Raw genomic sequence first — 50,966 nt, forward strand, 5'->3', positions numbered from 1 at the left:
GCAACCCCAGCGCCGCGAGCAGCGCGCGCACCCGCCGCCCCTCGTCGAATCCCTCCGCGCTCAGGCGTCGCCGCGCGCCACCGATCCGCATCGTCCATCCTCCCTAGCTCGACTGCGCACCCTCGCGCTGCTGCAACTCCCACATCGCCGCGTACTGACCGCCGGCGGCGAGCAACTGCTGGTGGGTCCCCTGCTCGCGGATACGCCCGGCCTCCATCACCAGGATGCGGTCGGCCTCGACCACCGTCGAGAGACGGTGCGCGATCACCAGGGTGGTGTGGTTCTCGGCGACCTCGGCCAGGGTCTGCTGGATGGCCTGCTCGGTGTGGCTGTCGAGCGACGAGGTGGCCTCGTCGAAGACCAGGATGCGCGGGCGCTTGAGGATGGTGCGGGCGATCGCCACGCGCTGCTTCTCGCCGCCGGAGAGCTTGAGCCCGCGCTCGCCGACCACCGTCTCCCAACCATCGGGCAGCGACTCGATGAAGTCGCGAATGTGCGCCATCTCGGCGGCCTGCTCGATCTCGGCGCGGCTCGCCCCGGGGCGACCGTAGGCGAGATTGTAATAGATGCTCTCGTTGAACAGCACGGTGTCCTGCGGGACGATGCCGATGGCCGCGCGCAGGCTGTCCTGGGAGACGGCGCGGATGTCCTGACCATCGATCAGCACCCGCCCGCCGATCGGGTCGTAGAAGCGAAACAGCAGCCGCGACAGCGTCGACTTGCCCGCGCCGCTGTGCCCGACCACCGCCACCGTCTGCCCGGCGGGGATGGTGAAGTCGACATCGCGGAGGATGGCGCGCTCGGGCTGGTAGTAGAAATCGACGTGCTCGAAGCGCACCTCGCCGGTGCGCAGCGCCAGCGCCGGGGCGCCCGGGGCGTCCTCGATCTCGGGCTCGCGTTCGAGCAGCTTGAACACCAGATCCATGTCGGCCAGCGCGTACTTGATCTGGCGATAGACGATGCCGAGCATCCCGAGCGGGATGAACAGCTGCAGCAACAAGGCGTTGACCAGCACCAGATCGCCGATGCTCATGCTGCCGTCGACCACCCCGCGGGCGGCGAGGATCATGATCAGGGTGACGCCGACGGAGATGATCGCCCCCTGGCCGAAGTTGAGCACCGACATCGAGTTCTGGCTGCGTACCGCCAACCCCTCCCAAGCGTCGAGGGTGGCGTCGTAGCGTTCCAGCTCCAGGCGCTCGTTGCCGAAGTACTTCACCGTCTCGTAGTTCATCAGGCTGTCGAAGGCCTGACTGTTGCCCTGCGAGTCGAACCGGTTCATCTGGCGGCGGTAGTCCATCCGCCACTCGGTGATGGCGAAGGTGAAGACGAAATAGACCGCCACCGTGGCGAAGGTCACCAGGGTGAAGCTCAGCGCGTACTGCCCGAGCAGCACCACCGCGATCAGCAGGAACTCGACCACCACCGGCAGCACGCTGAACACCACATAGTTGAGGATGGTCGAGACCGAGCGGGTGCCGCGCTCCAGATCGCGACTGATCGCCCCGCTCTGGCGTCCCAGGTGGTAGCGCAGCGAGAGCCGGTGCAGATGCGTCAGCACCCGCGTCGAGAGCCGACGCATGGCGCGATAGCGCACCCGCGCGAAGACCACGTCGCGCAACTCGTTGAACAGCGAGGACGAGAGCTTGAGCGCACCATAGCCGAGCAGCAGCGTCAGCGGCAGCACCAGCGCCTGGGTCTCGGGGTGCTCGAAGGCATCGACGATCTCCTTGAGCAGCATCGGCACCCCGACGTTGGCCACCTTCGCCAGCACCAGACAGCCGATGGCCAGTGCCGCGCGCCCCCGGAACTCCCAGAGGAAGGGCAACATCGCCCGCAGATTGTGCCAGTCACGGCGGTCGCCGTGGATGCGCTCGGTGGCGGAGATTCGTTTCATGGGCATGGCTTGAGCCGGCGCGCCGGCTTGGCTGGAGGTGGAACAACGGACGTCGTGGCGCACCACACCGGGGCACGAGACCCCGACCGGCACGTCCGGCGTTCAGGGGAAGCAATTATGCGGCCAAGCGCGGTTGGGCTCCAGCGTGGCCAGACAAGCCGCTGTCATGCCGACCCGATCCAGCGGGGTCCGTGCAGGAAACGGATTTGAACCACGAAGTGGCGAAGAGCGCGAAGGGTTTTCGTGTCGGGGCCGGTGCCTCACACGTCTTGTGACACGCCCCGTTGTTCGGTCAGAATCCTGGAGGCCAATGGATGAACAGATCTCGGGAGCCGTCACCGTCATGGAGCAGCCTATCACCCAACCTCCCTTCGTTGGCGCCTCGCGCATGCGGCTCGTTGACGGCTTGCTCTCGGTGCTGGATGAGGTCAAGACGCACCGCGAGACCCGGCTGGTCTCACTGGAGGCGCCCTCCGGCTGGGGAAAGACGCGAGTCGCCCAGGAGTTCTACGCCCGGCTCGCCGCGCGCGAGGCCGAGGGCAATCCCGAACGCTACTGGCCGGCCAGCATCCTCGACACCATTCCGCAGGCCCGGCTCGATCAGGTCGGCTCGCGGCGCAAGCATGTCTACCCCAAGTGGGTCGAGCGCACGCCCAATGCCCTACCGAGCTTCTTCTGGTGGGGCATCGCCTGCGACATGCGCAGCGACGGCACCCCATCGGAGGCCTTGCTCACCGATCTGCGCCAACTCGAGACGCACGCCCTTTATCTGGAAGCGGCCTGGGCGGCGGCGGTCTCGTTCAAGGAGCGACATTTCCCCAGTCTCGAGCAGGCCCGCACGCGCTTTCTCCGCGCCCGAAAAGCGATCATGGAGGGAGGTTTTGATGAAATCGTTGGGTCGGTAATCGGCAGCGGATTGGAACTCTCTCTTGGCGGCGGCATCCTCGCGCAAATCGCCCGACTCACGGCGGGCAAGGCCATCGAAGGCAGACGCAACGCGGCCCACATCAAGGCCGGTGGCCGCCTGGAGATGGATCAACCGACGGATATCATCGACGGGTCGGTCGACCTCATCACCCGGCTCGCTCACCCCGAACTGCCATTCGTCATCTTCGTCGAGGATCTGCACCGCGCCACGCCACTGGTCGAAGAGCTACTGGCCCGACTGGTGCGCTCGAACGCCGCCATCCTCATCATCACCAGCACTTGGCCGGGAGAACTCGAAAGGCTCACGCAGCTCAACGCGCTGCTGGAGGACGCAACCCTGCGGCAGCGCTGCCGACGTATCCGCCATGATCAGCCACCGCCCCCGTCCTTCCCGGCTGACGCTTCTCTCGACGCCCTCCCCACCGAGTCCCTGGCCGAGCTGGTGAACGCCTACTACCCAGGCACGGTCGCCGAAGTCGTGGATCATCTGTCGCGGCGCTACAACAACCCACTCCCGCTGGAGCTGATCTGCACCATGCCAAAGCTCCAGCGTCGCTATGGCGGCCGCGCGCTCGAACTCAGCTTGCAAGACATCGACAAACTGCCCGACAACGACGTCCATGCACTCTATCGCGCACTCTGGGAGGAACTACCAGAGACCGCCCGCCAGGCCCTCGCCCTGGCCACGCTCGCCATCCCGGACCGATCCAACGCCTGGCACAACGGCCTCACCGGTCAGGCCATCGCGGCCTACAGCGATCTGACCGACAACACGCGCATCGCCGAGCACCTGACAACAGACCAAATCCCCCACGGCTGGGTGCGGGCCATCGAGGCCCTGCTTCGTCGCTTCAACGAGCCAGATCAGCGACGGATCGCTGAGGAAGAGCGCGGGCAATTCCTCTTCGATCCTGACATCGACGCCTTCTATCGACACCTTGGGGAACAGATCCGACACCAAGCCCCCGGAGAGACCGAGCGCGAGACCCAACATCGGGCCTGGCTCACACTCACGCTCCACCACCAGGGCAAGGGCGAGATCACCGACACCGAAGCCCTGCTGGCCATTCGAACCCTCCAGCAAGCCCTGGCCGACCTGCCACGAGAACTGCCGACCCGGATCGAGTTGGGCGACTATCTGAAACGATTGCAGGTCAACGAGGAGTCGCCCGAGTTACTCGAAGCAAGGGCAGCTTATGGTCAAGCCCTTGGCGAATCGGGAAAACTCAAAGAGGCTCTCAACAGCCTGCAGGCCCTGCTCCCCGATTACACCCGCATCCTCGGGCCCGAGCATCCCGACACGCTTAACACGCGCCACAATATCGCTTACTTGCAAGCAGAGTCCGGCGCCATTGAGGCCGCGCTCAAAGCCTTCGAAATACTACTCAAGGACCAGACCCGCATTCTTGGACCTGACCACCCGCTCACACTCATTACGAGCAACAATATCGCACGCTGGCAAGCACAGTCTGGCGCTATCGAAATCGCTCTCAAGTCCTTTGAAAACCTACTCGCGGATCAAACCCGTATCTTTGGCGCCGGGCATTTAATCACTCTCACTACGCGCAGCAACATCGCTTACTGGCGAGCTGAATCCGGTGCTATCGAGACCGCACTCGAGGACTTCGACCTCCTGCTTTCAGATCAAACCCACACCCTTGGCCCTGATCATCCCGAAACATTTAAAACACGCAATAACATTGCACTCTTTAAAGCAAAATCCGGCGCTATCGAGATCGCAACTAAAACCTTCGAACGCCTTCTCATAGATCAAACTCGCACCCTTGGACCAGACCACCCCAACACACTCATCACGCGCAACAACGCTGCGTACCAGCAAGCAGAATCTGGGGCCATTAATAAGGCAATAAATTCCTTTGAAGAACTACTCGCCGACCAGAATCGCATTCTTGGACCTGACCACCCAGAAACACTCAAAACACGCAACAACATCGCACTTTGCCAAGCAAAGTCCGGCGCATTCAAGGAAGCGCTTAAATCCTTCGAGAGATTGCTCAGTGATCAGGCTAAAATTCTTGGCGCTGATCACCCAGACACGCTCACCATACGCAATAATTTTGCTTACCAGCAAGCCGAGTCCGGAGCCATCAAAGACGCACTAAACACTTTCAAATCACTACTCACTGACCAGAATCGAATTCTTGGACCTGACCACCCAGATACATTCAGAACACGCAATAACATCGCATTTTTTCAAGCCAAGTTAGGCGCATTTAATGAAGCGCTTAAATCCTTCGAGCGATTGCTTAGGGATCAGGCTAAAATTCTTGGCGCTGATCACCCAGACACGCTCACCACGCGCAATAACTTTGCTGATCAGCAAGCAGCGTCCGGAGCCATCAATGACGCACTAAAAAATTTTAAAAAACTGCTAACGGACCAAAATAGAATTCTTGGCCCAGATCACCCAGATACACTCAGAACGCGCAACAACATCGCACTCTGCCAAGGAAAGTGTGGCGCCATCGAGACTGCTCTCGAAAAATTCAAAATCCTGCTTAAGGATCAAACGCGCATTCTTGGTCCTGACCATCCCCTCACTCTCAACACATGCAATAACATCGCTTACGGACAGGCAAAGTCTGGCGCCATCGAAACTGCACTTGAGACCTTTGCGGCCCTTTACGCCAATCAAATCCGCGTTCTTGGACCCGACCATCCCGACACGCTCAAAACGCGCAACAACATCGCTTTCTGGCAAGCAAAGTCCGGTGCCACTAAAACCGCGCTCGCGGCCTTCAAGGCTCTGCTCCCAGATCAAACCCGCGTCCTCGGCCCAGACCACCCTCATACGCTCAACACACGAAAAAGCATCGTTTATTTGCAAAATAAGTAGCCCACGGCAAACCATGAACATCTACCAATTTACAGATAGAATGGTCGACAACGTGGTGACAAGCGCGGATCGGCACGCCCAACGAGCGGTCTGACTCGCCCCGCCTCGTCATCTCCCAGGCACAACCAAGGAGCCCCCATGTCTCTTCCCGAACAATCCGGCTGCGCCCTGCACGAGCCGTTCGCGCTTCAGGTGCTGGGTGAGGAGATGGCGCCCGAGTTCCCCGATCGTTGCATCGTGGTGATCGAGCCGACGCCGCAGTGTGTCGACGGGGCCTATGTGTTTGCCGAGGTCGAGGGGGTGCGTTGGTTTCGGCAGTATCGGCGCGACGCGGCGGGCGAGCGGTTGGTGGCGCTCAATCCGCGCTATCCCGAGATCCGGCTCGACGGGCTGGAGTGGGCGGTGCTGGGGGTGATCATCCAGCGCAACATCCGCCGTCAGGTCAAGCACTACGACGACAGTCTCGCCACCGATCTCACCGGCCAGTGATGTCCCCTTCTCTCCGCGCGGCGCTGTCGTTGCCGCTGGTGTTGGCGCTGCTGCTCGGCGGCTGTGGCGATGAGGCGCCGTCCCAGGCGCGCGCGGCGCGGCCCGCGCCCAAGGCGCATCTGGTCGCGGCGCTGCAGGTGGCGCCGAGCGCGGTGCCGATCACCCACGAGCGCCCGGGCTCGCTGCGTTATCGTCGGCTGGTGCGGGTGTTCAATCAGGAGGAGGGGCGGATCACCGCGCTCGATCTCTACGAGGGCGACCGGGTCGAGCGCGGTCAGTTGCTGGTGGCGCTCGACGATCGGCTACTGGAGGCCGAGATCGCCGCGGCGCACGCCACCCTCGAACAGGCCGAACTCGATCTGAAGCGGCTCGAGGACCTGCGCGCGCGCCGCGCCGTCTCCGAGTCGGAGGTGAGCCTCGCGCGCACCGCGCTGCGGGTGGCGCGCGCCGAGCTGGAGCTGCTGGAGACGCGCCGCTCCTTCACCCGGATCGAGGCGCCCTTCGCCGGGGTGATCACCGAGCGGCTGGTCGAACCGGGAGACTTCGTCTCCAAGAACACCCAGTTGCTCGCGCTCGCCGACCCGGACTCGCTGGTCGCCGAGGTCGCCGCCTCCGAGCTGCTGCTGCCGCACCTGGCCGTCGGCGACGCGGCGAGCCTGCGCATCGACGCGCTCGGCGCGCAACGCTTCCCGGCGCGGGTGCTGCGCATCCACCCCAGTCTGGAGCGGCGCACCCGCCAGGGCATCGTCGAGCTGGCGCTCGACCCCATCCCCGCCGGGGCGCGCGCCGGGCAGTTCGTGCGCGCGCGGCTCGAGAGCGCGCCGGTCGCGCGGCTGCTGATCCCCTTCAACGCGCTGCGGCGCGATCGCCAGGGCGAGTTCGTCTGGCTGATCGACGCGCAAGGTCGCGCGGCGCGGCGCGCGGTGCGCAGCGGTCTGCAGGTGGAGGACCGGGTGGAGATCCGCGACGGGCTGGCCCCCGGCGAGCGGGTGATCACCCGGGGTTTCCTCGGGCTGCGCGCGGGCAAGGCGGTGGATGTCGTGTCAGACTGAGTGATCCCATCGCCACTGACGACAGCCATGCCTATTGCACCGATGCACATCGAACGTCTCTATCAGGCCGTCGAGCTGGTCAGCGCCAGCCGGTTGCGCGCCAACGCCCCCGCGCTCACCCGGCTGCACAGCTACCCGGCGCTGCTCGGCGCCGCCCAGGCGCCGGCGAGCGACACCACCGAGGCCTTCCTGCGCTGCGCCGCCCTCGCCCACGCCTGGAGCACGCAGGCGCTGCGCCTCGACACCGCCGAGCTGGGCGCGGCGATCGCCGCCTTCGACGCCGCGCGCGCCCCCGAGGCGGTGGTCGGCAGCGGCCTGATCGACCCGGTGGCGGCCTGTCTCGGCTCGCTGGAGAACGCCGCGACCCTGCTCCATCTGGCCAACCCCGCACGCTTCTCGCTGTGGGACCGCGAGCTGGAGGCGGTGCACCTCGGCGAGCCGCCCTCGGAGTATCACATGGGGCAGGCGCGCAGCTATCTGCGCTTCCTCGCCACGGCGCAGGAGGTGATCGCCCACCCGCTGTTCCTCACCTTCCACCATGCCTTCTGCACCACCCACCAGGCGCGGTTGCAGCGCCTCGGCATCCCGCCCTACCCGCTCAGCGAGCTGCGGGTGGTGGAGTCGGCCGCCGCCGAGCTGGCCCGCGCCGGGCGCTGAGGGGCGGCGGTGGTCGCGGCGCTGTCGAGCTGGTCGGTGCGCCACCCCATCGGGGTGGTGGCGCTGACGCTCGCGGTGATGGTGCTCGGCGCACTCTCGCTGAGCCGGCTCAACATCGACCTGTTGCCGCAGATCGTCTACCCCGACGTGCGCGTGCGGGTGCTCGACCCCGGCGTGCCGGCGGAGGTGATGGAGGACGAGTTCACCCGGCAGCTCGAGGAGCAACTGGCGATCACCGAGGGGGCGATCGCCATCCAGTCGCAGACCAGCGAGGGGCGCAGCGCGGTCGATCTCTCCTTCCGCTACGGCACCGACATCGATCAGGCGTTGCAGGACGCCAGCGCCCGGCTCGACCGCGCCAAGCGTTTCATCCCCGACACCGACGAGCCGCCGATCATCTACAAGCGCGACCCCTTCCAGTTGCCGGTGGCCGAGTACGTGGTCGGCTCCGACAGCCGCGACCCGGTGGCGCTGCGCGCCTGGGTCGACTACCGCCTCGCCCCGGCGCTGCTCAACCTGCCGGGGGTGGCCGCCGCCGAGGTCGGCGGCGGGCTCGAACGCGAGGTACAGGTGATCGCCGATCAGTACCGTCTCGCCGCGCTCGGGCTGGACGCGCGCGACCTGGAGGCACGGCTGCGCGAGACCAACCAGGACGTCGCCGGGGGACGGTTGCGGATGCCCGAGGGCGAGATCAGCGCCCGCGCCCAGGGGCGCTTCGAGTCGGTCGCCGAGATCGCCGCGCTGCCGCTGCGTCTCACCGAGACCGAGCGCCCGACGGCGCTGCTGCGCCTCGACGAGGTGGCGCGGGTGATCGACGGCGCGGCCGAGGAGCGGCTGCGCATCCGGCTCGACGACCGCCCCGGGGTCAAGCTCTCGATCCAGAAACAGCCGCTGGCCAACACCGTCGCCGTGGTCGATGCCGTCGACCGGGAACTCGAACGTCTCGCCGCGCAGCGGCGCATCCCCGAGGACATCGCCATCGAGCGCGTCGACGATCAGGCGCGCTACATCCGCCAGTCCCTGGCCAACGCCATCGGCGCGGCGGGCAGCGGCGCGCTGCTGGCGATGGCGGTGGTCTATCTGTTCCTCGGCAGCCTGCGCCGCACCCTGATCATCGGCTCGGCGATCCCGATCGCGGTGCTGGTGACCTTCATCCTGATGGCCGCCAACGGGCTGACCTTCAACATCATGACCCTCGGGGGCCTGGCGCTCGGCATCGGCATGCTGGTCGACAGCACCATCGTGATGCTGGAGAACATCCAGCGCCACCAGCGCGCCGGGCGCGCCCCGGAGGCGGCGGCCGACGCCGCCGCGCGCGAGGTGACCAGCGCGATCGTCGCCTCGACCTCGACCAACCTCGCCGCGGTGCTGCCCTTCCTGTTCATCGGCGGGCTGGTGGGGCTGCTGTTCGAGGAGCTGATCTTCACCATCTCGGCGGCGATCCTCGCCGCCATGGTGGTCGCCCTGACGCTGGTTCCGGCGCTCGCCGGGCGCGTCCCGGCAGCCGCCGAGGGGCGCGTGCGCGCGGCCATCGACGCCGCCGTCGCGGCCCTGCAGCAGGGCTACGCGCGACTGCTCGGGCGGCTGCTCGGCTGGCGCTGGGCGGTGCTCGGGGTGTTCATCGCTGCGCTTGCCGCGAGCCTGCCGTGGCTGCTCGCCGCGCCGCAGAGCTTCCTGCCCGAACTCGACGAGGGCGATGTGCGCATCAGCCTCACCGCCGACGACTGGGTCGACATCGAGCACATGGACGCGCTCACCCGCGCCGTCGAGTCGGTGGTGGCCGAGCAGCCGGGGGTGCGCGCCATCTTCACCACCGTCGGCGGCTTCGTCTTCGGCCGGTCGAGCTTCGAGAGCCCCAACCGCGCGAGCCTCCAGGTGCTGCTCGACCCGCTCGCCGAGCGCGCGCTCGACACCCCCGCCTGGATCGCCGCCACCCGCGCGGCGATCGCCGAACGCGCGCTGCCGGGGCTGCGCGTGAGCCTCTACACCCGCGGTATCCGCGGCATCCGCTTCAACCGCGGCGACGACGATCTCAGCCTGCGCATCCAGGGGCCGGACCTGGCCGAGCTGGGGCGGCTCGCCGACCGGGTGGTCGAGCGGCTGGGCAGCGTCGAGGGGCTGAGCAACCTGCAACACAGCTACGAGGAGGTCGACCAGGAGATCGCCATCCGTCTCGACCCCGAGCGCGCGGCGAGCTTCGGGCTCGATGTCGAGTCGGTCGGCACCCTGCTGCGCTATGCGCTCGAGGGGCGGCTGGTGGGCGAGTACCTCGACGGCGACCGCGCCATCGACCTGCGGCTGCGCCTCGATCGCGAGCAGCTCGACACCCCCGGCGATCTGGAGTCGATGATCCTGTTCAGCGCCACCGAACCGCGCCGCGCGCTGCGTCTGGGGGATCTCGCCGAGGTCGCCTTCCTGCCCCAGCCCTCGACCATCCTGCGCGAGCGCCAGCAGCGCATGGTCGAGATCAGCGCCTCGGTCGACCCCGCGCTCGGACTGGAGCGGGCGATCGGCGCGGCGCTGGCCGCCGCCGCCACGATCGAGCTGCCGCCGGGCTACAGCCTCTACGAGGGCGGCACCCTGGAGACCCTGCAACAGGGCCGCGAGATGGGCCGCATCCTGCTCGCCCTGGCGCTGCTGCTGGTGCTGGTGGCGATGGCGGTGCAGTACGAGTCGGTGCGCAACCCGCTGATCATCCTCTTCTCGGTGCCCTTCGCGCTGATCGGGGTGGTGCTGGGGCTGTGGCTCACCGGGCTGGGGGTGTCGATGCCGGTGTGGCTGGGGCTGATCATGCTCGCCGGCATCGTCGTCAACAACGCCATCGTGCTGGTTGAGTTCATCGAGCTGGAGCGACGCGCTGGGCGGGCGCTGGAGCCGGCGATCCTCGCCGCCGCGCGGCTGCGCCTGCGCCCGATCCTGATGACCACGCTGACCACGGTGGTCGGCATGCTGCCGCTGGCGCTCGCCCTCGGCGAGGGCGCGGAGATGCTCCAGCCGCTGGCGGTGACCATCGTCGCCGGGCTGGCCTTCTCCACCCTGGTCTCGCTGCTGCTGGTGCCGGTGGTCTATCGGCTCGCCGCGCGCGGGTGAACACACCGGGCTTGTCGCCGTGCGTCTCGCAAGGGATGATGTCGTTCAAGGGATTGAGCCTGGACGGGCGGGTCTCCGCCAGGAGTGTGGCTCAGGGTCGCGGAACCGATCCACGCGGACATATCCGGTTCCGGAGTCAAACCACACCATGCACCAGACCGATCCCAGCCAACGCAGGCTCGACACCGACCACGCGATCGAGATCGCCCCGCGGGTCTGGTGGGTGGGACACGTGCTCACCGACGACCCCTTCCAGTGCCACGTCTATCTCATCGAGCAGGGCGACCAGTCGGTACTGCTCGACCCCGGCTCGCGGCTGACCTTCGCCGCCACGCTGCGCAAGATCGAGGAGATCATCCCCTTCTCGGCGATCCGCTACTTCGTCTGTCACCACCAGGACCCGGACATCACCGCCTGTCTGCCGCTGATCGACGAACTCGTCGACCGCCCCGACGCCGTGCTGGTGACCCACTGGCGTTGTAGCGCGCTGTTGCGCCACTACGGCCTGGAGCGGCTGCCCTTCTGGCTGGTCGACGAGCACGACTGGCGGCTCCAGCTGCCCGAGCGCGAGCTGCGCTTCGTGTTCACCCCCTATGCCCATTTCCCCGGCGCCTTCTGCACCTTCGACGCCGAGACCGGGGTGTTGTTCTCCAGCGATCTGTTCGGCGGCTTCACCGAGACACCGGCGCTGATGGCCGAGGACATCGGTTACTTCGAGGCGATGCGCCCCTTCCACGAGCACTACATCCCCAGCCGCGACATCCTCGTCCACGCGCTCGACCAGATCGCCCGTCACCCGGTCAGGCTGATCGCCCCGCAGCACGGCTCGATCATCCCCGCGCCGCTGGTCGGGCCGATCATCGAGCAACTGCGCGAACTCGACTGCGGGATCTATCTCTTCGCCGGCGGGGTCGACACCGACATCCGTCGGCTCTCGCGGCTCAACCGGACGCTCGGCGAGATCACCCGCACCATGCTCTACTGCCGCGACTTCCACGACATCGCCGCGCGGCTGCTGGAGGTGGTGCGCCGCAGCCTGCCGGTGGCGCGGATCGATTACTATCTCGAACTCGCCGACGGCGAGGCGCTCGGTCTGGTCGCCGACGGGCAGGAGCAGCAGCGCGCCGAGCAGGTCCCGGCGTGGCTGCGCGCGCTACTCGGCATCAGCCGCGCGCGCTGGCTCGGCGACAGCGCCGGGCGCTGTCTGCACGGTCACCCCCTCCACGACGAGCGCTTTTGCTGTCACACCGGTGACGAGGGCGCGATGAGCCTGCTGCTGCCGCTGTTCGCCCGCGAGAGCGAGCGGCTGGAGGCGATCGCCCATATCCATCTGGAACACCCGATCGAGATCGGCGCGCACGAGCGCCAGCTCATCGCTCAGCTGACGGTGCCGCTGCAGGTGGTACTCGAGCGCGAGGCGATCTATCGCTCGATCGAGGCCGAGCGCACCCGCACCTACCAGCGCTCGATCCGCGACTCGCTCACCGGGCTGTTCAACCGTTTCTACATGCAGGACATCATCGAGCGTCAGTGCCACGCCCAGGACCGCGGCGGCCCCCAGGTCGTCGCGCTGATGCTCGACCTCGATCACTTCAAGCGGATCAACGACCACTACGGTCATCCCGTCGGCGACGCGCTACTGCGTCAGGTCGCGACCCTGCTCCACGGCTCCATTCGCGACGGCGACGTGCCGGTGCGCTTCGGCGGCGAGGAGTTCATCCTGTTCCTGATGGATGCCTCGGCCGAGCAGGGACGGACCCTCGCCGAACGGCTGCGCGCACGCATCGCCGCCCACCTGTTCGTCCTCGACGACGGGCTCGAACTCCGTCTGACTGTGAGCATCGGCGGCGCCCTGCGCCGCGCCGGCGAGCCGCTCGACGCCCTGGTCGAGCGCGCCGACAAGGCGCTCTACACCGCCAAGCAGGCCGGGCGCAACCGCGCGGTGTTCGCCGGCTAGCGCCGGCGCGGCTCAACGCGGCGGCAACGGCAACGGCGGCGGTGGGGGTGGCGGCGGGGGCGGCGCCATGCCGAGCGGCTCGCGCACATAGGCCGGGAAGTCGGGGTTGAACCATTCGGCCGGCGCCACCTTCTCCGGCGGCAGCGGCAGACGCGAGCTGTAGTCGAGCACCGCGGCCTGCTCGCGCGGACCGAACTGGGCGAGCAGCTTGGTCATCTCCGCATCCGAGTTACGCCGCCGACCGGTGGCGATCGCCTCGAACTGACGCATCAGATAGGGGAAGTGCTGACCGGCGAGCTGGGGCGCGAGACGCCCGACGTCGCCCTCGCCCTCGGCGCCGTGACACTCGGCGCACTGCGCCTCGTAGAGCTCGCGCCCGAGATCGAGGTCGACACCCGGCCCCCTGGCGTTGTCGGCAGTCATCGGCAGGGTCGCGACATAGGCGGCGACATCGGCGATGTTCTGTGGCCCGCCGAGGATACGCGGCAGCGCGAAGGGATACATCAGCGGGTTGTCGCGATTGCCCGCGCGGATGTCGGCGAGCTGCTTGATGACCACCTCCGGGAGCTGCCCGGCGATCTGCGGATAGGCCCCATCGGGACTGCCCCAGCCCTCGGGGCGGTGGCACACGGCACAGGTCAGATAGACCCGACGACCGTTCTCGATATCGGGCGTGAGCTGGCTGGCCCGGTCGAACTCGGCCTGCGCGAGCGACTTCGGATCCGGCTGCGCCGACGCCAGCGGGGCGACGAGCAGCGCGAGCGCGCACAGGACCGGGCGCGCGAACACTGGCTGGGACATGGCATCTCCTTGCGAGTCATCGACAACGATCGCAGCAACCTAGGGCGCGGAGCCCGTTCCGAGCTTATGGGAGCAGGCTCCGGCTTGGCAAGCCGCGGAGTACACGGAGCGCGCGCGCCGCATGCTCCATCGGGCCAAGTCATCAATATATTGTGGTTGACACCCGAGAAAACGCGCATATATTGACACGCCATCCCGCACACCCCACCACGGCCACACCCCCAGATCGGCCGTGGACAGACACCTCACAAGGAGATTTCCATGTCCGCCGACAACACCGCAAGCCCGGATCAGCAGACGCGCGCGCCAGCCGGTCCCCAGGGCGGTCCGACCCCGGGCCGGTTGCAGGTGATCCGGCGCAACGGCAAGGTCACCGGCTTCGACCCGAGCAAGATCGCGGTGGCCATGACCAAGGCCTTCCTCGCCGTCGAGGGCGGTAGCGCCGCCGGCTCGACCCGCGTCCACGAACGCGTCGAGGCGCTCACCGAGCAGGTCGTCGCCGCCCTCACCCGCCGTCTGCCCGGCGGCGGCACGGTGCACATCGAGGACATCCAGGATCAGGTCGAGCTGGCGCTGATGCGCGCCGGCGAGCACCCGGTGGCGCGCGCCTACGTGCTCTATCGCGAGCAGCACGCCCGCGCCCGCGACCAGCGCCGCGAGCCCGTCCCGGCGACGAGCGACACCCGCCCGGCGCTCACCATCACCGGCGACGACGGCAGCCCCCGCCCGCTCGATCTGGCGCGGATGACCCGACTGGTCGACGAGGCCTGTCGCGGACTCGACTGGGTCGACCCCCAGGCGATCGTCGACGAGACCCTGCGCAATCTCTTCGACGGCGTGGCCGAGCGCGACGTGCGCCAGGCGCTGGTGATGGCCGCGCGCACCCAGATCGAGCGCGAGCCCGAGTACAACCAGGTCGCCGCCCGATTGCTGCTCGACATCCTCCGCCGCGAGGCGCTGGGCGCGCTGGGGCTGGCCGAGGGGGTCGAGACCCAGGCCGACCTCGGCGAGCGCTACGGCGCCTATCTCGCGGCCTATGTGGCACGCGCCATCGAACTCGAACTGCTCGACCCCGAGCTTGCCCGCTTCGACCTCGACCGGTTGGGCGCGGCGCTGCGCCCCGAGCGCGACCTGCAGTTCGGCTATCTCGGGTTGCAGACGCTCTACGACCGCTATTTCATCCGCACCCGCGACGCGGTGCGCCTGGAGCTGCCGCAGGCATTCTTCATGCGCGTGGCGATGGGGCTGGCGATCAACGAGTCCGATCGCGAGACGCGCGCCATCGAGTTCTACGAGCTGCTGTCGAGCTTCGACTTCATGAGCTCGACCCCGACGCTGTTCAACTCCGCCACCCTGCGCCCGCAGCTGAGTTCGTGCTACCTGACCACGGTGGCCGACGACCTCGACGGCATCTACAGCGCGATCAAGGACAACGCCCTGCTCTCCAAGTTCGCCGGCGGGCTGGGCAACGACTGGAGCCGGGTGCGCGGCATGGGCGCGCACATCAAGGGCACCAACGGCAAGAGCCAGGGCGTGGTGCCCTTCCTCAAGGTCGCCAACGACACCGCCGTGGCGGTCAACCAGGGCGGCAAGCGCAAGGGCGCGGTGTGCGCCTATCTCGAGACCTGGCACATCGACATCGAGGAGTTCCTCGACCTGCGCAAGAACACCGGCGACGACCGCCGCCGCACCCACGACATGAACACCGCCAACTGGGTGCCGGACCTGTTCATGAAGCGGGTGGCCGAGGACGGCCCCTGGACGCTGTTCTCGCCCGACGAGACCCCCGAGCTGCACGATCTCAGCGGCGCGGCGTTCGAACGCGCCTACTGCGACTACGAGGCGCGCGCCGCGCGCGGCGAGCTGCGGGTGAGCAAGACCCTCAGGGCGGTCGATCTGTGGCGCAAGATGCTCGGCATGCTGTTCGAGACCGGCCACCCCTGGATCGCCTTCAAGGACCCCTGCAACCTGCGCTACACCAACCAGCACGCCGGGGTGGTGCACAGCTCCAACCTGTGCACCGAGATCACCCTGCACACCAGCGACGAGGAGATCGCGGTGTGCAACCTCGGCTCGGTCAACCTCGCCGCCCACGTCACCGCCAAGGGGCTCGACCTCGAGCGGCTGCGCCGTACCGTGCGCACCGCCATGCGGATGCTCGACAACGTCATCGACTACAACTTCTACAACGTCCCCCAGGCGCGTGAGGCCAATCGGCGCCATCGCCCGGTGGGGCTCGGCATCATGGGCTTCCAGGACGCGCTCCATCGTCTCGGGCTGTCCTACGCCAGCCCCGAGGCGGTGCAGTTCGCCGATCGCAGCATGGAGGTGCTGAGCTACTACGCGATCGAGGCGAGCTGCGAGCTGGCCGCCGAGCGCGGGCGCTATCCGAGCTTCGAGGGCTCGCTGTGGAGCCGGGGCATCCTGCCGATCGACAGCATCGCCCTGCTCGCCGAGTCGCGCGGCGAGTATCTCCAGGTCGACACCACCACCACCCTCGACTGGAACGCGTTGCGCGCGCGGGTGCGCGAGGTCGGGATGCGCAACTCCAACTGTCTGGCGATCGCGCCGACGGCGACCATCAGCAACATCGTCGGGGTCAGTCAGTCGATCGAGCCGACCTACCAGAACCTGTTCGTGAAATCGAACCTCTCGGGCGAGTTCACCGTGGTCAACCCCGACCTGATCGCCGAACTCAAGACGCTCGGGCTGTGGGACGAGGTGATGGTCAACGACCTCAAGTACTACGACGGCTCGCTGCAACCGATCGAGCGCATCCCCGAGACGCTCAAGCAGCGCTATGCCACCGCCTTCGAGATCGACCCGCGCTGGCTGATCGAGGCCGCCGCGCGCCGCCAGAAGTGGCTCGACCAGGCGCAGAGCCTCAACCTCTACATGGCCGAGCCGAGCGGCAAGAAGCTCGACAACCTCTACAAGCTCGCCTGGGTGCGGGGGCTGAAGACCACCTATTACCTGCGCTCGCAGGGCGCCACCCATGTCGAGAAATCGACCCTCGCCGACAACCAGCGCGCCAACCGCCTGAGCGCGGTCGGCGGCAGCTACGGCGCCGCCGAGCAGACGCCACGCGCCTGCGCCATCGACGATCCCGAGTGCGAGGCCTGCCAGTAGCAACCCGCGCGGACGGCGCGGCGGCGCCGTTCGCGCCTACGACTCAAGTCAACGCGAAGCGCTGTGGATTAAGAGACCACTGCTCGATCAATAACGGCCCAGGAGACCACCATGCCCTACGTCAACATCAAGATCACCCGCGAGGGGGCGAGCGCCGAGCAGAAGGCCGAGCTGATCAGCGGGGTCACCGAGCTGCTCGCCCGGGTGCTCGACAAGAACCCGCAGACCACGGTGGTGGTGATCGACGAGGTCGAGACCGACAACTGGGGGATCGGCGGCGAGACGGTCACCGTGCGGCGCGCCAGCGGCCGCTGAGTCCGCGCCGGCGGCGGGCCGACACTTGTCCGCGGCGATGATCGTCACCACTCTCGGCGGGTGATGATGGATATCCGACGTCTCGCCGCACACCGCCGACTCAACCAGTTGCACACCGCCGCGCTGCTGGCGGTGCTCGCCACCCTGTGCTCGACCCTGGCCTGGATCCTCGGCGGCCCCGATCTGGCGCTGCTCGCCCTGGTGGTGGTAGCGGCGCTCTATCTGTTCACCCCGCTGGCCTCGCCGCGTCTGGCCCTTTCGCTCTATCGCGGCCAGCTGCTCGCGACGCATCAGGCCCCGGCGCTCTATCGGGTGCTCGAGACCCTGGCCGCGCGCGCCGGGCTGCCTCGGGTGCCGCTGCTCTATTACATCCCCTCGCGGGTGGTCAACGCCTTCGCCACCGGCGGTCCCTGGTCCTCGGTGATCGCCGTCTCCGAGATGACCCTGCGTCGGCTCGACGAGCGCGAGCTGATCGCGGTGCTCGCCCACGAGGTCGGCCACATCGCCAACGACGACCTGCGGGTGATGGCCTTCGCCGATCTGGTCAGCCGACTCACCAATCTGTTGAGCCTGATCGGTCAGCTGCTGGTGTTGATCGCGCTGCCGCTGGCGCTGCTCGGCGGGGTCGAGGTGCCCTGGGCGGCGTTGCTGGTGCTGGTGTTCGCGCCGACGCTGAGCGCGCTGGCGCAGTTCGCGCTCTCGCGCAGCCGCGAGTTCGAGGCCGATCGGCGCGCCGTCGAGCTCACCGGCGACCCCGAGGGACTGGCGCGTGCGCTGGCGCGCATCGAGCGCCTGCAGGGCAGCGGCTGGGAGCGGCTGCTCGCGCCCCATTGGCGCCTGCCCGAACCTTCGCTGCTGCGGACCCACCCCTCGACCGAGGCACGCATCGAGCGACTGCGCGCACTCGCCGCGCCACCTCGCCCGAGGCTGCCGACCGGCCCCGGCGGGCTGCACCCACCCCTCTCCCCGGCGCCCGCACCGCGGCGCTCTCATCTCTGGGGGCTGTGGTCGTGAGTGATCGCTCACGTGCCCTCCCATGTCGGGCCGATATCCAGACGGCGATCAAGGAAAATAGCCACCACACGCTTGACGCCCCTCCGGGGGCCGTCAACCATCATAGGATCCAGCCTCGACACGCCCCGGCGTGCCACACTAAAGGCACACTCACCGGGCCAATTCGGCTCGCGACTCATCGCGCAAAAAGCCCCGGACCAAGTGATCGTCCTGACCCTGGTGTCATCACACGCAAACGGACGCTCGCGATTGAACATGAGCGTCTGATTCACGCGGCTTACCGTCAGTCGTGCCGGCTGAATTGGCGGTAGCGTTACCAACGAAAAGCGAACACATTCCCGATTCCAGGTGCGAGCAGTGTCTTGAACGAGCAGATCGCATATGCTAAAGCTGCGCAGGGAAGATAGCCGAAACGAAAGATCCCGTCACGAGCGTATATCCGCAGAGACGTAGACCCCGCATTGAAAACCGAAAGAAGGCGAATGCCGTTCACAGGGCCATTGAAACAGACCGCATTGACTGAATAGGTGCCTTTTCAAGAAAGAGTCAAAGGTAGCGGGGTAATCTTGTTGACCCGCTATGACTCTCTCGTATCCTTGAGGATTAACGATGGTTATCGATCACCATTCCGTGCCCACGGCACTGCGGGAGTTTCGGCATGAAATCAATCGACTGAGCCGCCTGATGACCCTTGCCTTTGCAGGCATTGCCCTGCTCGGCGCGCTGCTCTGGCGATTCTCCGACGACTGGATCTGGCCGCTCGGAGTGCTGATCGGTTTCACCGCCGCGTGGTACCTGCGATCACGCATCCCAAGGCACCTCGAAAATCTCGAAAAGATCCAACGTGAGCGTGAGCGTTTCTTCATGGGCATCTTGGATGCATGCGATCAACCCTGCTCAGTCACAGCGATCGGCGAACCGGGAGACAAGGAATGGCGATGGCTCTACGTGAACCATCCGGTTCGGGCTGCTTTTGGCAAGCCTCTTAGCGAGTTTCTCGATCGGCCTTGCCATGAGTGGGGCGCCAATATCTGCAAGACCGAAAATTGCGGTAGAGCGTGTCTGAGCAAAGGACAGCCGAACACAATATTCGCTCAAGACTTCGGAGGTGGGCTGAACCATTTCCGGGTCTATACCAAGACCGTTGAGGATTTATCTGGCCAACCGGCTTATGTCGTGGAATGGGTGGATCCTCAGGAGGAGCTGAAGTTCCAGATGTCGCGCGCCAGTGATCGCGTCCAAGAGCTATCGACGAGCACCGCTCATGCAATCCACGAAGTCTCGGGGAACATCAAGAGCGTCGCTACCGCCGCTGAAGAGCTCTCGTACTCGACCTTAGAGATTAGCCGCTCGGCCGAGACTACGGTAGCTACGGTGAACACCGTCGAAAAGATCGCGCAACAGGTCGGCGACGAAGCACAGGAAGCGGCCGACGCCATACGCGCCTTGGCAACAGTTGGCGAGCAGATCTCGATGATGAGCACGGTCATTCGAGAAATCGCCAACCAAACCAACCTTCTGGCGCTGAACGCGTCGATCGAGTCGGCTCGCGCCGGGGAGCACGGGCGCGGCTTCGCGGTCGTGGCGAACGAGGTCAAACAGCTGGCTCAAAAAACCCAGGAAGCCACGCAGCAGATTGCCGAAAAGACCGAAGAAACGCGCCTCCAAATCGCCGACAACGTCGGTCGGATCGTCAACTTGTCGGAGCGAGTGACCGAGGCGAGTCGCCAGATCGGTGAAGTCAGATCCTCAATGCAGTCGGTCGCGGCCAGCGTCACTGAGCAGAACGCAGTGGTGGAGGATATTGCCCGCAATGGGGCCGAGGCAGCAGAGGCCACCGACGAAGCGGCTAACCTCGTGAAGAGTGCTCTCGAAGCGGCCGAGGCGTTACGTGACAAGGTGAAATAGGGGTGTGGGGACAAGCTCAAACAAGCGCGAGTTAGTTCTCAAGCCCTCTGAGATTGCATACCCGCTTATTGAATAGCTCAGGGTGTTTCTGCGCCCATTCCTTGAGCGCTTGAATCGGAGCGATGCGTCCGAGCGCTGAGGTTTCCCCGTTTTTTCGACTGGCGCGCATCGAGCGCCTGCAGGGGCGCGGCTGGGAGCGGCTGCTCGCGCCCCATTGGCGCCTGCCCGAACCTTCGCTGCTGCGGACCCACCCCTCGACCGAGGCACGCATCGAGCGACTGCGTGCACTCGCCGCGCCACCTCGCCCGAGGCTGCCGACCCGCCCTGGCGGGCTGCACCCACCCCTCTCCCCGGCGCCCGCACCGCGGCGCTCTCATCTCTGGGGGCTGTGGTCGTGAGTGATCGCTCACGTGCCGCACTCGTCGGGGCTGATATCCAGACGGCGATCAAGGAAAATAGCCGCTGCGCTTGACGCCCCTCCAGGGGTCGTCAACCATCATAGGGTCCAGCCTCGACACGCCCCGGCGTGCCCGGGGCAAACCGGATCACCAGGAGTCGATCGATGTCGATAGAAGTCAGCGGATTTTTTGGATTACTGCTGCTGGTACTGAATGTGTGGGCCATCGTCAGCACGGTGCAGAGTCGTGCCGGCACCCTCTCCAAGGTGCTGTGGATCGTGCTGATCCTGCTGCTTCCCCTGCTCGGCTTCATCCTCTGGCTGTTACTCGGCCCCAAGCGCTGAACCGGCACCACACGCCCAGCGTCCACCACCCAGAGGACTCGCGTCCACATGGCCTCGCAAGACACCAATCACTGGAAAGAGAAGTACTACGGGACGCTCGACACCCTGGAGGCGAAGGAAAAGGCCTGGGCGCAGATCGAGAAGACACTGCGTTACGCCGTCTCGCGCCTGAGCCTCGCGGTGGAGACCCCGGACAAGACGTTCGAGGAACAGCTCGAGTCCTTGCGTCAGGCGATCCGCAAGAACGCCACGGCCAAGCAGATCGGCCTGCTGATGGAGGACATCTCCGAGTCGATGCTGCGTCTCGACGAGCAGCGCGCCCAGCCCAACGACCTCGATCGCGCCATCGCCCGGCTCGACGACCTGCTCGAGCAGCAGCGTCTCCCCGGCGCGCTGAAGAAGGAGACCAAGACGCTGCGCAAGCGGCTGCGCGATGCGCGGCGCGAGCCGGGGTTCGGCGCCGCGCTCGCCGCCTATTCCGACTATGCCCGCACCCTCACCGACTGGCTCGCCAGCTCCGAGCAAGGCAGCGAGGGGCTGTTCGGACGGCTGTTCGGCGGATCTCGCGAGAGCAGCGCCGAGGAGACACAGCCGGAGCCGACCGACCTCGACACCCAGCCTGCCGAGATCGAGGCCCCGCTGCCGCCGAGCGATGACCTCGCCATCACGCACGATCCGTCGCTACCGGCCTTCAATCTGGTGCTGCTCGACCTGATCCACCGTCTCGACCTCCCCGAGACCTTCGCCAAGCAGTTCAGCGCCATCACCACGCTGCTGCGCGACGAGCCGAGCGCCGAGACCGCCGAGCGCGCGGTCACCGAGATCGCCGACCTGCTGGCACGCGCGCGTCATCATCTCGAGCAGGAGAAGAAGGACATCGAGCACTTCCTCTCCCAGCTCACCGGACGGCTCGAGGCGCTCGACCGCTATCTCGAGGCCTCGTTCGGGCAGCGTGAGGAGAGCGCTCGACAGGGCGCCTCGATCGATGCCGACATGTCCGCCGAGGTCGCCCGCATCCGCCGCTCGGTCGACGCCGCCCAGGACGTCGATCAGCTCAAGCTCTCGATCCAGGGGCACCTGAGCAACATCCAGCAGCACATGGATGCCCGACGCAGCCTGGAGCAGCAGCAGCTCAACCAGGCGCGCGCCGAGATCGATCATCTCAAGCAGGAGCTGGGCAAGGTCCAGGAGGAGAGCGGCGAGCTGCGTCAGTTGCTGCACGAGGCACGCCAGCGCGCGCTGTTCGACAGCCTCACCGGGCTGAGCAACCGGCTGGCCTATGACGAGCGCATCGCCCAGGAGTGCGAGCGCTGGGCGCGCTACGGCCACCCGGCGGTGCTGAGCATCTGGGACGTCGACTTCTTCAAGCGGATCAACGACCGCTTCGGTCACACCGCCGGCGACAACGTGCTCAAGATCCTCGGCAAGCTGTTGCGCACCTCGATCCGCAAGAGCGACTTCGTCGCCCGTTTCGGCGGCGAGGAGTTCATGATGCTGCTGCCCGAGACCTCGATCGAGACCGCGCTCGAGGTCGCCGAGAAGCTGCGCGAGCAGGTCGCCGCCTCACGCTTCCAGTACCGCGGTCAGCCGGTGCCGGTGACCATGTCCTGCGGGCTGGCCGCCTTCGTCGAGGACGATACCCCGGAAGACGTCTACCGCCGCGCCGATGCCGCGCTCTACGAGGCCAAGCGTTCCGGGCGCAACTGCTGCCGGGTTCACGGCGGCTGAGCGCACCCTCAGCCCTTGTCCTTGCCCTTGTCGTCCTCCGGGGTCTCGAACAGATCGCTGAGCTCCTCGAGCTTCTCCTGCCAGATCTCCTCGTCGTCCCCCGCCTGCTGCTGGTCCTCGTCGGTCTCCTCGCCGATCTCGAACTCCTCGGCCAGCTCGAAGCTCGGCGCCTCCATCTCCTCGGCCTCCATCTCCATCTCCTCAGACTCGGGTGCATCGGCATCGGGCTGGGGCTGAGGCGGGGCTGAAGGCTCGGGCGCAGCGGCATCGAAATCGGCGCCGGCCTCGGCGAGCAGGGCATCGATGTCGTCAATCACATCGGCGTCCTCGCCGCCCCCCGTCGTCTCGGTCGGGCTGGCGGCAGCCGCGGCTGCCTCCTGCTGCTGGGCGCTGAAGGCGGCGTTGTACTCGTCCATGAGCTGGTTGAGGGTCTTCTTGGTGTCGCCGAGTTCGGCCTCGAGCTGCGCCTTGGCGTCCTCGAGATCGGAGAGCTGCTCGACATCGACCATATTGGTCGGGGTCATGTGCACCAGTGGCGCGAGCACCTTGGTCAGCTCCTTGGGCAGGTCCTGGAGCTTCTCGCCGCTGCGCTCGAGATAGATGTCGAGCATCGCGTTGTAGAAGGCGCGCTCGCGCTCCAGATACTCGTCGACGGTCGACTGCAGCTCATCGCCCTCGAGCTGATAGGTCGCGGCGAAGACCCCGGCAAGCGCCTCGCGGCGTGCCTCCTCGCCGGTATCGACCTGCTCGAGCACGGCGCTGGCATCGGCCTGGGCCTGTTTGGCGCCCTTGCGCTGGCGCCTGAGCATGAAGAAGAGCACGCCCCAGGCCACCAGGGCGAACTCGACGCTGAGGATGAGGCCGCCGATCTCGAGCGCGCTCATGTCGTCTCCCCCGTGCCCATCACGCCTCCGCAGCGGCCTGCTTCGCCGCGGCCCGCTTGAACAACCACCAGGTCAGCCCGAGCGCGGCGGCGAGCAGCAGGTTGCCGCCGAGTACATAGAGCGCGAACACCAGCCAGGAGAACGCGCCCGGCGGCGGTGCCGGCGGCGCCTCGACGGGCGCGGTGAAAGCGAACTCCAGGGTCTCGTCAGGGGGCTCGAGCAGGATCGAGCTACCGTTGACGGTACGCGCGGCCAGCCGCGCACCGACCCGATAGCTGCCGGGCTGTGTGACCGGCAGCTCGTAGAGCATCGGCAGGGACGTCGGTGCGGCGATCTCGAGCAGCGACTGCGCACCCCCGGGCCCCTCGAGCCGCACATAGCCGAACAGGCTCTCGGGGGCGACCTGATCGCGCTCGAGATTGAGCACCACCCGCAGCAGCGCAGGCGGCCTGGGCGCGGCGTCCTCCGCCGCCGCGTCACCGTTCTCGCTCGGCGAGGCGGGGTCGAGCACCCGCGCCTGATAGTCGAGGGTCAGCGGCGTCGGGGTGACGCGCAGACGACGCTGCAACTGACGCTTGAAGGTCTCGCCGTCGATCAGCAGGCTGAGGTCATAGACCCCGGCGGCGAAGGCGTTGGCCTTGATCTCGGCGGTGAAACGGTTGCGTGCCGGATCGAGCGCGAGCGGCTGGTCGATGCGTCGGGTCGGATCATCGGCCAGGGTGAGGATCGCCTTGGCCGAGAGCAGCTTGAGGAAGTCGGTCCGAGTGACCGGGGCGCCGTGATCGGTGATCCAGGCCTCGAGCCTCAGGGTGTCGCCCGAGTGCAGCGCCGCCGGCACCGGGGCGGCGTCGATACCGAGATCGGTGACCACCGCCACACGGTTGTCGGGATCGAGCCCGCCGTCGAGCGTCCAGCGCCCGGGCGCCGGGCGCTCGATGGTGACCAGGTCATAGCCGGGCTCGCCGCGCCACTGCACCATGGGGCCGTGCGCGTTGGCCGAGAGGGTCTGGCCGTCGGGACTGACCAACCGGGTCTCGCCGCCGGGGGCACGGAACACCAACAGGGTGAACTCGGAGACCTGGGCGTCGATCTCGAAGCGGTTGCCCTCGATCGGCACCGTGGTCGGCGCCGCCGACTGTTCGAGCATGTGGAGGAAGACCCGTTGCAGCTGCTCGGCGCTGGAGGCCGACTCCAGCCAGCCGCCGGTACGCTCGGTGAGCGCCTCGAGCAGCTCGGTGTCGACGTTGTCGGAGAGCGCCACCGCGTGCACCTTCACCCCCAACTCGCGCAGCCGGTCGAGCTGCTCGGAGAGGATGCGTCGCCGCGAGGCGGCATCGCGGGTATCGTCCTTGGCGACGTCGACCAGCCCGTCGGTGAGCAGGATGACATGGCGCCCGCCCTCACCGGCCGGACCGTCCCAATCGGCGGTGGCCGCCTTCAGCGCCGCCTCGATATCGGTGAACAGGCCGCGCGAGTGCACCTGGCGGAGGTTCGCGGTGGTGCGCCGGCGCCAGTCGTCGTCGACCGCCCCGGGGGCGGCCAGCACCTCGGTGCCCTCGGCGAAGGTCCAGACCCCGGCACGCGCGCCGGCCGGGAGCAGCGAATTGACCAGCCGCAGCGCCGGTACCCGCAGGTTCTTGGGGTCATTCTGGCGCATGCTGCCGGAGACGTCGATCAGCAGCCGCACGTCCTCGGGCGCGGCGACCAAGGCACCGGGCAGGAGCAGCAGGCAGAGCAACAGCGGCCAGGCCCGCACGGAGAGCCGGCTCACGGCAGCCACAGCTCGAAGCAGCCACCGGGGAGACGATGGGCATTGCGCAGACCGATCCGCCCGAACGCCTCCGGGGTATGGTGCAGCCGCGCCACCTGATGGGCGAAGTAGAGCCCGAGCCGGGTGCGGCTGGTGCCCGGCGCGGTCTCGGAATCCTCGGACCAGTCGGGCTGCCCGTCATCGGGCAGCAGATCGATCACCGCGGCGGGGAAGCCGGCGCCGTCGTCCTCGACGCGAATCACCAGCATGCCCTGCTCCTCGGCGGCGCTGAGCCGGATACGGGCGTGGGCATAGCGCTGGGCGTTGCCGATGCTGCTGGTCAGCACCCCGCGCACCAGTTCCCAGTCGAAGTAGCCGGTCAACTCGGGGTCGCAGTCGTAGTCGAGATCGAGACCGAGCGCGGTGCACACCGCCTGGCACTCGGCGACCACTTCCTCGCAGAACTCCTCGAGGTTGTGCGCGGCGATGCGCACCGCGAGCTGGGCGTTGCCGAGCTTGTAGAGGGTGAGCAGCTGTACCAGGTTGTTGTTGGCGCGCTGCACCTCGTGCTTGATCAGGCTCGCCTTGCGCGGGTCGGCGAGCTGGTTGGCCGGATCGTCGACCAGATCGTCGAGGCTGTTGAAGATCAGCCCGAGCGAGTTCTTGATGTCGTGGATCGAGGAGGCAAGGATGTCTGAGAAATCCATGTGTTCAGAGCCGTCCGGTTCTAGGCCAGGGCGCACAGGCCCGCTCAGGTCTCGGTCGCCAGTCGCTGCAGGCGCGTCTGCACGTCGTTGAGCCGCCAGTCGCCCGGGGCGACGTGCTGGACGCGCTCGATGTAACGGCGTACCAGCTGGATCTCCTCGGGCGAGGTGCCGTTGCGCTCCATCTTGATGATACAGGCCTTGGCGGCGTTGAGGTTGATCGTCTTGTTGGCCGGCATCTCGTCGGCGGCCTGGCGCAGCAGCTCGATGGCGGCGACGAACTCGCCCTGCTTGATCAGCCGCACCCCCTGGTTGTTGGTGCGTACCACGTCCTGCTGGATGGCGCGGATGGCCGCGTCGGCCTCCTCGGCGATGCCGCTCTCCTCGCACACGTGCATCACCTCGGCGAGGAAGGCGTGATCGTCGTGGTTGTTGGCGATCGCGGTGCGCAGATAACCCGTGGCCTTCTCCGGCTCGCCCAGCTCCGAGCAGGTCTTGACCATCTCCAGCGCGAGCTGTGGCGAGGCCAGCTCGCCGAGCGCGTTCATCGCCTCGCCGGCGGCGGCGAAGGCCTCGGCGGCGCCCTGGGCATCGCCCTTGCGCTGCTTGACCACCGCGGTGGTACTGGCCTTGTAGAAGGTCGCCTGGGGGTCGTCGCCGAAGGTCTTGTCGATCTCGCCGATCACCTTCAGTGCCTCGACGTGCTTGTCGTTGGCGCTCTTGGCCTTGGCCAGTCCGGCATAGATCGAGGGGTGATTGTGTACCGAGTGCTTGGCGAAGGCCACCGCGCGATCGAAGGCGCTCTCGGCGACCTCGCGATCGTCGTTGCTCAGCGCCAGCTCGCCGAGACGCTGCTGGCGCTCGACGCTGCGCGGCGAGAGCTTGGCGCCCTTCTGCAGGGTCTTCTCCGCGGCGGGAAAGGCTTTCTGCGCGAACTGGGCGCGTGCAAGCCAGTCGTAACCGGGGATGAAGTTGGGGTCGAGCTCGAGCAGACGCTCGAACACCTCCTGGGCGGCGACATACTGCTTCTGCTGGAACAGCACCCGCCCCTTGCCGAGATGCGCCCAGTTGAGGTCGCGCCCCTCGAGCACCTCGTCGTAGATCGCCATGGCGTCATCGTAGCGGTTGGCGGTGATGCAGGTATCGGCCTTGAGCCGCAACAGCTCGGCGAGATTGCGCGGCTTGCCGGCGATCAGGGTGTCGAGCGCGGCGATTGCCCCGCCATAGTCCTTGGCCACCAGCGCGCGGTTGACCTCGGCGAGGTCGGACTTGCGCTCGAACAGCTTGGCCAGCCGGGTCTTGATCAGCTCCTTGGTGAAGGGCTTGGCGAGATAGTTGTCGGGGGCGAATTCCACCGCGCCCATCACCATCTCGCGGGTGTTCTCGGCGGTGACCATGATGAAGATGGTATCGACCCCGATCAGCGCGCGATGGCGCGCCTCCTCGAGCACCTGCTGGCCGTCCTTGCCGCTACCGAGGTTGTAATCGCACAGCACCACATCGTAGTGACGGCGCTCCATCAACCCGATCGCCTCGTTACCATCGCGGGCCTGGTCGATGCGGGTGACGCCGAGCGAGTGCAGGATGCTGCGCATCACCGAGCGCATGTCGGAGAAGTCGTCGATGACCAGATAGGTTTTCTTGGAGAAATCGGCCGGTGGCGCCATCTGACTTGCTCCCCGCAGTGCTGGGCTGGATAGGGATGCCGATCGGGTCGACACCTTCCTGCACATGGATGCGCCCTCGACCTCGGGCAAGGGTCGACCCGATCGCGCCCGGACCGAAGCGCCGGGGCACCGAACGCCGGGCGGTGATATCGGAACCGGATCACAAAAGGGATGCTAACGCCCGCCTCGTCCGGCGGCAAGACATCGAAGGGGTGCGATAGAAACGAAAACGGCCCACAGCACGAATGCTGTGGGCCGAGATGTGGTAGCGGGGGCAGGATTTGAACCTACGACCTTCGGGTTATGAGCCCGACGAGCTGCCTGACTGCTCCACCCCGCAACTGAACTGTGTGCCCGTTTGGGCTGGGTCTTGCGACCCAGTCGACCGGTCTTGCGACCGAGACGACGAGATGTGGTAGCGGGGGCAGGATTTGAACCTACGACCTTCGGGTTATGAGCCCGACGAGCTGCCTGACTGCTCCACCCCGCAACTGAACTGTGTGCCCGCTTGGGCCGGGTCTTGCGACCCTGTCGAGCGATCTTGCGACCGGCGCGACGAGATGTGGTAGCGGGGGCAGGATTTGAACCTACGACCTTCGGGTTATGAGCCCGACGAGCTGCCTGACTGCTCCACCCCGCAATCGAGACCGAGAATTATAGGGACGACTGTGGAGGGGCGCAAGTCTTTTTTCCATCAAGGTCTTTCACCCCGCCGGACACGGCCCCGCGCGCACCGATACGGGGACGCTCACAGGGTCTTGAGATACTCGAGCAGCGCACGGCGCGCCGCCGGGTCGAGCCGGTCGCCGAAGTCGTGCCCCTGGTTGCCATAGCCGTGGAGACTGGTGTCGTAGATGTGCTTGCGCTCCTCCCAGCTCATCGCCGCCGACTTGCCCGCGGCGAGACGCCGGTAGCGCCAGCCGAGACGCTCGGTGTCGTACTCGGGCAGCGCCTGGCCGCTGCGCTGGTGGCGCCAGAAGGCCGGGCGCGCGCCGCTCTCGAGCAGGTCGGCGAGCGTCGGCACCGCGCCGTTGTGCAGATAGGGCGCGGTCGCCCAGATACCGTCGAGCGGCGGCGCGACATAGCCCAGGCCGGGGCGCGAGCGCCCCAGCTCGCCATAGAAGGAGTCGTGGAACCAGTCGAGGAAGCGATCGGCCTCGGCGAAGGCCGCCCGCGCCAGCGCCGGGTCGGTGCCGACCTTGCCGAGGGCGACGAGCTTGTTCGGATAGCGCCCGTCGGCGCCCTGGGTGCCGTGACAGCTCGCACAGCGATCGGCGAACACCCGCTCGCCGACGCGCGCCAGCTCGGCGTCGATCGGATAGGGATAGGGCGGCGGGCGCAGGGTGGCGAGATAGGCGCGCACGTCGACGAACCAGGCATCGATCGCACGTGCCTCGGCGACGCTGTCGGTACAGGTGGTCGAGGCCAGGATCATGTAGCGCACATGATCACCGCGCCCCTCGCCGTTGTAGAAGACCGCGTGCTTCTTGGCGAGGTGCCACCAGGGCGGCACGCTCACCGGCAGCGGACGCGTCGGCGGCGGTGCGATCAGCGGCGTATCGGACCAGGCCAGGGTCTGCGGGTCGCGATGGGCCATCAGCGCCAGGGTGAGGTTGTTGGCCGAGTTCACCCCGATGGTGTCGGTCATCATGTAGTCGGCGATGCGCCCGATACGATCGGCCCAGCGCCGCCAGGCCGCGCGCTCGGGGCCGGGCGCGAGCCCTGCGCCGAGCGCCTCGATCGCCACCAGCGGGTCCTCGGTCAGATCGAGGAACTCGTTGCCCAGCCCGATCACCAGCTCGCCCTCGAGCGGCGCGGCATGACAGCCGAGACAGTTCGAGGTCACCAGCTCGACCCCGGCGGGGTCGACATGGGCGGTGAGCATATAGGGCAGCTCGGCGTTGCGCCCGGTACGCCCGGCGGGATTGAGCGCCGGCGCGCCCCCCGCCCCGGCGCGCGCGGCATAGGCGGCATGGGGCGGGCCACAGGTCACCACCGCGCGATTGAGCAGGGCATCGCGCCCGCGCACCGGATCGCCCGGGCGCTGCTCGGCGGCGGGGATGCGCCCGGCCTCGGCCTTCTCACCCGGACGGTCGCAACCGGCGAGCGCCAGTGCGAGCAGCATCCAGGACCACCATCGACGATCACGCCAGCGCATCATTCAGCCTCCCCGCGCATCCGTTGCTCCGGCCCGTTGGACTCGACCCAGCCCCAACCATCGATCACACGCCCTTCGACGCTGCCGGCGACCCGCACCGCCACGCCCGCCGCGATCGGCCCCGGCGCATCCTCCCAGGGCGTCAGCGCCACGGTCAGCGCCACGGCGGGGATCTCGAGGCGCCAGCGCGCCGGGTGCGCGCCGCTCTCCTGCGCCTCGAGGCGCAGCTCGCGCCGTCGGAACGCACGCACCCGACCGTCGTCAGTGACCAGCACGCAGCCCGGGATCGGTCGCCCGCCCGCCTCGGCGCGACGCAGCTCGACACAGGCCAGGGTGCGGGCATCGTCGAGCTGGAGCGTCAGCCGGGTGAGGCGCAGCCCGGCACCAGCACCCTCCCCGCCCCCGGCCCAGAGATGCTCGAACCAGGCGCGCCCCTCGACCGCGCGCGGCTGGCCGTCGACGAGCAGCCGCCCGCTCACGCTCAGCCCCGGCAACAGATAGCCTTGCGGGCCGGCGGTCGTCGCCTCGGCGCCGAGGGTCGCGGCAAGCCGCGCCAGCCCGAGCGCCGGGGCGCCGCCGGCGAGCACCAGCCGCCTCCCGACAGCATCCTCGAAGCGCAGACGCCAGGGCGGGCGCCCCGGCCCGAGGTCGAGCGTCCAGTCGCGCACCCACACCCGCGGCGGGTCCGCCGTTGCCCCGGCCAGCCCGAGCACGGCGCGGGCGCGGCGCTGCTCGAACGCGACCCCGACCGGTCCCAGCCGCTGCGACCAGCCCCACAGCAGCCGATCGCCGCGCCAGGCCGAGAGCGGAGGATCGGGCGGTGTCGCCAGGGTCAGGCGGACGACCCCCAGGGTGAGCAGATGCGCCCGTCCATCGGCCTCCTCGACCCGCGCCTGGAGCCGCCACAGCTCCAGCCCCTGGGACGGATGGGCGCCATGATCGGCGGGCAGGCTCAGCGGACCCGGCACCGCGCCGGGGGCGAGCAGCGCGGCGGCCCCGGCGAGCAGCGCAGCATCCTGCTCGACGGGGGGCGGGGGCGCCTCGCAACCGCCGAGCAGCCCGACCAGCGCCAGGATCGGCAGCCGGATGCGGCTCAAGTACCGTCGCTCAGCGCGCCTTCCACACATAGATCGCCTCGGCCTCGGGCAGCAGCTCGCGCAGCTGCGCGAGACGGGTGGTATCGACCGGGTGGGTGCTGAGGAACTCGGGCGGTGCCGCCCTGCCCCGGCTGGCGGCCTGGAAACGCTGCCAGAAGGCAATCGCCTCGCGCGGGTCGTAGCCGGCGCGGGCCATGTAGAAGAGCCCCAGACGGTCGGCCTCGAGTTCGTGGGCACGCGAATAGGGCAGGATCACCCCGAGCCGGGCGCCGACGCCATAGGCCTGTACCGCCAGATCGCTGCCCGGCACGCCCTGGGCGCCGAGCACCGCCGAGAGCAGCCCGGCGCCGAGTCCGGCGAGCATCTCCTGGGAGCGTTGCTCGGCGCCGTGACGGGCCACCACATGAGCGATCTCGTGGGCCATCACCGTGGCCAGCCCGGCATCAGTGCGGGCGATCGGCAGGATGCCGGTGTTGATCCCGACCTTGCCGCCCGGCAGGGCGAAGGCGTTGGGGCTGGGGTCCTCGAACAGCACGAACTCCCAGCGCGCCCCGGGCAGCTCGACGACCCGGGCGATACGCCGCCCGATGCGCTCGACGCGCGCCTGGGCGGCACGGTCGCGGGCGCGCGGCAGCTCGCGCTTGATCTGCGCGAAGCCACGGGCGCCGAGCCTGGCCTCCTCGGCGTGATCGATCAGCATCAGCTGGCTGCGCCCGGTCTCGGGAGCGCTGGCGCAGCCCCACAGCATCAGCGCCAGCAACCAGGGCAGCAGCCGGCGGGCGGGCGACGAGGGGGACATCCGGGGGCTCTCTCGTGCAGTGATCATTGCAGGGCAGATGGGGACGGAGACGGCGCGCCACCACCCCGGCGCGGCGGTGTACACTGGCCATTCGACGACGCACCGCATCCCGCGGCCGGACTCCGTCGAGAGCGAGGAGATCGATGAGCAAGCTTCACATCCAACCCCAGACCCTGTGCCAGATCATCGGCAAGGTCCGCGAGTTCCAGGCCAAGGAGGAGGTGGTGCTGCCGGACGTCCCCTCGAGCCCGACCGAGGACTGGGGACTGCAGATGCTCGCCGACCACAGCGACGACATGGCGCTGGTGGCGATGACCGAGGCCATCGCCGAGATGAGCCAGCGTCAGCGTGCCGAGCTGGTGGCGCTGATGTGGCTGGGGCGCGGCGACTACGAGCTGGAGGACTGGGAGACGGCGGTCGATGACGCCATCGGCGAGTATTCGCTGCGCGCGGCGGCCTATCTGCTGGTCCACCCGATGGTCGCCGACGACCTGGAGGAAGGGCTGATCGCCTTCGGCTACTCCTGTCAGGACTGAGCCGGGTCGTCGCCCCGCCGGCGGCGGGGCGACGGGCGACTCAGTAATCGCGCAGCCCGAGCACGTCCTGCATGTCGAACTGGCCGCGCGAGCGCGCGCCGATCCAACCGGCGGCACGCACCGCACCGCTGGCGAAGGTCATGCGGCTGGAGGCCTTGTGGGCGATCTCCACGCGCTCGCCCTCGGCGGCGAACCAGACGCTGTGCTCGCCGACCACATCGCCGGCGCGGATGGTCTCGAAGCCGATGGTACGGCGCTCGCGCGCGCCGGTATGACCCTCGCGCCCGTAGACGGCAACCTCGTCGAGATCGCGTCCGAGCGCCTCGGCCACCACCTCGCCCATGCGCAGCGCGGTGCCCGAGGGGGCATCGACCTTGTGACGGTGATGGGCCTCGATGATCTCGATGTCGACCTCGTCGCCGAGCACCCGCGCGGCGATGTCGAGCAGCTTGAAGGTCAGGTTGACGCCGACGCTCATGTTCGGCGCGAAGACGATACCGATTGACTCGGCGGCCGCGGCGATCGCCGCGCGCCCGGCCTCGTCGAAGCCGGTCGTGCCGATCACCATGCGCTTGCCGGCGCCGCGGCAGAGTTCGAGGTGGGCGAGCGTGGCCGCCGGCGCGGTGAAGTCGATGAGCACGTCGAAGTCGTCGAGCACCGTCGCCAGCTCGGCAACGAGGGTCACGCCGAGCGCGCCGACCCCGGCCAGCTCACCGGCATCGGTGCCGAGCAGCGAACTGCCCGCGCGCTCGGTGGCGGCGCCGAGCACCACGCCCTCGGCCTCGGTGACGGCCTGTACCAGCGCGCGTCCCATGCGCCCGCCGGCACCGGCCACTGCGATCCTGATGTCTGTCATGTGAAGGATGTCCTTGTTGGCGGATGACGCACCGCGCGCGGCGCGGTGCGGCGAGTGCCGGGCCTAGAGCCCCATCTTCTCGAAGAAGCTCTTGACCCCGTCGAGCCAGGAGTGCGATTGCGGGTTGTGGCGCGAGCCGCCCTCGCGGACGCTCTCCTCGAAGTCCCGCAGCAGTTCCTGCTGACGCTCAGTGAGGTTGACCGGGGTCTCGATCACCACCTTGCAGATGAGATCGCCGACCGGGCCGCCGCGCACCGGCTTCACGCCCTTGCCGCGGACCCGGAACATCTTGCCGGTCTGGGTGCCGGCGGGGATCTTCAGCATCACCTTGCCGTCGAGCGTCGGCACCTCCAGCTCGCCGCCGAGCGCGGCGGCGACGAAGCCGATCGGCACCTGGCAGTAGAGGTTGCTGTCCTCGCGGGTGAAGATCGGGTGCGGCTGCACCTGCACCTGGACGTAGAGATCGCCGGGCGGACCGCCGAGTTCGCCGCGATCGCCCTCGCCGGCGAGGCGGATGCGATCACCGGTGTCGACGCCTGCGGGGATCTTCACCGACAGCGTCTTCTCCTCCTGCACCCGGCCCTGGCCACGACAGTGCGAGCAGGGCTCCTCGATCACGTGCCCGGTGCCGCGACACTCGGGACAGGTCTGCTGGATGGAGAAAAAGCCCTGCTGCATGCGCACCTGACCGACACCACCACAGGTGGGACAGGTCTTGGGCTTGGTGCCGGGCTTGGCGCCGCTGCCGCCGCAGAACTGACAGTCGACCTGGGTGGGGATGCGGATGCTGACATCCTTGCCGTTGACCGCCTCCTCGAGCGTCAGGCTGAGGTCGTAGCGCAGATCGACGCCGCGCTGGGCGCGGCGTCCGCCACCACCCCCGGCACGACCGCCGAAGATGTCGCCGAAGACGTCGCCGAAGATATCGGAGAAGGAGCCGGCGCCGCCGAAGTCTCCGGCGCCGCCGAAGCCGCCCGGACCGCCCTCGACCCCGGCATGGCCGAACTGGTCGTAGGCCGAGCGCTTCTTGGCGTCGCTGAGGACGTCGTAGGCCTCCTTGGCCTCCTTGAACTTGGTCTCGGCATCCGCGCCGCCGTTGCGGTCGGGATGATACTTCATCGCCAAGCGGCGAAAGGCCTTCTTGAGATCGGCCTCGCTGGCGTTGCGCTGAACACCGAGGACTTCGTAGTAGTCGCGTTTTGACATTGATTCATTCCAGCCGCAGCACGCCAGCCTCGGACGTGTTCATAAGCAGAAAGCGCACGGACGCAGAACGTCGGTACGCTTTCGCCACAAAGGTCGAGGCGGCCGCTTAGCGGCCGCTCACCTCACTTCTTGTCGTCTTTGACTTCTTCGAACTCGGCGTCGACCACATCGTCGGCACCGCCCTTGGCGCCGGACGACTGGGCGTCGGCGCCACCCTCGGCGCCGGCCTCACCGCCGGCGGCCTCGGCGTTCTGGGCATAGAGTCGCTCGGCCATCTTCGCCGAGGACTCGCCGAGGGTCTTGGTCAGCGCCTCGATGCGCTCCTTGTCCTCGCCACCCATGGCCTCCTCGAGGTCCTTGATGGCGCTCTCGATCGACTCGCGCTCGCCGCTCTCGACCTTGTCACCGAGCTGCTCCATCGACTTGCGGGTCGCGTGGATCATGGTGTCGGCCTGGTTGCGCGCGGCGACCAGCTCCTGGAAGTGACGGTCATCCTCGGCGTGGGCCTCGGCGTCCTTGACCATACGCTCGATCTCGTCGTCGGACAGACCGGAGGAGGCCTTGATGACGATCGACTGCTCCTTGCCGGTGGCCTTGTCCTTGGCCGAGACGTTGAGGATGCCGTTGGCGTCGATGTCGAACTTGACCTCGATCTGCGGCACGCCGCGCGGCGCCGGCGGGATGTCGGAGAGATCGAAGCGACCCAGCGACTTGTTGCTCGCGGCACGCTCGCGCTCGCCCTGGAGCACGTGCACGGTGACCGCGGTCTGGTTGTCGTCGGCGGTGGAGAACACCTGACCGGCGGAGGTCGGGATGGTGGTGTTCTTCTCGATGAGCTTGGTCATCACGCCGCCGAGGGTCTCGATGCCGAGCGACAGCGGGGTGACGTCGAGCAGCAGCACGTCCTTGACCTCGCCGCCGAGCACGCCGCCCTGGATCGAGGCACCGATGGCCACCGCCTCGTCGGGGTTGACGTCACGGCGCGGGGTCTTGCCGAAGAACTCCTCGACCTTGGCCTGGACCTTGGGCATGCGGGTCTGGCCACCGACCAGGATCACCTCGTCGATCTCGCCGGCGGTGAGACCGGCGTCCTTCAGCGCGGTGCGGCAGGGCGCGATGGTGCGATCGACCAGCTCCTCGACCAGCGACTCGAGCTTGGCGCGGGTGAGCTTGAGGTTGAGGTGCTTGGGTCCGCTCTGGTCGGCGGTGATGTAGGGCAGGTTGATGTCGGTCTGCTGGCTCGAGGACAGCTCGATCTTGGCCTTCTCGGCGGCCTCCTTGAGACGCTGCAGCGCCAGCGGATCGTTGCGCAGATCGACGCCCTGCTCCTTCTTGAAGGACTCGACCAGGTGGTCGATGATGCGCAGGTCGAAGTCCTCGCCGCCGAGGAAGGTGTCACCATTGGTCGAGAGCACCTCGAACTGGTGCTCGCCCTCGATCTCGGCGATCTCGATGATCGAGATGTCGAAGGTGCCGCCACCGAGGTCGTAGACGGCGATCTTCTGGTCACCGCGCTGCTTGTCCATGCCGTAGGCCAGGGCCGCGGCGGTCGGCTCGTTGATGATGCGCTTGACATCGAGCCCGGCGATGCGACCGGCGTCCTTGGTGGCCTGACGCTGCGAGTCGTTGAAGTAGGCCGGGACGGTGATCACCGCCTCGGTAACCTCGGCGCCGAGATAGTCCTCGGCGGTCTTCTTCATCTTCTGCAGCACCTTGGCCGAGATCTCCGGCGGCGCCATCTTCTTGCCGCTGACCTCGACCCAGGCGTCGCCGTTGTCGGCCTTGACGATCTTGTAGGGGACCATGTCCTTGTCCTTGCTGACGACCGAGTCGTCGAAGCGGCGGCCGATCAGACGCTTGACCGCGAACAGGGTGTTGGTCGGGTTGGTGACCGACTGACGCTTGGCCGACTGGCCGACGAGCACCTCACCGTCGTTGGTGTAGGCGATGATCGAGGGGGTGGTGCGATCACCCTCGGCGTTCTCGATGACCTTGACGCTGTCGCCCTCCATCACCGCCACGCAGGAGTTGGTGGTGCCGAGGTCGATACCGATGATTTTTCCCATGACTATCGTCTCCGAATTGTGTCGTATGGCGCCTTGGCGCCTGGCTGTTCGATCAGTTGGGGGAGCCCCCCAGGGCGTTCAAGCGATGCTCAGGCGGGCTGCTGGGAGACCAGCACCAGCGCCGGGCGCACCAGGCGGCCATTGAGCATGTAGCCCTTCTGGATCACCCCCACCACGGTGTTCGGCGCGACATCCTCGCGCGGCTGCATCGACATCGCCTGATGGAACTCGGGGTCGAAGGGCTGATCGATCGGGTCGACCTGCGCCACCCCGAACTTGTCCATCACGTCGCCGAGCAACTTCAGCGTCAGCTCGGTGCCCTCGCGCAGCTTGGCGACATCGGCGCCCTCATCCTGCGCCGCCTGATGCCCCAGTTCGAGACTGTCGCGCACCCCCAGCAGCTCGCGCACGAAGCCGTCGAGGGCGAACTTGTGCGCCTTCTCCAGCTCGTTGGCGTGACGCCGCTTGAGGTTCTCGCCCTCGGCGTGGGCGCGCAGCAGCTGCTCGCGCAGCCTCTCGGCCTCGGCGCGCGCCTCGGCCGCCTCGGCCAGCGCCGCGCCCAGCTCCTCGGCGCTCGGCGCCGCCGGCTCGTCGGGGGCGACCTGCTGCTCGCCCTCGGGGGCGCTGTCCTCGACCGGCGTCTCGACCTCGGCCGAGGCCTCGGCGTAGGCCGAGACGGCGGCGCGATTGACCGCCTCGTCGCCCTGGCCCTGCTGCTCGGGCTGTTGCTCGGGGCGCTTCTGCTCTGGGTTCATTGTGACCTCCGAAATTCCGTAAACGACCGCGCCACCACGTCGGACATAGACATGGCAGCGCGTGATGAAACCTGGTTCCGCGCTAATTCTGACGCAACGCCGCAGCCAGCAGCCGCGCCGTGACATCGACGATCGGGATCACCCGCTGGTAGTCCATGCGGGTCGGGCCGATCACCCCCAGCACGCCGACCACCTCACCCTCGACCCGATAGGTAGTGGAGACCACGCTGCAGTCGTCGAGCAGCGCGTAGCCCGACTCCTCGCCGATGAAGATCTGCACCCCGTCGGCGGCGATGCAGCGATCGAGAATGTGGAGGATCTCGCGCTTCTCGTTGAAGGCCTCGAACAGCTGCTTGAGCCGATCCATGCTGGAGAGCTCGCCGAACTCCATCAGGTTGGTCTGCCCGGCGATGTAGCAGTCGTCCTTGCGGTCGGCATCCTCCACCACGCGGTGAGCGAGCACCGCCGCGTGCATCATCAACTGGTCCATGTTCTCGTGGGTACGCTTGAGATCCTCGAGCAGCCGCCGGCGCACCTCGTTGATGTCCTGTCCGGTGAACATCTGATTGAGATAGTTGGCCGACTGCTCGAGCTGCGCGGGCGAGAAACGGCGATCGGTGTTGATGATGCGGTTGTGGACCTCACCCTCGGTGGTGATGAGGATCGCCAGCACCCGCGAGTCGGACAGCGGCACCAGCTCGATCTGGCGAAAGGCGTTGCGCTCGTGGCGCGGCAGCATCACCACCCCGGCCAGATGGGTGACCCCGGAGAGCAGGTTGGAGGCGGTCTCGACCAGCGACTTGGCGTCCATCCCCGGCACGAAGGTACTGCGCAGCGAGGCGATGTCGCGCTCCGAGGGCGGACTGACCGTGAGCAGCGAATCGACGAACAGCCGATACCCGGCCGCCGTCGGCACCCGCCCGGCCGAGGTGTGGGGCGAGACCAGCAGCCCCAGGTCCTCGAGGTCGGCCATCACGTTGCGCACCGTCGCCGGACTGAGGTCGAGGCCGGTATCCTTGGCCAGGGTCCGGGAGCCGACCGGCTGGCCGTCCCTGATGTAGCGCTCGACCAACGCCTTCAGGAACAGCAGCGCCCGCTCGCTCACCGGGGAATCGAACTGTCGCGTCTCGCCTGCCAAGGTTTCAGCCGCCTACATCACTGGATCGCGCGGATGGACCATCGTCGACCTTCGCCTCACGCCCGCCTCGCGGCGGCGGACATCAGGGGGGTCGACCCCGTTAGCACTCACCGTCAGAGAGTGCTAACACAGGAATTTAGGGATTTGCTCCTACCCTGTCAAGGCTGCCCCCGGACGCCTATTGGCGTGTCTGGCCGCCCATGCTAACGTTTATCGGTCCTGCCGTCCCCAACCCCACACAGAACTCCATGGCGCATTTCCAGACCATCGGCATCATCGGCAAGCAAGGCGACCCCGACAAGGCACGCAGCACCCTTCGCACCCTCTGCGCCTATCTGCGCGCGCACGCGCTCGAGGTGTTGCTCGACGCCGAGAGCGCCCATCTGCTCGATGCCCCCGTCGGCGCCGCCCGCCCGCTCGACGAGCTCGGCGAGCGCTGCGACCTGGTGATCGTGGTCGGCGGCGACGGCACCCTGCTGCATGCCGCGCGCGCGCTGGCCGCGCACGACGTGCCCCTGGTCGGGATCAACCTCGGGCGCCTCGGCTTCCTCGCCGACGTCTCGCCCGAGGAGATCGGCTCGGTGCTCGAGCGCATCCTCGAGGGTGAGTACAAGACCGACTCGCGCGCCATGCTCGAGGCGCGGATCCGCTGCGACCAGGCCCCGCCGCGCCGCGCCTGCGCGCTCAACGACGTGGTCATCCACAAGTGGAACACCGCGCGGATGATCGAGTTCGAGACCTATGTCGACGGCGTCTTCGTCAACGCCCAGCGCTCCGACGGGCTGATCATCGCCACACCCACCGGTTCGACCGCCTACGCCCTCTCCGGCGGCGGCCCGCTGATCGATCCCGGACTCGAGGCCATCGTGCTGGTGCCGATCTGCCCTCACGACCTCGCCCACCGCCCGCTGGTGCTGCCCGCCGACCGGCACATCGAGGTACGCGTCGGCCCGCTCGAGTTGGGACACGTGCAGATCACCTGCGACGGCCAGGACGAGCTCCAGCTGCCGCCCGGGGCAACGATCGAGATCACCCGCCACCCCGAGCGCGCCACCCTGCTCCACCCGCTCGGACAGGACCACTACCAGATCCTCCGCGCCAAGCTCGGCTGGGGCGGACGCACCCAGACCCGGCGGGCATGAACGGACACCCCACCGAGCACGGAGGCTGCGCGGCATGTTGACCCATCTCATGGTCCGGGACCTGGCCATCGTCAGCGCCGTCGAGCTGGAGTTCGAGGCCGCGATGAGCGCGCTCACCGGCGAGACCGGCGCCGGCAAGTCGATCCTCATCGACGCGCTCGGGCTGGCCCTCGGCGACAAGGCCGAAACGACGATGATCCGTCCCGGTTGCACGCGCGCCGAGATCGTCGCCGGCTTCGATCTCGGCGCCAACCCAGCCGCGCGCGACTGGCTGCGCGCCCACCAGCTCGAGGGCGACGAGGACGCCTGCATCCTGCGCCGCCTGCTGGTGGCCAAGGGGCGCTCGCGCGCCTATGTCAACGGCCACCCCACCACCGCCGCGCAACTGCGCGAGCTCGGCGAGCTGCTGGTCGACATCCACGGCCAGCACGCCCACCAGTCGCTGCTGCGCGCCGAGGCCCAACGCGACCTGCTCGACGCCTACGGCGGCCACCGTGCGCTCGCCGAGCAGGTCGCCGCCGACTTCCGCGCCTATCGCGACCACGCCCGCGCCCTCGAGCGCGCCGAGCAGGAGGCGCAGAGCCGCGCCGAGCGCCTCGAGCTGCTGCGCTTCCAGGTCGAGGAGTTGGAGGCGGCGGCGATCGATGCCGCGGAGCTCGAACAGCTCGACGGCGAGCAGCGCCGTCTCAGCCATCTCGAACAGCTCCAGAGCGGCACCGCCACCGTACTCCAGGCACTGGCCGAGGGCGAACCGACGATCTGCGATCAGCTCGCCACCACCCTCGCCGAGATCGAGGATCTCGCCGCCATCGACCCCGCGCTCGGCGAGGCCCGCGAACTGTTGGAGACGGCGAGCATCCATGCCGGCGAGGCAGCCGCGGCGCTGCGTCACTATCTCGACGGGCTGGAGCTCGACCCCGACGCCCTGGCCACGGTCGAGGCCCGGCTCGAACAGCTCCAGGCCCTGGCGCGCAAGCATCGCATCTTTCCCGCCCAGCTGCCCGAATACCTCGCCGAGCGCCGCGCCGAACTCGACGCGCTCGAACAGGCCTCGGTCGCGCTCGCCGGGCTGGCCGAGGCGCGCGAGGCGGCCTGGGGGCGCTATCTCCAGGGCGCCGAGGCACTGGGCGAGGCGCGCACCGCCGCCGCCACGCGTCTCGAGGAGACCCTGAGCACGGCGATGGGCGAGCTCGGCATGGCCGGCGGTCGCTTCGCCGTCGCGCTCGAACCCCTGCCCACCGAGCGCGCCGCAGCCGGCGGGCTGGAGCGGATCACCTTCATGGTCAGCGCCAACCCCGGCCAGCCGCTGCAGCCGCTCGCCCGGGTCGCCTCCGGCGGCGAACTCTCGCGCATCGGCCTGGCCATCCAGGTCGCCACCGCCGCCTGCGGGCGCATCCCCACGCTGGTCTTCGACGAGGTCGACGTCGGCATCGGCGGCGGCGTGGCCGAGATCGTCGGTCGGCTGCTGCGCCGCCTCGGCGACGAGCGCCAGGTACTCTGCGTCACCCACCTGCCCCAGGTCGCCGCCCAGGCCCACCGCCAGCTGCGGGTGCGCAAGGAGCGGCGCGAGGGCGAGACCCACACCCGGATCGATCCGCTCGACGACTCGGCGCGCATCGAGGAGATCGCGCGCATGCTCGGCGGCACCGAGATCACCCGCCGCACCCGCGACCACGCCAGCGAGATGCTCGACCGCGCCGCCGCCACGCCTCCATCCTGAAACCCGCCCAGAGGTCGCCATCGCACGGGCGCCACCCAGCGCCCCGACGAACCGCACATGAACGTACGCACACGCTTCGCCGGCGGACTCATCGCCATCCTCATCGTCGATCTCGCCGTCGGACTCTACGGTTTCCATCTCCACAAGCAGGCCGCCGATCGCGAGTCCGAGATCCGCGCCCGCAGCTCGCAGATCGTCACCACCGCGCTCACCGCCCAGGTCAGTTTCAAGACCCAGGTGCAGGAGTGGAAGAACATCCTGCTGCGCGGCCAGGACCCCGAGCTCTACCAGCGCTATCTGGCACAGTTCGAGCAGGAAGAGGTCGAGACCCGTGCCGCCGTCGCCCGGCTGCTCGAGCTGCTGCGCGACCACGACCCGCGGGTGCGCGCCAGCGCCGAGCGCTTCCTCGCCGCCCACCTGCGCCTCGGCTCGGCCTATCGCGACGCGCTCGATCACTATCGCGCAGAGGACCCCGCCGCCCAGCTCAGCGTCGACCGCGACGTGCGCGGCATCGACCGCGAGCCGACCGAGTTGATCGATCGTCTGGTGGCCGAGGCGCGCGCCCACGAGCGCATCCAGATCGCCGCCATCGACCGCCAGACACGCGCCGCCGAGTTCAAGGTGCTGGCGCTGGTGCTCGGGGTGATGAGCGTGGCCGTGGCGGCGCTGATCTGGCTGCTCGATCGCACCATCGGCCAGCCCATCGCCACCGCAACGGCGATCGCGCGGCGGGTGAGCGCCGGCGACTTCTCCACCCAGATCCAGGTCAGCGGCAACGACGAGCACGCACAGATGCTCCATGCCCTCAAGCACATGCAGGAGAATCTCGCCAACTCCCAGGAGCACCTGCGCCAGAGCGAGGCGCGCTTCCGCCTGCTGCTCGAGTCCACCGGCGAGGGCATCTACGGCGTCGACACCCAGGGCCGCTGCACCTTCTGCAACCCCGCCGGCGCGCGCATGCTCGGCTACGACTCGCCGCAAGCGCTGCACGGACGCGACATGCACCAGACCCTGCACCACTCACGCCTCGATGCCAGTCCCTATGCCGCGCGCGACTGCAGGGCCGCGCGCACCCACCGCGACGGCACCCCGGCGCGGGTCGACGACGAGGTGTTCTGGCGCGCCGACGGCACCAGCATCCCGGTCGAGTACCACGCCAACCCGATCTATCGCGACGGCAGCCTGGTCGGCGCGGTGGTCACCTTCGCCGACATCTCCGCGCGCAAGCGCGCCGAGCTGGCGCTGCGCAACGCCCATCAGGCGCTCGCCGAGGAGCGCGCGCTGCTCGCCGAGCGGGTGCTCGAGCGCACCGCCGAACTCGATCGCGCCAATGTCGAGCTGGCGCGCAGCGCCCGTGCAAAGGACGAGTTCCTCGCCGCGATGAGCCACGAGCTGCGCACCCCGCTGACCTCCATCCTCGGACTCTCCGAGACCATCGGCGACACCCTGCTCGGGCCGCTCACCGCGCAACAGGCGCGCGCCATCCATACCATCCATGAGAACGGCGCCCATCTCCTCGAGCTGATCAACGACATCCTCGACATGTCGCGGGTGGCCTCGGGACAGATGCAGCTGCGCTGGGACCAGATCCCGGTCAACCAGCTGTGGGAGGCGAGCCTGCGGCTGATCGGCCCGGCGGCCAAGCGCAAGTCGATCGCCATCGCCACCGACATCGACCCGGCGGTGCGGCTGGTCCAGGGCGACAGCCGGCGGCTCAAGCAGATGCTGGTCAACCTCCTCGGCAACGCCGTCAAGTTCACCCCGGAGGGCGGCCGCATCGGGCTCAAGGTACGCGCCGACGCCCCCCGGGGCGAGGTCCATGTCTGTGTCTGGGACACCGGCGTCGGCATCGCCCCCGACCAGCGCGAGCGACTCTTCCAGCCCTTCGTCCAGCTCGACAGCCGGCCCTCGCGCCAGTACGACGGCAGCGGGCTGGGGCTGGCGCTCGCCGCGGGTATGGCCGAGTTGCACCACGGGCGCATCGAGGTCGAGAGCGAGCCCGGCGCCGGCAGCCGCTTCGACATCGTGCTGCCCTGGGATCCGGCCGCGCAGGAGGCCGGCGACGAGCCCGGGAGCCACGCCGCGGGCGACGACGAGGCCGCGGAGGCAGACGCACTCGGCCAGGTCCAGGTACTGCTGGTCGAGGACAACGAGAGCAACCAGGAGATGATCGCCACCTATCTGCGCATCCGCGGCTGCGCGGTCGCCACCGCCCGTAGCGGCAAGGCGGCGCTGGCGCTCGCGCGCGAGCGCCGACCGGACGTGATCCTGATGGACGTGCAGATCCCCGGCATGGACGGGCTCGAGACCACCCGACGGCTGCGCGAGGCGCCGGCGCTGCGGCGCACCCCGATCATCGCCCTGACCGCGCTGGCGATGCCCGGTGATCGCGAGCAGTGTCTCGATGCCGGGATGGACGACTATCTGAGCAAGCCGCTCGGGCTCAAGGAGCTCTACAACACCCTCACCGGCTGGGTGCGGCGCACCCGCGAGGGCTGAACGGCAGCAGGCTCAGGACAGCACCAGCCGCCGGCACACCACGCACTTGTTCTTGCCCCGTTTCTTCGCCGCGTACATCGCCTGATCGGCGCGGCGCACCAACAGCTCCGGTGAGCTGGCGTGATCGGGATAGATGGCGATCCCGGCGCTGGCCCCGACTCGCACCCCCTGATAGTGCAGCTGCTCGGCATCACCGATCAGCGTGATCAGCTTGTTGCCGAACTGGTGCGCGGCATCGGCGTCACCGACCTCGGAGAGCAGGATGGCGAACTCGTCGCCGCCGAGCCGAGCGACGGTATCGGCGCGACGCACCCCCTGGCGCAACAACACCGCAACCTGCTCGAGCAGCCGGTCGCCGGCATGATGGCCGAAGGTGTCGTTGACCTGCTTGAAGCCGTCGAGATCGAGATAGAGCAGGCCGTAGCGCCGCCCGTAACGCATCGCGCTCTCGTGGAGCCGTTCGAGCCGGTCGAAGAACAGCGTCCGGTTGGGCAACCCGGTGAGTCGATCATAGTGCGCCAGCGTCACCAGCAGCGACTCGTAGAGACGCCGACGGATGATGCCGAGCGCCAGGTACCAGGAGCCGACCGCGATCACCAGCAACACCCCGGCGCCGAGCATCAGCAACCGCGTCAGCAGCCCGCCGGTGTGATGCTCGATCACCGCCGCCGGGACCTGCGAGACCAGATACCAGACATAACGCTCGGTGCCCGGCGCGGTGCGCGCGAGATGACCGACACCGAGTCGACGTCCCGGCTCCAGCGGATGGAGTTCGGCAAAGGTGAACAGCCCGTTGTCGGTACGGACCTGACCCTGTTCGTGCGCGCGCAACAAGGCCCACTCGCGCGGATAGTCGTTGTCGAAGCGCCGCGCCGCGCGCTCCGGGATCATGAAGCCCCAGGTATCGTCCTTGCGCGGGCTGAGCATCCAGTAGCCATCGGCGTTGAGCAGCGCAAGCTCACCGCTCATCGCTGCACCGGCGGTGGCCAGACGATCGAGCAAATGTTTGCCGAGATAGTTGATCAGCACCACGCCGCGCTTGTTGCCGACGGCATCGAACACCGGGGTGCCGAGCCGGATCATCGGCTTGAGCGGACGCTCGAGGCCACCGTGCTCGATGTTGAGATCGAAGGGCGAGACATAGACCTGCCCGCGACGCAGCGCCAGGCTGGCGGTGAAGTAATAGCGATGGTGCTTGTCCTGGAGATCGGCGTTGCGCACCACCGCCGGGGCACCGTCGTTGTAGTTGACCCGCACCCGCTCACGCCCCTCGAGATCGAGGAAGCGCAACTGGTCATAGACCCCCTTGAGGGTGGAGAAGGCGAGATATTCGTCGGCGATGGCCGAGCGCAGGTGTTGCGTGTCGCCATCAACGAGCAGCCATTCGAGCTCGTTCTGACCGGCGAGGACGAAGAGGTCGCCGATGACGTCGTCGAAGGTGCCGTGGACGAGATAGCGCAGCAGCTCGATGCGATAGCGCTCCTGCTCGGCGGTGTTCTCGAGATAGCGCTTGACCTCGGACTGGTAGAAGATGGCGCCGAGACCGCCGATCACCGCGGCGATGGCGAGAAAGATCGCGAAGAACAGGGTCAGCGAGTGCGCAATCAGCCGGTCCTGTCGCTCCCCCCCGCCATCACGTTCAGCATCTTGTCCCGTTTGCACCAGGCTCTCGTCCTACCACACACCCGACCACCATTGCCGCCCCAACCGATTCACGGCACTGGCGCGATGGTACGCCGCCCCACCCTCGGGTGCCAGTCGGCGGGCGGCGCGCGGGACGGCGAGAGCCACCGCCCCGCGCCCTGGCTCAGACCTTGAACTGGCCGACCATCTCCTGCAGCTCGGCGGCGAGCTTGGCCAGCTCGTCGCTGGAGGCGGCGATCTGACCCGAGGTCTGCGAGGTGGTGTCGACCGACTGGGCGATGTTGGCGACATTGCGATCGATCTCCTCGGCCACCGCACTCTGCTCCTCGGCGGCACTGGCGATCTGGGTGTTCATGTCGTTGATCTGCGCAATCGCCCCGGCGATGGTGGTCAGCGACTGGCCGGCGCGGGTGGCCTGCTCGACCGTCTCGCTCGAACGCACGCGCCCCTGCTCCATGGCACCGACGGCGCTGTTGGCCCCCTCCTGCAGGCGCTCGATCATCGCCTGGATCTCCTTGGTCGAGGTCTGGGTGCGACTGGCGAGGTTGCGCACCTCGTCGGCCACCACCGCGAAGCCGCGTCCCTGCTCGCCGGCGCGCGCGGCCTCGATCGCGGCATTGAGCGCGAGCAGATTGGTCTGCTCGGCGATACCGCGGATCACGTCGAGCACCTTGCCGATCTCGTCGCTGTCGGACTCCAGGCGGTGGATGACCCCGGCGGCCTGCTCGACCTCGTTGGCCAGCAGACCGATGGCATCGATCGTCTCGCGCACCACCCCGGCGCCCTCGGTGGCCTCGCGATCGGCCTCGCGCGCGGCCTTGGCCGCGTCGTTGGCATGGCGCGCGACCTCCTGGACGGTGGCGGTCATCTCGTTCATCGCGGTGGCCACCTGATCGGTCTCGGCGTGCTGGTGCTGGACCTGTTCACGCGTCCCGTCGCTGGTCACCGACAACTCCTCGGCGGCCGAGGCGAGCTGGCTGGTGGCGCCACTGACCTGACGGACCAGATCGTGGATGCGGGTGACGAAGGCGTTGAAGGCGGTCGCCAGCTGCGCCACCTCGTCGCGCCCCTCGGCCGGCAGACGTTGGGTGAGGTCGCCATCGCCGCTGGCGATGTCCTCGAGCGCGCCGACCACGCCGCGCAACGGTCGCACCAGACTGCGGCTGAGCAGCACGATCAGCGCGCTCATCACCGCAAGCCCGACCAGGCCGATCAGCACCACCTTGGTGATCATGGCGTTGACGTGCGCCAGCACCTTGCTCACCGGCAAGGCCATGGCGATGGTCCAGTGCTGCTCGGTGCCGGTGAGCGCCAGCGGCTGGGAGATGACCAGCGCCTCGCCATCGAGGCTGTCGCTCCAGCGCTGGGTGACGAAGGACTCGCCACGCTCGAGCGCGGTGACGAAGCGTCCCATGTCCTCGCCGAGCACGTCGGTATCGGTCTCGCGCAGATCCTTGCCGAGACGGCGTTCGTCGGGGTGGGCGATGACCGTCCCCGTACCGCTGAACAGCGCAGTCACGCCGTCGAAGGGGCGGATCTTGGCGACCTGGGCCTGGAGATCGGAGATCAGCAGATCGACCCCGACCACGCCGACCACCCGACCCTGCTCGAGGATCGGCACCGCGATCGATGTGAGCAGCTGATCGACGCCGCCGAGCGCGTAGAGATAGGGATCGAGCACCACCGTCTTGCCGCTCTGCTTGGCCAGGCGGTAATAATCGCGGCTCTCGTAGTCCTCGAGGATCTCGGTGCCGATGGTCTCGCCGTCGCGATACCAGTAGGGGATGAAGCGACCCGTGGCATCGTGCGCCTCGGTGCCGGCGAAGCGTCCGTCCTCACCGTCGAAGGCATCGGGCTCCCACACCATCCAGGCGCCGACCAGCTCCTGGTGGTCGCGCAGATAGGACTGCAGCAGCTCGGAGAAATAGTCGCGACGCACCCCAACCGGGATCTCGTCGCGGGCATGGAGCACGCTCATCAGCGCGGTTACCCCTTCGAGTTCGGCCAGCACCGAGCTGGCCAGCTCCACGCCCTGGGCGCGCGCGACCTCCTGGGAGAGCGCAATGGCCTGCTCGGTGGCCGAATCGCGCACCACGTCGCGCACGAATAGGATCACCCCGAGCAATACCACAATGGTCACCGGGATCAGGGTGACCAATAACTTCTGCATCATCGTCAATCGGTTCAGCATGACTGCGGGCCCTCGTCACGATAGCAAGCTATCGATCGGTTGTTCTGTGTACGAAACGGATAGCGACATGCCCGAAGCCGTTTTCACGGACATAACAGCGACGCAGAACCAGGCCGCTGAGCTACCATGCTCGTTTGTCTCGGGCCACGACAGAGGAAGGCGGACCATGCCCCCGGAACTACAGGCATTCATCTCGATCGGGTCGAACATCGCGCCGACCCAGAACATCATATGCAGTCTGGAGCTGCTCCAGACAATGCCGCAGACGCGGCTCAAGCACCGTTCGTCTTGGTATCGCACGCGACCCTGGGGAATTGAGAACCAGGCTGAATTTATCAACCTGGTGGTGGAGGTCGAGACCGCGCTCGAGCCCGAGACCCTGCTCGAACATACTCAGACGATCGAACAGCGCCTCAACCGTCATCGCACGGTGCGCAACGGTCCGCGCACCATCGATCTCGACCTGCTGCTGCACGGCGATCGGGTGCTGACGCTGCCGCACCTGGAACTCCCCCACCCCGGTCTGCACCAGCGTGACTTCATGCTGATCCCGCTGCTCGAGATCGCCCCCGAGGCCCATCACCCCACGCTCGGCCCGTTGCAGGCGTTGCGCGACGCGGTGAGCTACCGCCAGATCATCGAGCGGATCCCTCAGCCGGAGACCGACGGTCTCGCCGAACCCGCCTGAGCCCTCAGCCCGCGCCGGGATAGAGCGGCGCGAGCGGCGTGGCACGCGCGGTCTCGGTCGAGGCGTCGGTCAGCGCCGGCGCGAGCCGCGCCCAGCAGCCCGCCCCGTCCCAGGGCTCGCCCGTCGGGGCATAGAGCGCACGCTCGAGCGCGGCCAGGGTTGCGCCCAGCCCGGGGCGACCGAGCCGCCGCCCCAGCTCCACCGGCCCGGCCGGCGCCCGCGCGCCCCAGCGCGCCCGCCCCCAATCGAGCAGCGCTGCGCGCGCGGCGCGCGGATCGTTGGCGCGACAGGCCGCCTCCACCCTGGCCCGCGCCGCGCCGAGATCCACCGAGGCGCGCGGCGGTGCCACCGGCGCCTCGCCCCCGGCACGACGGCGCCACCACAGCCAGATCAGCGTCGCCGCCCACCCCAGCCCCAGCACCAACGCAACCCAGGGCCAGGGACCGGACCCGGCCGAGCCCTGCCCACCCTCATCGGTCGCGACCGGTCCGTCCCCCACCACCGTCTCGGCAACGGCCGCCGAGGCCGGGCGCGAGGGCAGCGCCGCGCCGGGCGCCGGCGCGACCTCCAGGGTGCGCGCCGGGATCACCGCCTCGCGCGGGCGATCGTTGACCAGGTCCCACCAGACCAGACGCACCTCGGGCAGGTGCAGCGGACCCGGGCGGGTCGGGATCAGCGCGATCTCGTGGCGCGCGCTGGCGCGCACCTCGCCGGCGGCGAGCCCGTCCTCGACCCGCGGACGACCGGGGTAGCGCTGCGCGCCCTCGACCTCGGGCAGCACCAGCTCGGGGAGCTGGGTGGCGCTCGCGCCCTCGACCTCCAGCGTCAGCACCCGCGTCAGCGGCTCGCCGACCACCGCGCGCGGCGGGGTCTCGGCCCAGTCCTCGCGCAGCCGCACCGCGCTCGCGGGCAACCAGGGCCCGACGGCGGCGTCCGGGCGCGCTCGCACCTGCAGGGTCAGGGTCTCGGCGCGCTCGACCAGCCGCCGCTCGCCGCCGCCGGCGCCGAAACCCGAGAGGCTGGGGAAGTCGCGATAGAGCGCCCCCGGACGGGGCGCGGCGGCGAAGATGACATCGAGCCGCGGCCCCTCGACCCGCAGCGCCCCGCTGTGCTGGGGGATGAGCAGATAACGGCGCTCGACCCGGGTGTACTCGACGCCGTCGACCACCGCGCGGGAACTCCGGTCCTCGCCCAGCGGCTCGACGATCGCGCCCTCGGCCACCGGCGCCGAGAGCGCCGCCTGCAGCGGGCGCTCGCGTAGCAGGATCGCCACCCGATAGACCAACGCCTGTTGCACATAGGGGGCGGCGGTCTCGACCGCGGCCTCGACCCGGGCCAGGGGCGGCGCTCCCGGCTCGGCAGCGCGCCGCGCCCCGGCCTCCACCACCTCCACCCGGCGCGGCTCGGTGCGCGCCGCGCCGAGCGTGATCGGGGCGATCTCGATCACCCCGGGATGACGCGGCGCCAGCACCAGGGTCCATACCCGCAGCCGCGAGATCGTGCCGTTGATGATCCGCATCTGCTCGGCATGGCTGCGCTCGAGCACCTCGAAGTCCTGCTCCAGCCGGCGCAGATCGGGCTCGCCCTTGAGCCCGCCATCGGCGATCAGCCGCACCACCAGGGTCTCGTTGAGCGCCAGGCGCTGGCGCTCGAGATCGAGCCGCAGCTCAGCCGACTGCGCCAGGGCGCCGAGCGAGCAGCCGACGAGCAGGAGGATGAGCAGGACAAGCGACCAGGGTCTCACGGCAGACGGCCCTCCCGACGCAGGTGTTGCAACAGAAAGCGTTCACGCAGCAGCCCGCCGGGATCGTCCGGCACCCGCCGCAGCTGGGCATCGAGGGCGCGCTCGCGCTCGTCGCCGAGATCGGCGTCGGGGGCCTCGCGCGCGCCCGCCGCCTCGGTCTCCGCCCCGCGCCCGGTCCCGCCGTCCTCGGCACCGGACTCGGACTCGGACTCGGACTCGGGATCGGGATCGGGATCGGGATCGGGATCGGGATCGGGATCGGGATCGGGATCGGGATCGGGATCGTCGTCCGCCCCGTCCTCACTGGTCGAGGGGGGCTCGGGGCGCAGCGCGGGCGGCTCATCTCGGCGGGCATCGGGCTCGGTTTCATCCTCCGAGGCGGGCGCGTCGTCCGCAGGCCCGTCCGACGGGCGCTCGGATTGTGCGCCATCCGCTGAATCGTCATCCCCATCGCTGTCACCGCCACCGGGATCATCAGCGTCCTCGGGCGGCGTCCGGTCACGCGCGGTCTCGACCAGTTCGAGGTTGTGACGGGCATCGGCATGGTCCGGGTCGCTCTCGAGCACCCGGCGATAGGCGGCGGCGGCCTCGTCGAGCCGACCGAGCCGAGCGAGCGCGTTACCCCGGTTGTACTCGGCCTCGCCCCCCGTCACCCCGGCGAGCGCCGCCAGCGCCGCGGCCGGATCACCGGCGCGCTGCAACGCGGTGGCGCGCCAGGCCGGATCGCGGAAGTGCTCGGCCGCGCCGGCGGCGTCCCCCGCCGCGAGCGCCCGCGCGCCCTGCTGGTCGGGACGCCACCACAGCCAATCCCAGCCATCGGCGCGCGCCGGCGGCGCGGGCCAGACCAGCACCACCACCAGCAACAGCCAGCCGCGACGAAAGGCCAGCGCCGCCAGCGGCAGCAGCGCGAGCAGCAACCAGGGACCCTGGTCGCGCCAGCGCGCCACCAGTTGCTCGTGCTCGCCCGGACTCGGGTCGCCGAGGGCGAGCAGGCGCTCGGTGTCACGCCCATCGGCGCGCGCCTCCAGATAGCGCCCGCCACCGACCCGGGCGAGGCTGCGCAGTGCCTCCGGGGTGAAGGGGGCGAGGCGCACCGCGCCCTCGGCGTCGGTGGCCAGCCCGCCCTCGGCCAGCGGCAGCGGCGCGCCGCCGGGGAGAT

Annotated in this window: 35 protein-coding genes, 3 tRNA genes and 2 pseudogenes; 18 read left to right on the forward strand and 22 right to left on the reverse strand. The window is 68.4% G+C overall.

The window, feature by feature from the left end:
* Nucleotides 1–103: 103 nt before the first annotated feature.
* Nucleotides 104–1,897 (reverse strand): ABC transporter ATP-binding protein/permease, encoded by a 1,794-nt coding sequence (locus tag EBL84_RS13775; RefSeq protein WP_123141346.1) that lies wholly within the window; start codon nucleotides 1,895–1,897, stop codon nucleotides 104–106.
* A gap of 310 nt (nucleotides 1,898–2,207) precedes the next feature.
* Between EBL84_RS13775 and EBL84_RS13780 the strand changes: the two genes are divergently transcribed.
* The 6 genes from EBL84_RS13780 to EBL84_RS13805 all read left to right on the forward strand — a co-directional run bounded on the left by EBL84_RS13780 (nucleotide 2,208) and on the right by EBL84_RS13805 (nucleotide 12,926).
* Nucleotides 2,208–5,681: a tetratricopeptide repeat protein gene (locus EBL84_RS13780; RefSeq protein ID WP_190287974.1), complete on the forward strand. Its 3,474-nt coding sequence runs from the start codon at nucleotides 2,208–2,210 to the stop codon at nucleotides 5,679–5,681.
* A gap of 138 nt (nucleotides 5,682–5,819) precedes the next feature.
* Nucleotides 5,820–6,170: a S24 family peptidase gene (locus tag EBL84_RS13785; RefSeq protein ID WP_123141348.1), complete on the forward strand. Its 351-nt coding sequence runs from the start codon at nucleotides 5,820–5,822 to the stop codon at nucleotides 6,168–6,170.
* Nucleotides 6,170–7,222 (forward strand): efflux RND transporter periplasmic adaptor subunit, encoded by a 1,053-nt coding sequence (locus EBL84_RS13790; RefSeq protein WP_123141349.1) that lies wholly within the window; start codon nucleotides 6,170–6,172, stop codon nucleotides 7,220–7,222. The genes EBL84_RS13785 and EBL84_RS13790 overlap by 1 nt, the downstream gene beginning before the upstream one ends.
* A gap of 27 nt (nucleotides 7,223–7,249) precedes the next feature.
* Entirely contained in the window at nucleotides 7,250–7,879 is a 630-nt protein-coding gene (locus EBL84_RS13795) for a hypothetical protein (protein WP_223807020.1), read from the forward strand.
* 36 nt (nucleotides 7,880–7,915) lie between these two features.
* Nucleotides 7,916–10,969: an efflux RND transporter permease subunit gene (locus EBL84_RS13800; protein ID WP_223807021.1), complete on the forward strand. Its 3,054-nt coding sequence runs from the start codon at nucleotides 7,916–7,918 to the stop codon at nucleotides 10,967–10,969.
* 148 nt (nucleotides 10,970–11,117) lie between these two features.
* A complete protein-coding gene (locus tag EBL84_RS13805; RefSeq protein ID WP_123141352.1) occupies nucleotides 11,118–12,926 on the forward strand; it encodes a diguanylate cyclase in 1,809 nt (602 codons plus the stop codon).
* Between the two features lie 12 nt (nucleotides 12,927–12,938).
* Here EBL84_RS13805 and EBL84_RS13810 read toward each other — a convergent pair whose 3' ends face one another.
* Nucleotides 12,939–13,727, reverse strand: a complete 789-nt coding sequence (locus EBL84_RS13810) for a c-type cytochrome (RefSeq protein WP_123141353.1) — start codon at nucleotides 13,725–13,727, stop codon at nucleotides 12,939–12,941.
* 333 nt (nucleotides 13,728–14,060) lie between these two features.
* Here EBL84_RS13810 and EBL84_RS13815 point away from each other — a divergent pair.
* From EBL84_RS13815 to EBL84_RS13830, 4 genes and pseudogenes are all read left to right on the forward strand, one after another.
* A pseudogene (locus tag EBL84_RS13815) lies at nucleotides 14,061–16,856 on the forward strand (ribonucleoside-diphosphate reductase subunit alpha); the annotation flags it as partial.
* A 111-nt stretch (nucleotides 16,857–16,967) separates the two neighbouring features.
* Complete coding sequence (locus EBL84_RS13820; protein WP_005224954.1) at nucleotides 16,968–17,171, forward strand: 4-oxalocrotonate tautomerase family protein; 204 nt, start codon at nucleotides 16,968–16,970, stop codon at nucleotides 17,169–17,171.
* A gap of 66 nt (nucleotides 17,172–17,237) precedes the next feature.
* A complete protein-coding gene (locus EBL84_RS13825; protein ID WP_190287975.1) occupies nucleotides 17,238–18,185 on the forward strand; it encodes a zinc metalloprotease HtpX in 948 nt (315 codons plus the stop codon).
* A gap of 609 nt (nucleotides 18,186–18,794) precedes the next feature.
* Nucleotides 18,795–20,093 (forward strand): methyl-accepting chemotaxis protein, encoded by a 1,299-nt coding sequence (locus tag EBL84_RS13830; RefSeq protein WP_123141356.1) that lies wholly within the window; start codon nucleotides 18,795–18,797, stop codon nucleotides 20,091–20,093.
* Nucleotides 20,094–20,124: 31 nt separating this feature from the next.
* Here the strand turns inward: EBL84_RS13830 and EBL84_RS17385 are convergent.
* A pseudogene (locus EBL84_RS17385) lies at nucleotides 20,125–20,229 on the reverse strand (IS481 family transposase); the annotation flags it as partial.
* Between EBL84_RS17385 and EBL84_RS17390 the strand changes: the two are divergent.
* From EBL84_RS17390 to EBL84_RS13850, 3 genes are all read left to right on the forward strand, one after another.
* Nucleotides 20,216–20,491: a hypothetical protein gene (locus EBL84_RS17390; protein WP_223807024.1), complete on the forward strand. Its 276-nt coding sequence runs from the start codon at nucleotides 20,216–20,218 to the stop codon at nucleotides 20,489–20,491. The pseudogene EBL84_RS17385 and the gene EBL84_RS17390 sit on opposite strands and share 14 nt — an antisense overlap.
* Before the next feature lie 164 nt (nucleotides 20,492–20,655).
* Nucleotides 20,656–20,835 (forward strand): PLDc N-terminal domain-containing protein, encoded by a 180-nt coding sequence (locus tag EBL84_RS13845; RefSeq protein WP_062271220.1) that lies wholly within the window; start codon nucleotides 20,656–20,658, stop codon nucleotides 20,833–20,835.
* Nucleotides 20,836–20,883: 48 nt separating this feature from the next.
* Nucleotides 20,884–22,563, forward strand: coding sequence for a GGDEF domain-containing protein (locus tag EBL84_RS13850; RefSeq protein ID WP_123141357.1), 1,680 nt, complete (start codon nucleotides 20,884–20,886; stop codon nucleotides 22,561–22,563).
* Nucleotides 22,564–22,571: 8 nt separating this feature from the next.
* Here the strand turns inward: EBL84_RS13850 and EBL84_RS13855 are convergent, their stop codons facing one another.
* From EBL84_RS13855 to EBL84_RS13900, 10 genes are all read right to left on the reverse strand, one after another.
* Nucleotides 22,572–23,447, reverse strand: coding sequence for a hypothetical protein (locus tag EBL84_RS13855; protein WP_123141358.1), 876 nt, complete (start codon nucleotides 23,445–23,447; stop codon nucleotides 22,572–22,574).
* 19 nt (nucleotides 23,448–23,466) lie between these two features.
* Nucleotides 23,467–25,218 carry a VWA domain-containing protein gene (locus tag EBL84_RS13860; protein WP_223807022.1) on the reverse strand — a complete coding sequence of 584 codons (1,752 nt, stop codon included), beginning with the start codon at nucleotides 25,216–25,218 and terminating at the stop codon, nucleotides 23,467–23,469.
* Nucleotides 25,215–25,904 carry a sensor histidine kinase KdpD gene (locus EBL84_RS13865; RefSeq protein WP_123141360.1) on the reverse strand — a complete coding sequence of 230 codons (690 nt, stop codon included), beginning with the start codon at nucleotides 25,902–25,904 and terminating at the stop codon, nucleotides 25,215–25,217. The genes EBL84_RS13860 and EBL84_RS13865 overlap by 4 nt, the downstream gene beginning before the upstream one ends.
* 44 nt (nucleotides 25,905–25,948) lie before the next feature.
* Nucleotides 25,949–27,568 (reverse strand): tetratricopeptide repeat-containing response regulator, encoded by a 1,620-nt coding sequence (locus tag EBL84_RS13870; protein ID WP_123141361.1) that lies wholly within the window; start codon nucleotides 27,566–27,568, stop codon nucleotides 25,949–25,951.
* A 263-nt stretch (nucleotides 27,569–27,831) separates the two neighbouring features.
* A tRNA-Met gene (locus tag EBL84_RS13875) sits at nucleotides 27,832–27,908 on the reverse strand.
* Between the two features lie 73 nt (nucleotides 27,909–27,981).
* Nucleotides 27,982–28,058 (reverse strand) — tRNA-Met (locus EBL84_RS13880).
* 73 nt (nucleotides 28,059–28,131) lie between these two features.
* Nucleotides 28,132–28,208, reverse strand: a tRNA-Met gene (locus EBL84_RS13885).
* Nucleotides 28,209–28,316: 108 nt separating this feature from the next.
* Complete coding sequence (locus tag EBL84_RS13890; protein ID WP_123141362.1) at nucleotides 28,317–29,693, reverse strand: c-type cytochrome; 1,377 nt, start codon at nucleotides 29,691–29,693, stop codon at nucleotides 28,317–28,319.
* Nucleotides 29,694–29,725: 32 nt separating this feature from the next.
* Complete coding sequence (locus EBL84_RS13895; RefSeq protein WP_190287976.1) at nucleotides 29,726–30,823, reverse strand: lipocalin-like domain-containing protein; 1,098 nt, start codon at nucleotides 30,821–30,823, stop codon at nucleotides 29,726–29,728.
* 10 nt (nucleotides 30,824–30,833) lie between these two features.
* A complete protein-coding gene (locus EBL84_RS13900) occupies nucleotides 30,834–31,622 on the reverse strand; it encodes a M48 family metallopeptidase (RefSeq protein WP_123141364.1) in 789 nt (262 codons plus the stop codon).
* A 143-nt stretch (nucleotides 31,623–31,765) separates the two neighbouring features.
* Here EBL84_RS13900 and EBL84_RS13905 point away from each other — a divergent pair, with 143 nt between their 5' ends.
* Nucleotides 31,766–32,158 (forward strand): DUF3775 domain-containing protein, encoded by a 393-nt coding sequence (locus EBL84_RS13905; protein ID WP_123141365.1) that lies wholly within the window; start codon nucleotides 31,766–31,768, stop codon nucleotides 32,156–32,158.
* 40 nt (nucleotides 32,159–32,198) lie between these two features.
* Here the strand turns inward: EBL84_RS13905 and dapB are convergent, their stop codons facing one another.
* The 5 genes from dapB to hrcA form a co-directional block, all read right to left on the reverse strand.
* The gene (gene dapB / locus EBL84_RS13910) at nucleotides 32,199–33,014 is read right to left on the reverse strand and encodes a 4-hydroxy-tetrahydrodipicolinate reductase (RefSeq protein ID WP_123141366.1); all 816 of its coding nucleotides are present in this window, start codon (nucleotides 33,012–33,014) and stop codon (nucleotides 32,199–32,201) included.
* 63 nt (nucleotides 33,015–33,077) lie between these two features.
* Nucleotides 33,078–34,220 carry a molecular chaperone DnaJ gene (dnaJ, locus tag EBL84_RS13915; RefSeq protein WP_123141367.1) on the reverse strand — a complete coding sequence of 381 codons (1,143 nt, stop codon included), beginning with the start codon at nucleotides 34,218–34,220 and terminating at the stop codon, nucleotides 33,078–33,080.
* A 122-nt stretch (nucleotides 34,221–34,342) separates the two neighbouring features.
* Nucleotides 34,343–36,286, reverse strand: a complete 1,944-nt coding sequence (gene dnaK / locus EBL84_RS13920; protein ID WP_123141368.1) for a molecular chaperone DnaK — start codon at nucleotides 36,284–36,286, stop codon at nucleotides 34,343–34,345.
* Between the two features lie 89 nt (nucleotides 36,287–36,375).
* On the reverse strand, nucleotides 36,376–37,041 hold the full coding sequence (gene grpE, locus EBL84_RS13925; RefSeq protein WP_123141369.1) for a nucleotide exchange factor GrpE: 666 nt from the start codon (nucleotides 37,039–37,041) through the stop codon (nucleotides 36,376–36,378).
* Nucleotides 37,042–37,123: 82 nt separating this feature from the next.
* On the reverse strand, nucleotides 37,124–38,179 hold the full coding sequence (hrcA, locus tag EBL84_RS13930; RefSeq protein WP_123141370.1) for a heat-inducible transcriptional repressor HrcA: 1,056 nt from the start codon (nucleotides 38,177–38,179) through the stop codon (nucleotides 37,124–37,126).
* 248 nt (nucleotides 38,180–38,427) lie between these two features.
* On the opposite strand from hrcA, the gene EBL84_RS13935 reads away from it, so the two are divergent.
* Genes EBL84_RS13935 through EBL84_RS13945 form a run of 3 tightly spaced genes read left to right on the forward strand, consistent with a single transcriptional unit; the run spans nucleotide 38,428 to nucleotide 43,540 of the window.
* On the forward strand, nucleotides 38,428–39,321 hold the full coding sequence (locus EBL84_RS13935; protein WP_165913470.1) for an NAD(+) kinase: 894 nt from the start codon (nucleotides 38,428–38,430) through the stop codon (nucleotides 39,319–39,321).
* Nucleotides 39,322–39,355: 34 nt separating this feature from the next.
* Complete coding sequence (gene recN, locus EBL84_RS13940; RefSeq protein ID WP_123141372.1) at nucleotides 39,356–41,041, forward strand: DNA repair protein RecN; 1,686 nt, start codon at nucleotides 39,356–39,358, stop codon at nucleotides 41,039–41,041.
* Nucleotides 41,042–41,098: 57 nt separating this feature from the next.
* Nucleotides 41,099–43,540: a response regulator gene (locus tag EBL84_RS13945; RefSeq protein ID WP_123141373.1), complete on the forward strand. Its 2,442-nt coding sequence runs from the start codon at nucleotides 41,099–41,101 to the stop codon at nucleotides 43,538–43,540.
* Nucleotides 43,541–43,552: 12 nt separating this feature from the next.
* Here EBL84_RS13945 and EBL84_RS13950 read toward each other — a convergent pair whose 3' ends face one another.
* Both EBL84_RS13950 and EBL84_RS13955 read right to left on the reverse strand, forming a co-directional pair.
* Nucleotides 43,553–45,202 carry a diguanylate cyclase domain-containing protein gene (locus EBL84_RS13950; RefSeq protein WP_123141374.1) on the reverse strand — a complete coding sequence of 550 codons (1,650 nt, stop codon included), beginning with the start codon at nucleotides 45,200–45,202 and terminating at the stop codon, nucleotides 43,553–43,555.
* 145 nt (nucleotides 45,203–45,347) lie between these two features.
* Entirely contained in the window at nucleotides 45,348–47,354 is a 2,007-nt protein-coding gene (locus EBL84_RS13955) for a methyl-accepting chemotaxis protein (RefSeq protein ID WP_223807023.1), read from the reverse strand.
* A 187-nt stretch (nucleotides 47,355–47,541) separates the two neighbouring features.
* Between EBL84_RS13955 and folK the strand changes: the two genes are divergently transcribed.
* Nucleotides 47,542–48,063 (forward strand): 2-amino-4-hydroxy-6-hydroxymethyldihydropteridine diphosphokinase, encoded by a 522-nt coding sequence (gene folK / locus EBL84_RS13960; protein ID WP_123141376.1) that lies wholly within the window; start codon nucleotides 47,542–47,544, stop codon nucleotides 48,061–48,063.
* A gap of 4 nt (nucleotides 48,064–48,067) precedes the next feature.
* Here folK and EBL84_RS13965 read toward each other — a convergent pair whose 3' ends face one another.
* Together EBL84_RS13965 and EBL84_RS13970 are read right to left on the reverse strand one after the other, a co-directional pair.
* Nucleotides 48,068–49,807, reverse strand: coding sequence for a BatD family protein (locus EBL84_RS13965; RefSeq protein WP_123141377.1), 1,740 nt, complete (start codon nucleotides 49,805–49,807; stop codon nucleotides 48,068–48,070).
* On the reverse strand, nucleotides 49,804–50,966 hold a 1,163-nt coding region (locus tag EBL84_RS13970; RefSeq protein WP_123141378.1), incomplete at its 5' end, for a tetratricopeptide repeat protein. The genes EBL84_RS13965 and EBL84_RS13970, both read right to left, overlap by 4 nt.

Source organism: Marichromatium sp. AB31 (assembly GCF_003718685.1).
Lineage (GTDB): Bacteria > Pseudomonadota > Gammaproteobacteria > Chromatiales > Chromatiaceae > Marichromatium > Marichromatium gracile.

Coding starts and splice junctions, on each gene's coding strand:
- EBL84_RS13775 (WP_123141346.1), bottom strand. CDS start 1,897: ATGAAACGAATCTCCGCCACCGAGCGCATCCACGGCGACCGCCGTGAC.
- EBL84_RS13845 (WP_062271220.1), top strand. CDS start 20,656: ATGTCGATAGAAGTCAGCGGATTTTTTGGATTACTGCTGCTGGTACTG.
- EBL84_RS13795 (WP_223807020.1), top strand. CDS start 7,250: ATGCCTATTGCACCGATGCACATCGAACGTCTCTATCAGGCCGTCGAG.
- EBL84_RS13855 (WP_123141358.1), bottom strand. CDS start 23,447: ATGAGCGCGCTCGAGATCGGCGGCCTCATCCTCAGCGTCGAGTTCGCC.
- EBL84_RS13810 (WP_123141353.1), bottom strand. CDS start 13,727: ATGTCCCAGCCAGTGTTCGCGCGCCCGGTCCTGTGCGCGCTCGCGCTG.
- grpE (WP_123141369.1), bottom strand. CDS start 37,041: ATGAACCCAGAGCAGAAGCGCCCCGAGCAACAGCCCGAGCAGCAGGGC.
- dnaJ (WP_123141367.1), bottom strand. CDS start 34,220: ATGTCAAAACGCGACTACTACGAAGTCCTCGGTGTTCAGCGCAACGCC.
- EBL84_RS13935 (WP_165913470.1), top strand. CDS start 38,428: ATGGCGCATTTCCAGACCATCGGCATCATCGGCAAGCAAGGCGACCCC.
- EBL84_RS13780 (WP_190287974.1), top strand. CDS start 2,208: ATGGATGAACAGATCTCGGGAGCCGTCACCGTCATGGAGCAGCCTATC.
- EBL84_RS13825 (WP_190287975.1), top strand. CDS start 17,238: ATGGATATCCGACGTCTCGCCGCACACCGCCGACTCAACCAGTTGCAC.
- EBL84_RS13870 (WP_123141361.1), bottom strand. CDS start 27,568: ATGGCGCCACCGGCCGATTTCTCCAAGAAAACCTATCTGGTCATCGAC.
- recN (WP_123141372.1), top strand. CDS start 39,356: ATGTTGACCCATCTCATGGTCCGGGACCTGGCCATCGTCAGCGCCGTC.
- EBL84_RS13805 (WP_123141352.1), top strand. CDS start 11,118: ATGCACCAGACCGATCCCAGCCAACGCAGGCTCGACACCGACCACGCG.
- EBL84_RS13820 (WP_005224954.1), top strand. CDS start 16,968: ATGCCCTACGTCAACATCAAGATCACCCGCGAGGGGGCGAGCGCCGAG.
- dnaK (WP_123141368.1), bottom strand. CDS start 36,286: ATGGGAAAAATCATCGGTATCGACCTCGGCACCACCAACTCCTGCGTG.
- EBL84_RS13830 (WP_123141356.1), top strand. CDS start 18,795: ATGGTTATCGATCACCATTCCGTGCCCACGGCACTGCGGGAGTTTCGG.
- EBL84_RS13850 (WP_123141357.1), top strand. CDS start 20,884: ATGGCCTCGCAAGACACCAATCACTGGAAAGAGAAGTACTACGGGACG.
- EBL84_RS13900 (WP_123141364.1), bottom strand. CDS start 31,622: ATGTCCCCCTCGTCGCCCGCCCGCCGGCTGCTGCCCTGGTTGCTGGCG.
- EBL84_RS13790 (WP_123141349.1), top strand. CDS start 6,170: ATGTCCCCTTCTCTCCGCGCGGCGCTGTCGTTGCCGCTGGTGTTGGCG.
- EBL84_RS13945 (WP_123141373.1), top strand. CDS start 41,099: ATGAACGTACGCACACGCTTCGCCGGCGGACTCATCGCCATCCTCATC.
- folK (WP_123141376.1), top strand. CDS start 47,542: ATGCCCCCGGAACTACAGGCATTCATCTCGATCGGGTCGAACATCGCG.
- EBL84_RS13890 (WP_123141362.1), bottom strand. CDS start 29,693: ATGCTGCTCGCACTGGCGCTCGCCGGTTGCGACCGTCCGGGTGAGAAG.
- EBL84_RS13905 (WP_123141365.1), top strand. CDS start 31,766: ATGAGCAAGCTTCACATCCAACCCCAGACCCTGTGCCAGATCATCGGC.
- EBL84_RS13785 (WP_123141348.1), top strand. CDS start 5,820: ATGTCTCTTCCCGAACAATCCGGCTGCGCCCTGCACGAGCCGTTCGCG.
- EBL84_RS13955 (WP_223807023.1), bottom strand. CDS start 47,354: ATGCAGAAGTTATTGGTCACCCTGATCCCGGTGACCATTGTGGTATTG.
- dapB (WP_123141366.1), bottom strand. CDS start 33,014: ATGACAGACATCAGGATCGCAGTGGCCGGTGCCGGCGGGCGCATGGGA.
- EBL84_RS17390 (WP_223807024.1), top strand. CDS start 20,216: ATGCGTCCGAGCGCTGAGGTTTCCCCGTTTTTTCGACTGGCGCGCATC.
- EBL84_RS13865 (WP_123141360.1), bottom strand. CDS start 25,904: ATGGATTTCTCAGACATCCTTGCCTCCTCGATCCACGACATCAAGAAC.